This window comes from Streptomyces pilosus (genome assembly GCF_014649835.1).
In the GTDB taxonomy this organism is placed as follows: Bacteria; Actinomycetota; Actinomycetes; order Streptomycetales; family Streptomycetaceae; genus Streptomyces; species Streptomyces pilosus.
On sequence record NZ_BMTU01000004.1, the window covers coordinates 1 to 57671 of the forward strand.

Annotated in this window: 53 protein-coding genes and 2 pseudogenes (1 of these 55 running past the window's edge); 29 read left to right on the plus strand and 26 right to left on the minus strand. The window is 70.4% G+C overall.

Annotated elements, in window-relative coordinates:
• On the minus strand, positions 1 to 259 hold a 259-nt coding region (locus IE118_RS11130; RefSeq protein ID WP_189557635.1), incomplete at its 3' end, for an NAD(P)-binding domain-containing protein.
• A gap of 170 nt (positions 260 to 429) precedes the next feature.
• On the minus strand, positions 430 to 1050 hold the full coding sequence (locus tag IE118_RS11135; RefSeq protein WP_189557636.1) for a TetR/AcrR family transcriptional regulator: 621 nt from the start codon (positions 1048 to 1050) through the stop codon (positions 430 to 432).
• 305 nt (positions 1051 to 1355) lie between these two features.
• Here IE118_RS11135 and IE118_RS11140 point away from each other — a divergent pair, with 305 nt between their 5' ends.
• Entirely contained in the window at positions 1356 to 2897 is a 1542-nt protein-coding gene (locus tag IE118_RS11140; protein ID WP_189557637.1) for a DHA2 family efflux MFS transporter permease subunit, read from the plus strand.
• Between the two features lie 299 nt (positions 2898 to 3196).
• Positions 3197 to 3895 (plus strand): nitroreductase, encoded by a 699-nt coding sequence (locus IE118_RS11145; protein ID WP_189557638.1) that lies wholly within the window; start codon positions 3197 to 3199, stop codon positions 3893 to 3895.
• 221 nt (positions 3896 to 4116) lie between these two features.
• Here IE118_RS11145 and IE118_RS11150 read toward each other — a convergent pair whose 3' ends face one another.
• Positions 4117 to 5085: a carbohydrate kinase family protein gene (locus tag IE118_RS11150; RefSeq protein WP_189557639.1), complete on the minus strand. Its 969-nt coding sequence runs from the start codon at positions 5083 to 5085 to the stop codon at positions 4117 to 4119.
• A gap of 5 nt (positions 5086 to 5090) precedes the next feature.
• Between IE118_RS11150 and IE118_RS11155 the strand changes: the two are divergent.
• Positions 5091 to 5285 (plus strand): annotated as a pseudogene (locus IE118_RS11155) (IS110 family transposase); the annotation flags it as partial.
• Between the two features lie 74 nt (positions 5286 to 5359).
• On the opposite strand, the gene IE118_RS11160 reads toward IE118_RS11155, so the two are convergent.
• The 5 genes from IE118_RS11160 to IE118_RS11180 form a co-directional block, all read right to left on the minus strand.
• Positions 5360 to 5905 (minus strand): hypothetical protein, encoded by a 546-nt coding sequence (locus IE118_RS11160; protein WP_189557640.1) that lies wholly within the window; start codon positions 5903 to 5905, stop codon positions 5360 to 5362.
• Positions 5902 to 6444: a DUF5994 family protein gene (locus IE118_RS11165; RefSeq protein ID WP_189557641.1), complete on the minus strand. Its 543-nt coding sequence runs from the start codon at positions 6442 to 6444 to the stop codon at positions 5902 to 5904. The genes IE118_RS11160 and IE118_RS11165 overlap by 4 nt, the downstream gene beginning before the upstream one ends.
• A 436-nt stretch (positions 6445 to 6880) precedes the next feature.
• Positions 6881 to 8146 (minus strand): PP2C family protein-serine/threonine phosphatase, encoded by a 1266-nt coding sequence (locus tag IE118_RS11170; RefSeq protein WP_189557642.1) that lies wholly within the window; start codon positions 8144 to 8146, stop codon positions 6881 to 6883.
• A 334-nt stretch (positions 8147 to 8480) separates the two neighbouring features.
• A complete protein-coding gene (locus tag IE118_RS11175) occupies positions 8481 to 8825 on the minus strand; it encodes an ANTAR domain-containing protein (RefSeq protein WP_189557643.1) in 345 nt (114 codons plus the stop codon).
• 211 nt (positions 8826 to 9036) lie between these two features.
• A complete protein-coding gene (locus IE118_RS11180; protein WP_189557644.1) occupies positions 9037 to 9321 on the minus strand; it encodes a hypothetical protein in 285 nt (94 codons plus the stop codon).
• A gap of 246 nt (positions 9322 to 9567) precedes the next feature.
• Here IE118_RS11180 and IE118_RS11185 point away from each other — a divergent pair, with 246 nt between their 5' ends.
• Entirely contained in the window at positions 9568 to 10050 is a 483-nt protein-coding gene (locus tag IE118_RS11185; RefSeq protein ID WP_189557645.1) for a DUF5994 family protein, read from the plus strand.
• 656 nt (positions 10051 to 10706) lie between these two features.
• Here the strand turns inward: IE118_RS11185 and IE118_RS11190 are convergent.
• The 6 genes from IE118_RS11190 to IE118_RS11215 form a co-directional block, all read right to left on the minus strand.
• Complete coding sequence (locus IE118_RS11190; RefSeq protein ID WP_189558137.1) at positions 10707 to 11813, minus strand: IS110 family RNA-guided transposase; 1107 nt, start codon at positions 11811 to 11813, stop codon at positions 10707 to 10709.
• A 327-nt stretch (positions 11814 to 12140) separates the two neighbouring features.
• Entirely contained in the window at positions 12141 to 14564 is a 2424-nt protein-coding gene (locus tag IE118_RS11195; protein WP_229846768.1) for a beta-glucosidase family protein, read from the minus strand.
• Between the two features lie 552 nt (positions 14565 to 15116).
• Complete coding sequence (locus IE118_RS11200) at positions 15117 to 17708, minus strand: family 78 glycoside hydrolase catalytic domain (protein ID WP_189557647.1); 2592 nt, start codon at positions 17706 to 17708, stop codon at positions 15117 to 15119.
• A 110-nt stretch (positions 17709 to 17818) separates the two neighbouring features.
• Entirely contained in the window at positions 17819 to 18727 is a 909-nt protein-coding gene (locus IE118_RS11205) for a carbohydrate ABC transporter permease (RefSeq protein WP_189557648.1), read from the minus strand.
• A 5-nt stretch (positions 18728 to 18732) separates the two neighbouring features.
• Positions 18733 to 19617, minus strand: coding sequence for a carbohydrate ABC transporter permease (locus IE118_RS11210; RefSeq protein ID WP_189557649.1), 885 nt, complete (start codon positions 19615 to 19617; stop codon positions 18733 to 18735).
• 85 nt (positions 19618 to 19702) lie between these two features.
• Positions 19703 to 21022: an ABC transporter substrate-binding protein gene (locus IE118_RS11215; protein WP_189557650.1), complete on the minus strand. Its 1320-nt coding sequence runs from the start codon at positions 21020 to 21022 to the stop codon at positions 19703 to 19705.
• Positions 21023 to 21291: 269 nt separating this feature from the next.
• On the opposite strand from IE118_RS11215, the gene IE118_RS11220 reads away from it, so the two are divergent.
• Positions 21292 to 22341 (plus strand): LacI family DNA-binding transcriptional regulator, encoded by a 1050-nt coding sequence (locus tag IE118_RS11220; RefSeq protein ID WP_189557651.1) that lies wholly within the window; start codon positions 21292 to 21294, stop codon positions 22339 to 22341.
• A gap of 69 nt (positions 22342 to 22410) precedes the next feature.
• Complete coding sequence (locus IE118_RS11225) at positions 22411 to 23454, plus strand: LacI family DNA-binding transcriptional regulator (RefSeq protein WP_229846769.1); 1044 nt, start codon at positions 22411 to 22413, stop codon at positions 23452 to 23454.
• 284 nt (positions 23455 to 23738) lie between these two features.
• Here IE118_RS11225 and IE118_RS11230 read toward each other — a convergent pair whose 3' ends face one another.
• Positions 23739 to 24656, minus strand: a complete 918-nt coding sequence (locus IE118_RS11230) for a LysR family transcriptional regulator (protein WP_189557653.1) — start codon at positions 24654 to 24656, stop codon at positions 23739 to 23741.
• 127 nt (positions 24657 to 24783) lie between these two features.
• On the opposite strand from IE118_RS11230, the gene IE118_RS11235 reads away from it, so the two are divergent.
• The 17 genes and pseudogenes from IE118_RS11235 to IE118_RS11315 all read left to right on the plus strand — a co-directional run.
• Positions 24784 to 25785: a fumarylacetoacetate hydrolase family protein gene (locus tag IE118_RS11235; protein WP_189557654.1), complete on the plus strand. Its 1002-nt coding sequence runs from the start codon at positions 24784 to 24786 to the stop codon at positions 25783 to 25785.
• Positions 25782 to 26744: a cyclase family protein gene (locus IE118_RS11240; protein WP_189557655.1), complete on the plus strand. Its 963-nt coding sequence runs from the start codon at positions 25782 to 25784 to the stop codon at positions 26742 to 26744. Before IE118_RS11235 ends, IE118_RS11240 begins: the two co-directional genes overlap by 4 nt.
• 23 nt (positions 26745 to 26767) lie before the next feature.
• On the plus strand, positions 26768 to 27898 hold the full coding sequence (locus tag IE118_RS11245) for an FAD-dependent oxidoreductase (RefSeq protein WP_189557656.1): 1131 nt from the start codon (positions 26768 to 26770) through the stop codon (positions 27896 to 27898).
• Between the two features lie 35 nt (positions 27899 to 27933).
• Complete coding sequence (locus IE118_RS11250) at positions 27934 to 28932, plus strand: amidohydrolase family protein (RefSeq protein ID WP_189558138.1); 999 nt, start codon at positions 27934 to 27936, stop codon at positions 28930 to 28932.
• Positions 28933 to 28936: 4 nt separating this feature from the next.
• Positions 28937 to 29875 (plus strand): VOC family protein, encoded by a 939-nt coding sequence (locus tag IE118_RS11255; RefSeq protein WP_189557657.1) that lies wholly within the window; start codon positions 28937 to 28939, stop codon positions 29873 to 29875.
• A gap of 264 nt (positions 29876 to 30139) precedes the next feature.
• Positions 30140 to 31111 carry a fumarylacetoacetate hydrolase family protein gene (locus IE118_RS11260; RefSeq protein WP_189557658.1) on the plus strand — a complete coding sequence of 324 codons (972 nt, stop codon included), beginning with the start codon at positions 30140 to 30142 and terminating at the stop codon, positions 31109 to 31111.
• Entirely contained in the window at positions 31108 to 31860 is a 753-nt protein-coding gene (locus tag IE118_RS11265) for an SDR family NAD(P)-dependent oxidoreductase (RefSeq protein ID WP_189557659.1), read from the plus strand. Before IE118_RS11260 ends, IE118_RS11265 begins: the two co-directional genes overlap by 4 nt.
• The gene (locus IE118_RS11270) at positions 31857 to 32654 is read left to right on the plus strand and encodes an SDR family NAD(P)-dependent oxidoreductase (protein WP_189557660.1); all 798 of its coding nucleotides are present in this window, start codon (positions 31857 to 31859) and stop codon (positions 32652 to 32654) included. The genes IE118_RS11265 and IE118_RS11270 overlap by 4 nt, the downstream gene beginning before the upstream one ends.
• Positions 32651 to 33406, plus strand: a complete 756-nt coding sequence (locus IE118_RS11275) for a CoA transferase subunit A (protein WP_189557661.1) — start codon at positions 32651 to 32653, stop codon at positions 33404 to 33406. The genes IE118_RS11270 and IE118_RS11275 overlap by 4 nt, the downstream gene beginning before the upstream one ends.
• Positions 33403 to 34053: a CoA transferase subunit B gene (locus IE118_RS11280; protein ID WP_189557662.1), complete on the plus strand. Its 651-nt coding sequence runs from the start codon at positions 33403 to 33405 to the stop codon at positions 34051 to 34053. The genes IE118_RS11275 and IE118_RS11280 overlap by 4 nt, the downstream gene beginning before the upstream one ends.
• Positions 34054 to 34208: 155 nt before the next feature.
• Complete coding sequence (locus tag IE118_RS11285) at positions 34209 to 35423, plus strand: FAD-dependent monooxygenase (RefSeq protein ID WP_189557663.1); 1215 nt, start codon at positions 34209 to 34211, stop codon at positions 35421 to 35423.
• Positions 35424 to 35446: 23 nt separating this feature from the next.
• Complete coding sequence (locus IE118_RS11290) at positions 35447 to 36487, plus strand: cupin domain-containing protein (RefSeq protein ID WP_189557664.1); 1041 nt, start codon at positions 35447 to 35449, stop codon at positions 36485 to 36487.
• Between the two features lie 32 nt (positions 36488 to 36519).
• Complete coding sequence (locus tag IE118_RS11295; RefSeq protein WP_189557665.1) at positions 36520 to 37386, plus strand: fumarylacetoacetate hydrolase family protein; 867 nt, start codon at positions 36520 to 36522, stop codon at positions 37384 to 37386.
• Positions 37387 to 37482: 96 nt separating this feature from the next.
• A complete protein-coding gene (locus IE118_RS11300) occupies positions 37483 to 37932 on the plus strand; it encodes a MarR family winged helix-turn-helix transcriptional regulator (protein ID WP_189557666.1) in 450 nt (149 codons plus the stop codon).
• 47 nt (positions 37933 to 37979) lie between these two features.
• Positions 37980 to 38795: an IclR family transcriptional regulator gene (locus tag IE118_RS11305; protein WP_229846770.1), complete on the plus strand. Its 816-nt coding sequence runs from the start codon at positions 37980 to 37982 to the stop codon at positions 38793 to 38795.
• Positions 38796 to 39044: 249 nt separating this feature from the next.
• Positions 39045 to 40355, plus strand: a complete 1311-nt coding sequence (locus tag IE118_RS11310) for an MFS transporter (RefSeq protein ID WP_229846771.1) — start codon at positions 39045 to 39047, stop codon at positions 40353 to 40355.
• 890 nt (positions 40356 to 41245) lie between these two features.
• Positions 41246 to 41511: pseudogene (locus IE118_RS11315) on the plus strand (TnsB C-terminal domain-containing protein); the annotation flags it as partial.
• Positions 41512 to 42040: 529 nt separating this feature from the next.
• Here IE118_RS11315 and IE118_RS11320 read toward each other — a convergent pair.
• The 11 genes from IE118_RS11320 to IE118_RS11365 form a co-directional block, all read right to left on the minus strand.
• Positions 42041 to 42244 carry a cold-shock protein gene (locus tag IE118_RS11320; RefSeq protein WP_030212004.1) on the minus strand — a complete coding sequence of 68 codons (204 nt, stop codon included), beginning with the start codon at positions 42242 to 42244 and terminating at the stop codon, positions 42041 to 42043.
• A 244-nt stretch (positions 42245 to 42488) separates the two neighbouring features.
• Positions 42489 to 42827 carry a MerR family transcriptional regulator gene (locus IE118_RS11325; protein WP_189557667.1) on the minus strand — a complete coding sequence of 113 codons (339 nt, stop codon included), beginning with the start codon at positions 42825 to 42827 and terminating at the stop codon, positions 42489 to 42491.
• A gap of 1517 nt (positions 42828 to 44344) precedes the next feature.
• The gene (locus IE118_RS11330) at positions 44345 to 44653 is read right to left on the minus strand and encodes an SCO5918 family protein (RefSeq protein WP_189557668.1); all 309 of its coding nucleotides are present in this window, start codon (positions 44651 to 44653) and stop codon (positions 44345 to 44347) included.
• Between the two features lie 29 nt (positions 44654 to 44682).
• On the minus strand, positions 44683 to 45087 hold the full coding sequence (locus tag IE118_RS11335) for a CBS domain-containing protein (RefSeq protein ID WP_189557669.1): 405 nt from the start codon (positions 45085 to 45087) through the stop codon (positions 44683 to 44685).
• A 46-nt stretch (positions 45088 to 45133) separates the two neighbouring features.
• Entirely contained in the window at positions 45134 to 46627 is a 1494-nt protein-coding gene (locus IE118_RS11340) for a DEAD/DEAH box helicase (RefSeq protein ID WP_189557670.1), read from the minus strand.
• A 345-nt stretch (positions 46628 to 46972) separates the two neighbouring features.
• Positions 46973 to 47176, minus strand: a complete 204-nt coding sequence (locus IE118_RS11345; RefSeq protein ID WP_037626374.1) for a cold-shock protein — start codon at positions 47174 to 47176, stop codon at positions 46973 to 46975.
• A gap of 303 nt (positions 47177 to 47479) precedes the next feature.
• The gene (locus IE118_RS34720) at positions 47480 to 47713 is read right to left on the minus strand and encodes a hypothetical protein (RefSeq protein ID WP_373298306.1); all 234 of its coding nucleotides are present in this window, start codon (positions 47711 to 47713) and stop codon (positions 47480 to 47482) included.
• Positions 47714 to 47849: 136 nt separating this feature from the next.
• Positions 47850 to 47978, minus strand: coding sequence for a hypothetical protein (locus IE118_RS34450; protein ID WP_268248933.1), 129 nt, complete (start codon positions 47976 to 47978; stop codon positions 47850 to 47852).
• 461 nt (positions 47979 to 48439) lie between these two features.
• Positions 48440 to 48661 (minus strand): hypothetical protein, encoded by a 222-nt coding sequence (locus IE118_RS11355; protein ID WP_189557671.1) that lies wholly within the window; start codon positions 48659 to 48661, stop codon positions 48440 to 48442.
• A 536-nt stretch (positions 48662 to 49197) separates the two neighbouring features.
• Positions 49198 to 49353, minus strand: a complete 156-nt coding sequence (locus tag IE118_RS11360; protein WP_093436216.1) for a hypothetical protein — start codon at positions 49351 to 49353, stop codon at positions 49198 to 49200.
• Positions 49354 to 50157: 804 nt separating this feature from the next.
• On the minus strand, positions 50158 to 51132 hold the full coding sequence (locus IE118_RS11365; protein ID WP_189557672.1) for a helix-turn-helix transcriptional regulator: 975 nt from the start codon (positions 51130 to 51132) through the stop codon (positions 50158 to 50160).
• A 135-nt stretch (positions 51133 to 51267) separates the two neighbouring features.
• Here IE118_RS11365 and IE118_RS11370 point away from each other — a divergent pair, with 135 nt between their 5' ends.
• The 6 genes from IE118_RS11370 to IE118_RS11395 form a co-directional block, all read left to right on the plus strand.
• Positions 51268 to 51663, plus strand: coding sequence for a RidA family protein (locus IE118_RS11370; RefSeq protein WP_189557673.1), 396 nt, complete (start codon positions 51268 to 51270; stop codon positions 51661 to 51663).
• Positions 51664 to 51909: 246 nt separating this feature from the next.
• Positions 51910 to 53646 carry a VanW family protein gene (locus IE118_RS11375; RefSeq protein WP_189557674.1) on the plus strand — a complete coding sequence of 579 codons (1737 nt, stop codon included), beginning with the start codon at positions 51910 to 51912 and terminating at the stop codon, positions 53644 to 53646.
• A 115-nt stretch (positions 53647 to 53761) separates the two neighbouring features.
• A complete protein-coding gene (locus IE118_RS11380) occupies positions 53762 to 54574 on the plus strand; it encodes a DeoR/GlpR family DNA-binding transcription regulator (protein ID WP_189557675.1) in 813 nt (270 codons plus the stop codon).
• 263 nt (positions 54575 to 54837) lie between these two features.
• Complete coding sequence (locus IE118_RS11385) at positions 54838 to 55734, plus strand: SDR family oxidoreductase (protein ID WP_189557676.1); 897 nt, start codon at positions 54838 to 54840, stop codon at positions 55732 to 55734.
• A 189-nt stretch (positions 55735 to 55923) separates the two neighbouring features.
• Positions 55924 to 57537, plus strand: coding sequence for an SDR family oxidoreductase (locus IE118_RS11390; protein ID WP_229846772.1), 1614 nt, complete (start codon positions 55924 to 55926; stop codon positions 57535 to 57537).
• Between the two features lie 4 nt (positions 57538 to 57541).
• On the plus strand, positions 57542 to 57671 hold the beginning of the coding sequence (locus IE118_RS11395) for a cryptochrome/photolyase family protein (protein ID WP_189557677.1). Its footprint extends 1244 nt past the window's final position; the window shows 130 of its 1374 coding nt (coding positions 1–130); it begins with the start codon at positions 57542 to 57544; its stop codon lies beyond the right edge, outside the window.

The window sequence follows — 57671 nt, forward strand, 5'->3', positions numbered from 1 at the left end:
TGACGACCGTGTCAGCCGGCACGTCGGCGATCAGCGGCACGACCTGCGGAAGACGGTTCAAGGGAATCGAGAGGACCACGACGTCGACGTCCTCGACGGCTTCCGCCGCCGTCACCGCGCGCCCGCCCGTGGAGAGGACGTCAGCCTCGATCGTGTGCGGGCCGCGCGAGTTGGCCACCTTCACCTGATGCCCTGCCGCGGCCAGCCGCTGGGTCAGGGTCTTCCCGATGTGCCCTACGCCCAGAATGCCGATCTTCACGATGTTTCTCCTTGCCTCGAGTTCGGTCACGAGAGGCCGCCGACGCTGCGTCCACGGTGCCCCAGTGGCAGCCCAGCCCGCAGGCCGCACGCCCGACGGGCGGGGCGCCCAGGGGTGAGTTCTCGGGAGAGCGAGCGCCCCGCGTCAGGGCGCCACGCTTCTGCCTGCGGTTACGCGGGGTCTTCGCCGCTCCCGGGAGCTGTTCCCGTCGCGGGCGTCTCCCACCCGGTGCGTATGAGGGAAACGAGCGCGTCGGGGGAAGATTCGTCGGCCATGGCGGCGCCACGGGCCCAGGCGGTGGCCAGCGTGCTGAGAAACAGGTCGCGTCCCCGCACCCAGGGCTTGGCACCGCCGTCGCGCTGTGCCGCGCGGAGGAAGTCCTCGGTGGTCGTGACGAAGCCCTGGCAGGTGATCGCCAGCGGGGACGTGTCCTCGGTCAGTGCGGCCCGCAGAGGCTCGGGCAGGCCGTCGAAGGCGGTCACCCATTCGCCCAGTGCCTGAAGCCACTGGGCGAGCGCGGCGCGGGAGTCGGCCACCTCGCGCCGGATGGCGTCCCGTCGGGCCTCCAGTTCTTCGTCGCGGGCCTGCAGCAGGGCAGCCAGCAGTGCCTCCCGGTTGGGGAAGTGCCGGTAGAGGGTGCCCGGACCGACACCGGCCCGCTTGGCGATGGCGTCCATGGAGCCGGTGATGCCCTGCTCGGCGAAGAACTCTTCAGCGACCTCGAGGATGTGCGTGCGGTTGCGCTGCTTGTCCGTCCGCTGCCGACGCTCGCCGGTGGCTGCCTCACCCATGTCGTTGCACCTCCCGTTGACAATGCGGAGACCATCTCCGTATCGTCTTCCGTGAAACGGAGACTATCTCCTTATCGGTTCCGATGCTACCGCCGGCCTCGGCAGGCATCCGCTGCTCCCAGGGCAGCCCGGCGCGGCACACAGGCGTTCCGTGCCGATGGCCACCGGGGCGGCACACCCCACGCGACAGCTCCCCGGCCGAGGCCCCACCGGGTTGGGCTTGTGCAGCCGGACCCCACCGGCGCGCACCAACGGCATGGAACGCGTACGGCCCTTCGCACACCCAGCAACACGGAAGAGATCACATGTCCCCCGACAAGACTCCGGCGCCGGCCGCCGCAGACGCACCGCCACAGACCCGCAATGACGACAGACTGGCCTCCCAAGACGTCCTCGTCATCGGGATTCTGATGGTCTCCGCGTTCACCGTCCTGCTGAACGAGATGCTGCTGGGAGTCGCACTCCCCACCTTGATCACCGATCTCGACATCACTCCCACCACGGGACAGTGGCTCACGACGGGTTATCTGCTGACCCTGGCGATCCTCATCCCGGCCACCGGCTTCCTCCTGCGGAGGTTCACCCTCCGTACGATCTTCCTCGGCTCGCTGTCCCTGTTCACCCTGGGCACGGCGCTCGCCGCCGCAGCCCCTGGGTTCGGCGTGCTGTTCACCGGACGCATCATCCAGGCAGCGGGCACTGCCGCCCTGATGCCCCTGCTGATGGCCACGACGATGCGCCTGGTTCCCCCGCACCGGCGAGGCCGGACGATGGCGCTGGTCACCGGTCTGACCGCGGTGGCGCCCGCAGTCGGCCCGGCGGTGTCCGGCCTGGTGATCTCCCAGCTCAGCTGGCGATGGCTGTTCATCCTGGTCCTGCCCGTCGTCCTGGCCGGGCTGGCCCTGGGCGCCGCCAAGCTGCGCAACATCACCACTCCGGAACCGGTCAGGCTGGACGTGCTGTCCCTCGTCCTGTCCGCCATCGGGTTCGGCGCCCTCGTCTACGGCCTGTCCACGATCGGCGAGTCGGCCTCCGGCCACGCACCGGTCGCCCCCTGGATCCCGATCGTCATCGGGCTTCTCGCCCTGGCGGTCTTCGTCCGCCGCCAGACCGTGCTGCAGCGCAGCGACAACGCCTTCCTCGACATGAGGATCTTCCGCACCCGGTCGTTCACCGTGCCGCTGCTGGTCATGCTAGTCGTCGCGCTGGTCGGGTTCGGCACCACGATGGTCCTGCCGCTGGTCCTCACCAACGTCGTTGGCCTGACGACGCTCCAGATCGGCCTCTTCCTAGTCCCCGGCGGGGCCCTGATCGCTCTCGTCTCGGCCCTCGGCGGACGTGTCTACGACCGCTACGGACCGCGCCCCCTGGCTATCCCCGGATCGATCATCTGGACGGGCTCCTTGTGGTTCCTGAGCCGAGCCGACGAGAACACCGGAGTCACAGCGCTCCTGGCCGCCTACCTCGTCCTGTCGGCCTCGCAGGCCCTCATGTGGGCACCGATGACGACGGCCGCGCTGTCCTCCCTGCGCGCCGAGCTCTACCCGCACGGCACCGCGGCGTTCAACACCGCCCAGCAGCTGGCCGGCGGCGCAGGCGGCGCCGTCCTGATCTCGGCCTACACCATCGGCTCCCACGCCAAGGACGCGGGAGCACTGAACCTGGCCCAGTCCGTCTCGGCGGCACAAGCCGCCTTCACGACGGCGGCGGTCATCGGCTGCCTCGCGATCATCGGCACCCTCGGGGTCCGCAGAACCGCAGCCACCCCCCAGCCGCCGGCGTCTCCACCGAGCAACGCTCCCGTCAACGCCACCGCAGTGTCGACAGTGTCGTCGGCAACGGACTGACAACCCCGGCGCAGACGCCGACACACCGGCGAGGAGCCGCCACTTGAAGCGGGTGGCTCCTGGCGCCGGCAGCCAACGAACCCCGCGTACTGCACCGAGCCGGCCCTCGATGACCTGGGAGCCGCTTGTGCCGCGGCCGACCACAACGAGACCCGGAGCAAGCGGAACCGCCAGACGCCACGCTTCGCCGCTCTCACCTCCACGCCCACGCTCGAGGAGACCGTGGAACCAACCACTCCCCTCGCCACTGACACGCCCGCCCTCCGGCCACCCCGAGCCGCCCTCTGGAAAGGAACCTCTTGTCCACCACCGCCTCCCTGTTCACCGAACTCGTACGCGTCAGACACTCCCCGCGGCAGTTCCGGCCGACGCCGCTGTCCCCTGCGGACATCCGCGGCGTCCTGGAGGATGCGCAGACCGCCCCCTCGAACAGCAACACCCAGCCCTGGACGGTGCACGTAGTCTCGGGTGCCGCCCGGGACGCCTTGAGCAAGGAACTGCTCAAGGCGTACGAGGACGGCCGGGACTCGGCGGACTTCACCGGCGACTACGGCGACGGCGTCTACCTCGAGCGGTCCTATCAGCACGGCGCCCGTGTCTACGGGGCGCGGGGCATAGCGCACTCCGACATGGAGGGCAGGCACGAAGTGATCCGCGAGAACCTGCGTTTCTACGATGCGCCCCACGTCGCCCTGCTCTTCATGCCACAACTCGGCGACGGGGTCCGGACGGCCGGTGACATCGGCATGTACGCCCAGAACTTCCTGCTCTCGCTGACCGCGCGGGGCTTCCACGGCATCCCGCAGGCCGTCCTCGGCGTGTACGCCGACACAGTCCGGGCGTCGCTGGGCGTCCGAGACGACCTCAAGCTGCTCTTCGGCATCTCCTTCGGCATCGGCGACAAGACGTCACCGATGTACGACATCGGCATGGGACGCATCCCGCTGCAACAGAGTGTGGTCCTGCACGACACCCCCGGAGTCCTCGACGAGCAATAGCTGTTTCCCTCACGAGGCGGGCCCGGGGCGGGAAAGTAGTTGGTGTCTGCTGGGGCGTAGGCCGCTGCGACGGGGGTGGACGGCAGGCAGCCCTTCCCGGAGTCACAGTGCTGGCGCCCTACCGGGTGGGCCGCACCATCGCCCCCGGTGAGCGGAAACATCTCGAACCGGGGCCGGGTCACGGTCAGCTGCGTTGCCGGCGAACGGCGCCAACGTTGCGGTCAGCGTCGAACCGCAGTGGCGAGATCGTCCGCCCAGGGTGGATTCGCACCGGGGACCGAAACCGTCAGGGCGGCGACTTGGGCGGCGAACGAGCAGGCATCAGCGACGTCTTCGAGGGTCAGTTCGTCGAGGCGGCCACCCAGGTGTCCGGCACCGGCAAGGCGGTGCAGCAGGCCCGCGGTGAAGGAGTCGCCGGCACCGACGGTGTCGATGACCACCGCAGGAGGGGCTGGGACGGTGACGCGCGCACCGTCGAGGGACGCGAGGGCGCCGCGTCCGCCAAGGGTGATGACGACGAGGCGGGCGCCTGCGGTGTGCCAGGTGTGGCAGGCTTCTTCGAGGCCGGCACCGGGCGCCAGGAAGGTGCAGTCGTCTTCGCTGAGGCGGAGGATGTCGGCGACGGCGCACCAGTGGTGCAGCCGTTCGCGGTAGGCGGAGGGCGGTACGAGCAGGGGGCGGACGTTGGGGTCGATGGATACGGTGGTGCGCTCGCGCACCTGAGCGAGGTGTTCCTCGATTCGGCTGCCGCCGGGCCGGCGGATCAGCGCGAGAGAACCGGTGTGCAGGCAGACCGCGTCGTCGTTCCGCGTCGCGGCGAGTTCGCTGTCGGTCCACTGCCAGTCGGCGGCGCCGTCGGCATAGAAGCCATAGGTGGCTTGGCCGGTCGCGTCGAGGTCGGCGACGGCGAGCGTGCTGGGCTCGGAGGTGGTCACGCTGCTGGTCAGGTTGACGCCGGAGGCGTTGAGGCGGGCGCGGAAGAGGGTGCCGAAGGCGTCGTTGGAGAAGCGTCCGAGGAAGCGGGTGGGGGTGCCGAGCCGGGCGAGGGCGACGGCGGTGTTGGCCGGGCCTCCACCGGCCAGCGCCCGTAGGGCCAGACCGTCGGGATCGGACCGGTCGCGGTCCTCGAAGATGTCGGCGACGCACTCGCCGAGGACGTCGACGCTGCCGGGGGACCCGGGTCGGGCCATGGTGACTGTCCGCCTTCGCCTGCATGAACGCCGCCCCCGCCTCCCGCACCTACTACGACCGCCAGCGAGCCCGCGGCAAGACCCACACCCAAGCCCTCCTCCGACTCGCCCGTCAACGCATCAGCGTCCTGTTCGCCATGCTCCGCGACGGCACCTTCTACGAACCCCGGACACCGAAAGACGTCGAGCTCACCGCATAACCTCAGCAACCCCGAACCACCCCAAACCCGACAGGGGTGCCTTGACGAAAGACATAGAGGCCCCCGCAGCCTGCTCACTCGGGGGCGTACTGCGGGGCGGCCGGCTCAGCCGCACGCTCCGTTCCCGCCCGCGGCCATCCGACTCCCCGAGGCGTCAGCCTGATCGTCGTGGGCCTGTCGCCGGGCCCTCGGTCCACGATGATCCAGCCCTCGTCCGCCAGATACGTACAGGCGACGAGGAAGTCCCGCTCGGGGATACCGAGGTCGTCCTGGAGCTCCGCTCCGTCGACACTGCCTTGGCCATCTCCTCCGGCAGTTCGGAGCAGAGCTCGCATGACCTTCTCACGGTATGCCTGCCGCTCGCGCAGTATCGCCATGACATGCCGTCGCCGGTCGTCCTCGCCCGCGCCGCGATCCCTGGTCTCCCTCGTGGGTGCCGCGATCACGTCCGCCTCCGACCGGCGACGCCGCCGGGCCCGGCGGCCTACCCCCGGCAGGGCGTCGCTGTAGGAGAAGGCCGCGATCCGCTCGCCGTGCTGAACGTTGAGCCGGTGGATCAGAACGCCTCCGACGGCGATCAGGAAGAGCAGCGCGACCACAGTGATGGCTGTAACCGTCATGACCGCTCACCTCCAGCGCCCGGAGGCCGTGCCGCGGCCAGTCCCTTGCGCCCGGGCCGGGATGACGCGCGGCCCGCCCCACCGTCGGTCTCCCACGCTTCCTCTCGGCTGCGGGCATCGGCCGCGTCCACTGCACGCTCCCGGTGCGGGACCACGGCGGCAGGGCCCATCAGCTGCGCTGCGGCAACCGCTCCGGTCTCCGGCGGGATCACCAGCATGTCCCTACGGCCACCGGAGGACACCAGGGTCAGCCTGTGCGAGTCCTGTCCTTCGGCCGACCAGTCCACCCGCACGGTGCGCCCGGCCAGGGACACCCAACGCGGGATGACGGGCCAGTGGGAGGGGCTCACCGTGATGCCGGTGATGCGGCCCCAGGCGCCGCCCACTGCGTCCGCCAAGGGCGGCAGCTCACGGGTGAGGGCACGGGAGCGCGGCCACCACACGCCGTCCAGGCTGCCCGGTGCGGCTGTCAGGGACACGCGGGCCCGCGGCGACGGGGCGCGCCCGGTGGATGCCGTGCGGTCGATGGTCACGGTCATGGCGCGGACCTGTCCCCGGGAACCGCCGTACGGACCCAGAGTTGTCGATCACCGGGAACGGCACCGGTACGGAGCCGGTGCGCGAAGAACCCCCGGTAACCCCACCGTACTCCCTCGAACAGCTCGAAAGCACCGGATGTCCGGGCGTTCGGGCCCGCCTCGCCATCGTGAGACCAGCCGTGATGCCGGTGGGCTGATCCGGTGCGGTCCGCCCGCTGCCCACCGGGGCGACCGACGACAGCGGGCGGACCGCACAGTGCGCCCGGGTGGAGTACACCGAGTGGGTTGAGCGTGCTATCTGTCCCGTACCTCGGTGTTGTGGCACACGTGGCAACTTGAGGTCCAGACGATGGTGGAAGCACAGACCGGGCGGGCCCCGCGTTCCGGTCCTGCGGCCGGGGTTTCGTTCTCGTGGTGCGGAGCTGTCCGGTACAAGTCACCCAGGCTGCTGCTTCGTACGCACGGCTGAGGCTTGCAGCGTATCCGCGCCGGAACTGACATGCCGCTGGGTCTCCTGGGGGCCGTGCCAGTCCAGGCACACGGCGGTGGCATCGTCCTCGAGCCGGCCGTCGGCGGCGTCGCGGATCGCGGACGTCATCGCCAGTGTGGTCTCCCGCGGGTGCAGGCCGCGGGTGCGCTCCAGCAGAGCGGGCAGGTCGACCTTCTCGCCATGGCGTTCGAGCATGCCGTCCGTGATCATGAGGAGACGGTCACCGGGCCGCAGGTCGAGGTCCTGCACACGGTACGGCCGGGGAGTCAGTTCGGACAGCCCGAAGGGATGGTCCACCTGGCAGGTGATCACCTCCACAGCGCCCCCACGCATGCGCAGTGGCCAGGGATGCCCCGCGTTGACGAGCCGGGCCCGCCCGGTCCGGAGATCGACCCGCAGAAGTTGTCCGGTGGCATGGCCCTGGCCGTGGTCGTTCAGTGCCTGGTCGGCACACAGGGCCTGCTCGGCCAGGCCGGCTCCCGCCCGGCGGGCGCCGCGCAGGGCACCCACCAGGACTGTGGCGGCCAGGGCAGCGTCGATGTCGTGGCCCATGGGATCGGTCACCGACACATGCAAGGTGTCACGGTCCAGTGAGTAGTCGAAGGAGTCCCCGCTGAGGTCCTCGGAGGGCTCAAGGTTCCCGCAGAGGGTGAACTGCGCAGCCTCGCACGACAGTGACGGAGGCAGTAGTTGGTACTGAATCTCGGCCGCCAGCGTGGGAGGCCTGGAGCGTTTCCCCCAGGTGTAGAGGTCGGTGAAGCGCCCATTGGCGATTACGACGTAAGCCAGGATGTGAGCGGCCTCCCCGACTTCTTCGAGGACGTCTTCGCCCGGGGCCGTCGGCAGGAGCAGTTCCAGCAGCCCGATCGCATCCCCCCGGTTGGTAACCGGCGAGATCACCCGCTGCCCCTGGCCGGTCGCCTCCTGATACAGCCGCTGGGTGCGGATGACCTTTTCGTAGACGCTGCCGAACAGGGGGATCCGCTCCGTCTCCCGCTCGCTCTCCGCGGCGGTGGTGGACAGCCGCGCCACCGCTCTTCCTGTCAGGTCCACAATGAGGAAGGAGACCCTCGTAGCGTCGAAACGCCGTCGCAGATCCTCCGCGATCACGTCGACGGCGTCCGCCGGCGCCGCCGTCTCCGCTGCCGTCAGCAATCGGGGAAGTCCACTCTGCTCACCACTCACGACCCGTGGTCCCTTCCACCAGCCCATCCCACCAGCTTGGGAACCGCCGCCGTCGGCGTCAATTCGTGAAGGGGCCACAGTCCGGCATCGCGGACGCGGTTGCCCTGCTCGGGCCCGAACCCGATGAGAAGTCGGGACGACAGCGCCTCCCCTTCAGGCAGCGAGAGCCGAAGCTCTCGACAGCCTGTCGTCTCGACGGGTGCCGTCCTCGTCGGGGCAGGGCAGGGACGTGACCGAAGAGCAGCCACTCGCCTGCGACGGCAGGCTCCTCGGGATCAGTCCTGGCCAAGGTGTGCGGTGGTTCCCGGCTCGTCTTCACCGTCCGGAACTCCAGACAGCGGGCGGCGGAACTGTGCCGTGGTCAGGTGGACCGCACGGTGGCCAGTGCCTTGTCCAGAGCAGCGCGGATCTCGTCGGACAACCGTTCGCTGTGGACCCAGTCCACTATCTGCTCGGAAACCTGCCGCAGCTTGACATTGGTGTGCTGTGAGACCTCTCGAAGCACTTGGAAGCCCTCGTCGGGGCGCAGGCCACCGAGGGTGACAACCACCCCGATCGCCTGGTCGACCACGGCGTGAGAGACGACGGCCTCCTGCAACTGACTGATTTCCGCCCGCAACTCACCGATCTCGTTCAGAAAACCTTCCCGCCCCGGGACCGTGTGCACTTCGGTCCGCACCGGAACGCCATTGCGAGGGCTGTCCATCGTGATCACATCCCAGGGAGCGGGTCTCCCGCCCCGGTCACCCGTACCGGAGCGGAACTGCGAGGACGACAGTTCGACTTTTACCCCAGGACCCTGCCTTTGTGCATCCTGTCCCGCGGCGTGCGTCTGCGCCCGTGAGCCGGCTCGGCCTGAGCGTCAGGGTGCAGGCCGCCGGTGAGGGAGCGCTCGCAGCGTGCCCGCGGTGTCGGGTTCACCCCTGCGGTCCGGCTTCGTCGGACTCTTCCTCTCCCTCCATGACCCGGATGCCCTCATGGGTCAGAGAGGCAGTGGCAGGAGTCCCGTGCGACGTCCAGTCGACCATGATCAGGCCCTCGTCGACCAGATAGGTACAGGCTGCGCCGAGGTCGTCGTCGGGCAGGCCGAGCTGCTCACGAAGTGCCGTCCCGCTGACCTCGGGACGGTTGCGCTCCATGGCGCCGTACAGGCACCGCAGGACTGCGTGGCGGTAGACCCTGCGATCGCGGAGTGTCGTCATGTCTGGCGCTCTCAAGGCTTGCGGCCGGCCCTGCGGACGCCGACAGGCAGCCGACCCTGCGGCCTCGCTCATGGCGCCCCGCGTTCGGGTGCCCCGCCCGACTGCGCGCATGCGGCCTTCCGCGGCGGAATGCCGGGTTGTCACCGCCGTTCCCGGCGACGCCGATGCTCGCCCCAGCGAGGAGTAGCGTGGTCAGGGGCGAGCGGAACAGAGCCTTCGTCCCAGACCCCTGAACGGTTGGTTCTCATGACCGACTCCGGCACCTCCTCCGGTTCCCGCCATCTGCCCGGTGGCGTCCATACGGCGATACGACCCGGATGCGCGCTGCTCCGGCTCGAGACGACGGCATCGCGAGAAGGCGTGCTGGACGGGGCGTGGTGGCCGAGGTCGCGCGACATCGGTGCGGAGTTGCCCGCGCTGCTCAGCGCCCTCACCGAACACCTCGGCCCGTTGACGCGCCTCGGGCTGGACGCCGCGGCCTGGGAGGGGCTGCCGACGCGAATCGTCGTCGCCGACCGGGTGGTGCACATCGACTCGTTCCCGGTGAGCGACGACACCGTCCTGATCACCCAGGGCGAGAACGACCTGTTCTCACTGCTGGTGGTCCCGCCTGATGCAACACCCGAGGCCGCCCGCGCGGCGATGGCCCAGGCCGTCGTGGCAGGCAATCCCAGTACGGCGGCGCAGATCCTCATCGATACGGGAGGCGGACAGGCACGGCAGCTCTGACGGGCCCCGTCGCCTCACGGCCGAAACCAACGGTGCGCTCAGCCGCACCCCGCCACGCTGTTCGTTCGCCGCGGCGGGTCCGGAAGAACAGATCGGCGCACGCGTGCTTGGTCACCAGCAGATCGGCACCAGCCCGGAGAGCCGACTCAGCGACCGGCGCCGCCAGATCACGCGCCCGGCATGCTCCCGGTGTCCCCCAGGGCCAGGAACCCGGTACGGCCGGTCAGGCGTTGGACGCTCTCATGCAACCCTCGCTCGCAGGGGGCCTCGGGACCTACCGGAAATCCGAGGACGCACCCCACCAGCAGGGTCGTCTCCGCGACCAGCAGCACGAAGCCCGGCCGTCGGCCGTCGGCAGCCGCCGAAAGAAGTCGGCCCATCCAGGTGCGCCGACGAGGGCCCGCTCTTCCCGGTGACGCCGGTGGATCTCCAGCCAGCCGCACAACCAGTTACGCCGCCCCTCGAAGGTGAGCACAACAACGATGTGGCGCGGGCAGCCGCGTTCCGGCCGGGCGCACCGCCTGCCGATGGTTCGTGACCACGGCAGACGGCTCACTCGTGGGGCACACTGCCGAACCCCATGACTCCTGGGTATCCCCCGGGTTCGAGCCCAACCACGTATCGGGAACGACGGAAACATCCGCTCCCGGACGCCCCTATAACGCGGGGGCGCGGGACACCGGTCTGACCAGGTTGAAGACCTCGCGGGCGGCGTATCGCTTGAGGCATCGGATGATCTCTCGTCGGGTCTTGCCCTCCTGAGTGCGGCGTTCGTAGTACTCCTGGGTGCGTGGGTCGTGACGCAGGCGGGTGAAGACAATGCGGTGCAGGGCGGCATTGGCCTGCCGGTCGCCGCCGTAGTTGAGCCGGCGCGTGCTCCGCCGGCCGGAGGAGTACTCGATGGGGCTGACTCCGCAAAGGGCAGCAAAGGATGCCTCGGTGTTGAGCCGTTCAGGGTTGTCTCCCATGGTGATCAGCAGGGTGACGGCGCTGTCCGGACCGATGCCCACCGGTACGAGCAGTTGCGGCGCGTGGCGTTCGACGAGCCGGGTCAGTTGCTGGTTCAGCTCATTGATCTGTCCGGTGAGCTGCTCGATGCGTTCGGCGAGCATGCGTAATGCCATGTGGGTGGCCTGGGCCACCGCGTCCTCGTCTCCCCCACCACCGTCGTGCGGGCCGAGGCGCGCACAGGTGCGGAACAGCTCGGCGTTTCCGAGGCTCGACATGCGTTCCCGCAGGGCGGGGTCGGCGATGACCAGGACGGCCTTGAGCTGGTTGATCGCCTGGGTGCGGGCCTTGACCGCGGAGTCCTTGGCGAGTTTGTAGATCCGGGCGCTGTGCACCGGACCGTCGCCGGATTTCGCCCGGGCTCGGGCGCGACCGCTGAGCACGGCTCGCGCTGCGGCCTGGGCATCGAGCGGGTCCGACTTGCCGAGCAGCCGGCGGGCCGAGCGGTCGGGCCGGTTCACTTCGAACACCTGAATCTGCTGAGCGAGCAGATAACGGGACAGGCCCGCGCCGAAGGTGCCCGTGCCCTCCACGCCGGCCCGGCGCACCGTCCCTCGCTTGCGGGCCCAGACAAGCAGTTGTCGGTAACCGGCCGCCGTCGCGGGAAAGGACTCGGTTCCCAGGACCTTCCCCAGCGGGGAGGTAACGGCGGCGACATGCATCTCGCCGTGCGTGTCCACGCCCAGTACGACCTCTCTCCGCACGGGCGGGTCCGTGTTCGAGGAAGTGCTGCGCTGTCTCGTCGTCCTGCTCATCATGGTGGTTCACCTTCCGCGTCGTGACGTGCTGAGTAGCTGACACTGGCCCGGGCGGTCTGAACTGTGATGGCGCCTGATCATCGGCAAAGCCCCTATGGGGACACGCCCTGTGGCTCGGTGACAGCAGGCACCATCCCGCAACGACAGTCGACAGGCCCGTGACTGGACACTGCGGTCAGACGTACTCCGGGCGGGAAGAAGGCGCGAGGATGGTCAGAGCGATATGGGGTGTTGGAGCGAGGTCGCCTGTCAGCGGCTCGTGTGACGTTCACTCGACCGTGAAGAGGTCGCACGAGCCACCGGCACCCCGGGGGCCGAGGGAGGTCAGCCGAGTGTGAGGGCACGCTGTGCGGTCACGACGCGGGACGAGCGCGCCGTCGCGAAGGTGTGGACACCTGGGGTGAGCGTCATCGCTCCCGACTTCCAGACGCTGAGGTCCTGGACCGGGATCGTCAGGCTGAGTCGTTTCGTGCCGGCCGCGGGGAGGGTGACTTTCTGGAAGGCGACCAGACGGCGCGGTTCCGCTGCCGCCGAGGCGGGGAGGGTGGCGTACACCTGGACGACCTCGGTGCCCTGACGACGTCCGGTGTTGGTCACAGTGACCTCGACGGTGACCTGCCTGGTGCCCGCGTTGTAGCTCGCTTCCAGGGAGCCGTGGGCGAACGTGCTGTAGGACAGGCCGTGGCCGAAGGGGAAACGGGGGTCCTGATTCCTGGCGTCATAAAAGCGGTAGCCAACGGCGATGTCCTCGTCGTAGGTCACGGTGCCGTTCGTGCCCGGGTAGGTGGCGGGGGTGGTGCCGGGCCCTTGGGTGGCGTCGGTGGGGAAGGTCACCGGGAGACGGCCGGCCGGGTCGCTGTCGCCGAAGAGGACGGCGGCGATGGCGGTGCCCGCACCGCGACCCCCATACCACGTCTGCACCACGGCCTCCACCTCGTCGAGCCATGGGGTGGCGACGGGGCCGTCGGTGTTGAGTACGACGATCGTGCGCGTGTTGGCGGCGGCCACGGCCCTGACGAGCTGGTCCTGGTCTCCGGGCAGCGCGTATCCCTCGTGGTCCATGCCTTCGCCGGCGACCCGGTTGACGAAGACGACGGCCGCGTCGGCCGCACGGGCCGCGCCCACGGCGGCGGGGATGAGGGACTCGGGCTGCCAGCCGAAGGTCAGGCCGCACGTTCCGGGCTCCGCGGTGGCGTTGTTGTAGGTGATCTCCACGGTGACGGCACGTCCGGCGGTCAGTTCGGCGGTGCCCTGGAGCGGGTAGTCGTAGGGGCCGAGGAAGAAGCGGGCCATCTGGCGGGTGCCGGAGACGACCGTCCTGCCGTCGATCTTCAGCGAGGTTGTCCCCGACGGCAGCAGGGAGAAGCGGTGGAGGCCGGTAGTGGTCGGGGTCAGTGTGCCGGTCCACTTGGCCGACCAGACCTGCGGCAGGCCCTCGACGGGTGCGGTGGTGAAGTCGACGGTGGTATCGGTGCGGGTCGTGACAGGTGTGCCGGTGCCGTCGGCACTGGTGTAGTAGTTCGCCGTCAGGCCGGCCGCCCCGGTGGGGGTGCGCAGGACGGTGGAGGGGACCGTGGTGAGGGGGAGGTCTCCCTTGGTTCCCTGGGCGTGCGTGACCTTGGTCGAGCTTCCGGCGCGGGCCCGGATCGCGTCGAGCGGGGTGGTCCACGTACCGGGATCGACGTAGGTGGAGCCGGACACGCCGGTGAAGGTGTCGGGCCCGGCCGGGCCGATGACGGCGAGCGACTTCACGGCGCCGGTGAGCGGCAGGGCTGCGGCGCGGTTGGCGAGGAGCACCGTGGAGGCGACGGCCGCCTCGTGCGCGAGGTCCTTGTGCGCCTGGGAGCTGACGTCGCCCGCAGGGGCGGGGACCGGGTGGTCGAAGAGGCCGTTCGCGAACATGGTGACGAGGATGCGACGAGCCGCGTCGTCGAGCCGAGCTGCCGGTATCGCCCCGCCGGTGAGGGAACCCGCGGGGATCTGGACGCCGCCGGGGCCGAGTCCGGCAAGGTCCATGCCGGCCCGGGCGGCGGCCACCTGGTCGTCCCCGGCCCAGAAGTCGGGCACGGTGTAGCCCTGGAGACCCATACCCTTCTTCAGATCGTCGAACAGGCCGGTGTGCCGTGTCGCGAACGTGCCGTTGATCTTCGGGTACGCCATCATCACCGAGGTGGCGGGGGCGGCGGCGATCACGCGGCGGAAGGGCGCCTGGTAGTACTCGTGGAGCGCGCGGTCGGACACCTTGGTGTCGATGAAGAAGCGGTTGACTTCCTGGGTGTAGGCGGCGAAGTGCTTGAGGGTGGCCGCCATGTACTGGGACTGGATGGCCACGGTGAGGGCGGCGCCCAGCCGTCCGGCGAGCACCGGGTCCTCGCCCATGGCTTCGGCCTGACGGCCGAAGTGCCAGGTGCGGGTCAGGTCGATGGTGGGGCCGAGGGCGTTGTTGTACCCCTTGGCCCGGCCCTCGATGCCGATGGCCTTCCCGATCCGGCCGGCGAGCGCCTCGTCGAAGGTGGCCGCCTGGGCCACGGGTACGGGGAAGGCGGTGACGCCCGTCTCGCCGCGCAGCCCTGCAGAGGCGTCGACCATGGTGAGGGCGGGGATGCCGAGGTGGGCCACGGCGGCGAAGTCGCAGCGTACGAGGGCCTCTTTCTCGCCGGCCGTCATACGGGCGAGCAGTTCGGCGGCCCGGTCCTGCGCCACGGTCCGTGGCGCGGCGACCGCTCGGTTGGTGACCGCGGGAGCCATGCTTGCGGCCAGGGCCGTGAAGGCTGCGGCAGAGAGGAACGTTCGTCGGTTCACAGCGGCTCTCCGGACTGAGATGGCGGCAGTACGACGCGCCGCCGCGGGTTGGGGGGAGGTGAGGCCGGCCGAGGGGTCAGGTCACGGCCGGCCCCGGCTCGATGGGGCTCTGGGAGCAGCCGCGTGGTCGCGGAGCCCCGAGGGATCGCATTTCCCTTTTTTCACTTCTCGGCGGCAGAGTACTCGCCGCGTCCCACGGTGAGCTCTCGGCGCCACGGCCGTATTCGGCCACGAAGTTCTTCCCGGCAGGCTGGAAACTATGGCCTCCTCCGAGGCAAGGTCAACCCTCCGGGACCTCCTCTTTAAAATAGACCCTGACCAGCAGGTTACCGCCTTGGAATTTTAATAGGGTCCTGAAATTTCAATTGAACGGACCGATGGAATTCTCTGCCATCGACGCCCTGGATGATCTGAATTCACAAGACAAATAGCAGACACATAGCAGCCCGACTCATCGCGTGATGCGTCGGGCTGTCCCTCTTCGCGTACGGGAGACGGTCAGGCCGCCGCTCCGAGTTCCGCGGTGTCCAGGGCATGGTCGCCCGGCCCGAGGGCGAGGGGTGCGCAGCCGGGGAGTTCCACTGTGGCCGTGCAGCCTTCCGGCACCGTGATGTCGGCCGTCATGCCGGTGGCGGTGAGCTCCCAGGACAGTGCGGCCGTCCCGTAGGGAGTGTCATGGCGTACACGGGCCCAGCTGATGCCGCCGCCCGGACGGGGGCGGAAGGAAAGCCGGCGGTGGCCCGGAGCGGTGGCGCTGATACCGCCGACCACCCGGTGCAGCCAGTCGGCAACGGCTCCGAGCGCGTAGTGGTTGAAGCTGGTCATGCCGCCCGGGTTGAGGGTGCCGTCGGGCCGCAGACTGTCCCAGCGCTCCCAGATCGTGGTGGCGCCCATGGTGACGGTGTAGAGCCAGGAGGGGCACTCGGTCTGCAGCAACAGGCGGTAGGCGACGTCGAGGTGACCGTTGTCGGTGAGGGCGTCGCAGATGAGCGGGGTGCCGACGAAGCCGGTGGAGATGCGCGCGCCGTCGGCGAGCACGATCTCGGCGAGGCGGTCGGCAGCCGGTCCGCGCTGTTCCGGCGTGAGCAAGTCGAAGGCCAGGGCGATCGCGTACGCGGTGGCGCTGTCGCTCGTGAGGCGGGCCGAGGGCAGGACGTACCGTCGCCGGAAGGCGTCGGCTACCTCGGCGGCGAGTGCCGCGTACCGTTCGCTGTCCGCGTCAAACCTCAACTCCGCTGCGGCCAGGGCGAGATGTCGCGCGGAGTGGGCGAAGTAGGCGGTGGCGACCAGGTAGCGGTCGGTACGGCCTGCGGCCGGGTCGTCCGGTGGGGCGGCCGGGTCGAGCCAGTCCCCCAGCTGGACGCCGGTGTCCCACAGGCGGGTGGGACCGGCGAGGCGTTCGACCAGCTCGACCCACGCTTTGGCCATGGGGTAGTGGCGGCGCAGGAGTTCCAGGTCGCCGTAGCGCTGGAAGAGCGTCCAGGGCGTGAGGGTGGCGACGTCTCCCCATGCGGCGCCGGGGTGGATCGGCGTCCACATCGGTTCGCCCGGGATGACGGGGACGTACCAGGGGATCGTGCCGTCCGGGAGCTGTTCGATGCCGACGTCGGTGAGCCAGGAGTCGAGCAGGCCGGCGCAGTCGTAGAGGAAACTCGCCGTCGGGGCGAAGACCTGAATGTCGCCCGTCCAGCCGAGGCGTTCGTCGCGCTGGGGGCAGTCGGTGGGCAGGTCGACGAAGTTGCCGCGCATGCTCCACACGACGTTCTCGTGCAGGCGGTTGACGAGCGGATCGCTGCACTCGAACCATCCGGTGCGGCGCATGTCGGTGTGGTACACGCGGGCGGTCACCTGGCCGGCCGTCAGCTCGGCGGGCCAGCCGCTGATCTCGGCGTAGCGGAAGCCGTGCAGGGTGAAGCGGGGTTCCCAGGTGAGAGGTCCGCCGCCGGAAAGGATGAGGGTGTCGACGGAGTACGCCTCGCGCAGCGGGCGCGTGGCCAGTTCGCCGTCCTCCAAGACCTCGGCGTGCCGCAGGGTGAGTGTGGTGCCGGCCGGTCCGTCGACGGTGACCCGGAGACGACCGACGAGGTTCTGCCCGAAGTCGAGCAGGTGACGCCCGTCGCCGGTGCGGGTGACGGTGACCGGGGTGACCTCCTCGGTGCAGCGCACGGGCGGTCCGAGAGGAGCGACGAGGGTGCCGGCATCTCGTGCGCCCGTGCGGACCGGCGTCCAGTCCCCCGTGCCGGCCGCGGGCGGTGTGGCCCACGTGGGATCGTGCAGGCGGGCGTCGAAGGTCTCCCCTTCGTACAGGCCACTGGTGAGGATCGGGCCGGGTGCCGCTTTCCAGGTTCGGTCGGTGGCGACGACATGGGTGGTGCCGTCGTCGTACTCCACCTCCAGTTGGGCGATGAGGGACTGGTCGGTGCCGTAGATGTTGCGGGTGCCGCCGTCGAAGCCGTACTTGCCGCGGTACCAGCCGTCGCCGAGCCAGGCACCGATGGTGTTGGCGCCCTCGGTGAGGTGAGCGGTGACGTCGTGGGTGCGGTACCGCAGCCGGTGCGGATAGACGGTCCAGCCCGGTGCGAGCGCCTCGTCGCCGACGCGGCGTCCGTTGATCTCCACCTCGTACAGGCCGTGAGCGGTGACATAGAGGCGTGCGCGGGCGACGGGCCGGTCGAGACGGAAGTCCTTGCGCACGCGGGCGGGGCGGCGCTCGCCCTCGGGGTCCTCGTCCCAGTCGGCGCCCACGGGTACGGCCTGCCAGTCGGCGGCGTCGAGGAGCCCCGCCTCGACGTCTCTCGGTGTGCTCCACTCCGAGGGGCCTGCGGCGTCGGAGGTCCAGACGCGGACGCGGACGGTGACGCGTTCCCGGGATGTCAGGGGGTCGCCGGGCCACGGCACGAGGACCTGCTCGGCGCTGTCGACGCGCCCGGTGCGGCGGATGCCGCCACGGCGTTCGAGTTCCAGCTCGTACGACACCTGGCGGCCGGTGCCTGCGGGCAAGGTCCAGGTCAACCGGGGGGAGGCGACTCCGATGCCGAGTCCGTCCGGCAGGTGTTCGAAGCTGACCGGGGAGGGCTGAGGGGGGAGCAAGGGGCGACCCTTCTTTCACGTGTGGTCACAGTCGGGAGCGTGACGGGTGGGCGCGGCGAACTCCCCGGAGCCGGGGGCCGGGGAGACGGCAGGCCGGGGCGAGGACCGGGTCAGCCCTTCAACGCTCCCGAGGTGAGGCCCTTCATGACCTTCTGATTGAGGAAGAGGTAGATCACGAGGGTGCCGAAGACGTTGATGCAGATGGCCGCGAAGAGGGGGCCGTACTGGGTGGCGCCGAAGTCGCCGGTGAAGTTGAGCAGGCCGACCTGGATGGTGCGCAGGTCCTGGTTGTTGGTGAAGGTCAGCGCGATGAGCAGGTCGTTCCAGATGAAGAAGAACTGCACCAGGCCGACGGTGAGCAGGGCGTTGCGCACCAGGGGGAGGCTGATGGTCCAGAAGGCCCGCAGGATGCCGGCGCCGTCGATCGTGGCGGCCTCGAACAGCTCGCGGGGCACGCTGCGGTAGTAGGTGGCCATCATGAAGACGGTCAGGGGCAGGCCCGTGCCGGTGTAGGTGAGGATCAGCGGCCACAGGGTGCCGGACAGGCCGGTCTGGAAGTACACCGTGAACAGGGGCAACAGGATCATCTGCGGCGGGACCATCATGCCCGCGAGGAAGACCAGCAGAGTGAGGCTGCGGCCCTTCCACACCATGACCTGCAGGGCGAAGCCGGCGGCGGTGCCCAGCAGCAGCATCAGCGCGAGCGCGGGGACGACGGCGAGCAGGCTGTTCTGTACGTAGAGGCCGATGTTGCCGGTCGTCCACGCCTCGGTGTAGTTGCCCCACTCCCAGGTGGTGGGCAGGCTCCAGGTGGAGTTGTTCAGGTAGTCGTCGTTGGACTTCAGGGAGGTGAGGAACATCCAGATCATCGGGTAGACCTCGACGACCAGCAGGAGAGCGACGACGACCTTGACCCAGAGGCGGCTTCCCGGACGGCCGCGCCGGGCCCGCGGGGCACGCACGGGCGCCTGCCCGGAGCCGCCTGCGGAGGTCTTCACGGGTGTGTCGATGGTGGCCATGTCTCTCAGCCCTCCGTGAGGTCGCGCCGCGAGACGCGGTAGACGACCAGGCTCACCAGCAAGCACACGACGGTCAGCAGCAGGGCGATCGTGCTGCCGTAGCCGTAGTCGCTGTAGGTGAACGACGTCTGGAACATGTACAGGGTCAACGGCGTCGTGCCCGTGCCGGGGCCGCCGTTGGTCAACGCGACGATCGAGTCGAAGACCTTCAGCGTGCCGTTGATGCTGAAGATCAGCGAGGACATCAGGACCGGCAGGGACAGCGGCAGCACGATGTGGCGGACCAGCCTGAGCCCCGTGGCTCCGTCGAGGCGGGCCGATTCCAGGACCTCGTCGGGGATGTCGACGAGGCCGGCGAAGAGGAGTACGGCGTAGAAGCCCATGGAGCGCCAGATGTCCATGGCGATCAGGACCCAGAAAGCGCTGCCGGCGCTGCCGAAGAAGTCGATCGAGTCGATGCCGACGGCGTTGAGAAGGGAGTTGACCGGGCCGGTCTGCGGGGCGACCTGGAAGAACTTCTGGAAGAGCAGGCCGACCGCGACGGTGGGCAGCACGACCGGGAAGAACACCAGGGTGCGGACGAGCGCCGAGGCGCGCTTGAGGAAGAAGACGTAGAGCAGCGCCAGGAGATACCCGGCGACCACCTGCCCGGCGGTGACGACGACGGCGTACTTCAGGGTGAACCACAGGGCGTCGTGGACGGCCGGGTCGTCCAGAAGGCGGGAGAAGTTGGCGACGCCGTTTCCGGTGAAGCCGTTGATCGTGTTGCCCTTGGTGAAGGAGTACCCGAGCGACCACACCATCGGGACCAGCATGATCAGGGAATAGACGAGGAGGGCGGGACCGAGCAGGAGCGCGATGGCCCTGCGGTCACCGAGTACGCGGTGCATGGGTGGGTGTCCACTTTCTTCGGAGGGACGGGGACGGCCCGCGCGCGGCGGGGCGGGCAGGAGCGAGCGGGCCGTCCCCGGCCGGTCACTGGGCGGCCAGCGCGTCCTGAACGGTCTGCATGAACTGCTCGGGGCTCGTGCTGCCGCTGACCAGACCTGCCGCGTTCTGCTGACTGACGGTGGTCGCCTTGGTGCTGAACAGGGCCTCGAACCACAGCACGTTCTGCTTCGAGGCGCTGATGGTGTCCCGCACCTGGGTGGTGACCTCGTTGGCGTCCTTGACCTCGGTGTTCACCTTGAAGCCGGAGATGGAGCCGTGGTCCTTCAGCGCGGTGGAGCCGTAGTTCTTCGCGATGCAGGACACCCAGGCGCCGGTCTTCTTGTCGAAGGACTTCGAGGCGAACGTGATGCCCAGGCCGACGTTGGACGGGTACTGGTCGACGGAGCCCTTGCCGCCGGTGACGGCCGGGAAGGGCATGAAGCCGGTGTCCTCCGCCCCGATCTTGTTCTGCTTGTCGTCGGAGATGTTCGCCAGTGCCCAGCTGCCCATGTAGAACATGGCGGCCTTGCCGGTGAGGAACTGGTTCATCGCCGTGTCGTAGTCGATGGAGCCGACACCCTTGCCGAAGTAGCCCTTCTTGCCGAGGGCCGCGACCTCCTCGGCGGCCTTCACGTACTCCGGGTCGGTCAGCTTCGCCTTGCCGTCCGCCACCTTCTGCAGGGCGTCGGGGCCGAGGCTGCGGTAGAGGTAGCCGCTGATGAGACGGGTGAGCGGCCAGCCCTGCTGACCGGATGCGGAGAACGGCTGGACGCCCTTCGCCTCCAGCTTCGCCGCGGCCGACACCAGCTCCTCCCAGGTGCCCGGCACCTTGATCCCGTTGTCCGCGAAGACCTTCTTGTTGTAGAAGATGCCCTCGATGTTGTACTCGTACGGCAGGACCTGGAGTTCCCCGCCGTACAGGGCCTTGATGGTGGAGACGGCGGCCGGCTCCAGCTGGTCGAGAACGCCCAGCTCCTTGAGCTTCGCCTCCAGGTCGGCGACCTTGCCGGACTTGACCAACTGCTGGGTGAGCGCCGGGGCGTTGCCCGCCGCGAACTGCACCGGCAGCGCGTCCTGGCCGGCCAGCAACTGGAGCTTCTGGTCCAGGCTCGCCTGCGGAACGGTCTCCACCTTCAGCGGCAGGGCGTCGTTCGCGGCCTTGCACTCGCCCTTGGACATGGCGGTCAGCGCCGTCTTCACGGTGGTGTTCTCGGTGACGCTCAGGTAGTCGAAGTTCTCGGGGGCGGAGGAGGAGCCGCCGGCCCCGCTGCCGCCGCACGCGGTGGCGAGCAGCGCGAGCGAGGCGGTGCCGGCGGTGAGCAGGCTCAGTCGCGCACGACGGGCGCGGGAGGTACGAAGGGGCACGGAGGACTCCCAAGGATCATGACGAGCGGGGTGAGTGCGGGAAACAGCGCCAGGGGCGAAGTACGAGGCCCGGCAGCACGCGGGCAGCAACCCGACAGAGACCGTGTAAAACGTTCTCCACAGCGAGTGGGCAACACCCTGCACCGCTCCTCCGCCACCGTCAAGACACAAGCAGGTAACACCGTGGTGATCAACGAAGGGCTTGACGGACAGCGGGGAGTAGCGTGTAGACCGTTACACCTACGACTACTCACTTCGGGACGTGGACCATGGACGGGGCTTCCGCAGCCAAGCCGAACAAGCGCGTGACCATCACCGATGTCGCCCGGCACGCCGGGGTGTCCACGGCCGCCGTCTCCAAGGTGATGCGCAATGCCTACGGCGTGAGCGAGGCGATGCGGGAGAAGGTCCAGGCGGCCATCGCCGACCTGGGCTACCGTCCGCACGCGGCGGCACGAGGGATGCGCGGCCGGACGTACACCATCGGTGTACTGCTGGACAACGTCCGCAACGCGTTCTTCGCCGACATCCTCGACGGCATCCGGGACGAACTCCGCCACACCGACTACACGGTGCTGATCGGCGCGGCCGGCTTCGACCCCGAGGAACAGGCCAGGACCATCCGTTCCCTGGTGGACCGGCAGATGGACGGACTGATCCTCATCGCCCCGGGGACACCGCGCGCGGAGGTGCTGGACACGGCCGTTTCGACGCCGACCGTGGTCATCGGGCACCACGACGCCTCCGACACCTACGACTCGGTCGTCGACGCCGACGACCTCGGCGCCGGTCTGGTGGTGGATCACCTGGTCTCGCTCGGCCACCGTGACATCGCCCTGGTCTCGGCCCCGGGCACCCGGGCCAACAAGTGGAAGCGCACTCCGGAGGCCGTGCTGAGCGAGGGCTATCTGCACGCGATGCAACGGCACGGACTCGACCGGTTCGCGCGGGTCCACCACACCGCCTATTCCGACGACGGCGGCTTCAAGGCGGGCATGACACTGCTGACGGCCGACCGTCCGCCGACCGCCGTGATGACCGGTGCGGACGTCGCCGCACTGGGCGTATACCGCGCGGCGCACGAACTCGGGCTGCGCATCCCCCGGGACCTGTCGCTCGTCGGCTACAACAACACCGCGCTCGCCGCCCTGGCCCCCGTGCAACTGACCAGCGTGGACCAGGCGGGGCACACCATGGGCTCCGCCGCCGCCCGGATGCTCGTCGAGCGCGTCGAAAACCGAAGGGACAGAGCCATGCAGACCACGATGACCCCCCGTCTGGTGGTGCGCTCCACCACCGGCGCTCCGCAGGGACGCTAGGCCGTGGACCGGCGACCGACCGCCGCTCCCCCAGCTCACCGCGAACGTGGCTCCGACGGAGCGACGGCGGTGGCCGAACCTGTCGGCCGCCCACGTCCCCGGGTCGGCATCAAGGACGTGGCGCGGGAGGCAGGCGTCTCGCTCGGTACGGTCTCCAACGTCCTCAACCGGCCCGAGATCGTGTCCGAGGGAACGCGCTCGCGCGTCCTGGAAGTGATCGACTCCCTCGGCTACGTCCGGGCCGAGGGCGCCCGGCAGTTGCGCGGCTGGGCCTCCCGGGTGATCGCCGTCATGGTGCTCGACATGGCGAACCCGTTCTTCACCGCGCTCGCCTCCGGCGTGGAACAGGCCGCCCGTGAGGCGGACCTCGGCGTCATGGTCTGCACGGGCGCCCACGATCCGGCAGAGGCGGCACGTCACCTGTCGCTGATCACTTCGCACCAGGTCCGCGGTGCCGTGCTGGCCTCCGGCGAAGGAGTCGGGCGCACCGTCGCGGCCTTCCGCCGCAACGCCGTGCCCTTCGTCGTGGCCGACCAGTACGCGCCCCAGCCCGCGGCATGCTCCGTCGGCATCGACGACGTGGCGGGCGGACGGGCCGCGGTACGGCACCTGCTCGAACGGGGCCACCGCTCCCTCGCCTACGTCAGCGGCCCCGACCGCCTCCAGCAGGTGAGGGACCGCCGCCGCGGCGCCCTCACCGCGATCAGCGAGTCCGGCCTGCCGTCCACCGCGCTGAGAGAACTGTCCTGCGACACCCTCACCGTGACGGCCGGCAAGGACGCCGGGCACCGCATCCTCGGCCTGCCCGAGCGACCCACCGCCGTCTTCTGCGCCAACGACCTGCTCGCCCTCGGTGTCCTGCAGGCCCTGTACGAGGCCGGCCTCAGGGTGCCGGACGACATCGCTGTGGTGGGATACGACGACATCGAATTCGCCGCGTCCGCCGTGGTACCGCTCACCTCGGTGCGACGACCGGCATCCGCTATGGGACGGCAGGCCGGCCGACTGCTCATCGAGGACACGGCCCACGGAGTCAGGCACACGCACCGCCACCTCGTGCTGCAACCGGAACTGGTCGTACGCCGGTCGACGCTGGCGGCTCCCGCGCGCTGACCAGGTCGACTCGGGACCGTGGGAAACGTGTACGGAACCGATCACGGGTACGGCATGGAAAACGAGCACGGCGAAACTCCGGCCGACGGTACGGGAGGGTCGACCGCCGAGACGATGATCATCTCCGGCTGTCGGAGAGAGACGTCGAGCGAGAGCGCACCGACAGGCCCCGTCCGAGCATGCGTCCTGCCGGGCGGCCCTGCCCACCCCCACCGTCATTCACGTTACGGATGGATTCCATCCGTGACGTGGATGAGGTCCTCCGTTCACGTGCGGGGCCTCGCTCACCCCCCGGGCTCGTCGGCCATCCGCCTGCCGACCCGGGCGGCGGTCTCCCGCAGCCAGATGTGGGCCGCGTCGTGGGTGTGCACGGGGTGCCACCACAACGCCTCCCGCAGCGGCACCGCCTCGTAGGGCGGCTCCACCACACGCACGGCGGCGAGCGGCGCGAGGAGCCGGGCGAGGCGGGCCTGGATCAGGGCGATACGCCGGGTTCCGCTGACCAGCAGCGGCATGATCTGGAAGCTGTCGACGGAGACCTCGACACGGGGCTCGATGCCCAGCATGCCGAGCTGTCGGACGGCCGGGGCGTCGTAGGTGCGCTGGTAGGTGACCCAGGGCAGCCGGGCCAGGTCTTCCCGGGTCAGCCGGTCGTCGACGCTCGGGTGATCCTCGGCGACGAGGAAGACCCAACGGTCCTGGTAGAGGTCGGTGGCGGGGAAGTCGCTGATGACGCCGTGCGGCATGAGCAGGCCGTCGGTGGTGCTCAGCAGGGTGTCCGTGGCGTCCACCACGGTGGTCGGCGTCTGGGCGAACCGCAGGCGGATGCCGGGGGCCTCCTGATGCACGACCCGGGCGAGTTCGGCGCCGAAGACGGCGACCGCGTAGTCGGACGCCACGAGCTTGAACTCACGGCTCTCCTTGGCCGGGTCGAAGTCCGCCTGGCTGGCGAAGAGCCGTTCCAGCAGGTCGTAGGCGGTGGACGCGCGGTCGAGGAGGACCTGCCCGAGGGCGGTGAGTTCGTAGTGGCCGCCGACCCGGGCCAGCAGGTCGTCGTCGAAGTGCCTGCGCAGGCGGGAGAGCGCCGCGCTCATCGCCGGCTGGCTGAGGCCGACGCGCTGTCCGGCGCGGGTGACGTTGCGCTCTTCGAGGAGAGCGCGCAGGGCGACGACGAGGTTGAGGTCCAGGCGACTGAGATTCACGGCGGCTTTTCTCGTTGTTCGGCGGTGACCTGCGGAAATTTGACTCATGGATGACTGTCATCCACGGAATCTATTTCCCTGATCGCGGGTGGCGAGTCCAGATTAGTGCCATCGCAATCAGGAGGACATGTCCGTGAAACCTGAAGCCGCGTCCGCCCTCTTCGCCGGACCCTTCGCCCTCGCCACCCTTTCGGCCCTCGACGGGGCCGCCTTCCCCGCTCTCGTCACCTTCGACGCCCAGGTGATCGACCTGCGGGACGCCCTGGACGACGCCGACCTGAGCGTGCGGGACCTCCTGGACGACTGGGAGGCGGTGCTGCCCCGGTTGACGGCCCTGGCTGGCGACAGCGCGCCACGACGCGCGCCCCTGGCGGACTTCCGGGTGCACGCACCGGTCGAGCCGCGCCAGGTGTTCCAGTCCGGCGCCAACTACCGGCAGCACGTCATCGACCTGCACGTCGCGCACCGCGCGCCCGGTGACGACCGGCCGGAGGCGGAGCGGCGCGCGGAGGCAGCCGAGATCATGGACCGGCGGGCCGCCGAGGATCTGCCGTACGTGTTCATCGGGCTGCCGAGCGCGATCACCGGTCCCTACGACGACGTCGTGCTGCCGTCCTGGGCGAAGAAGCCCGACTGGGAGCTGGAACTGGCCGCGGTGATCGGCCGCCCGGCCTACCAGGTGTCCGTCGAGGAGGCCCTGGGCCACGTCGCGGGCTACACGATCGCCAACGACCTGACCGACCGGGCCACCGTCTTCCGCCGGGACATGCCGCAGATCGGGACCGACTGGCTGCGCAGCAAGAACGCCCCCGGGTTCACCCCGCTGGGCCCCTGGATCGTGCCCACCGCGTCGATCGCGGACACGGGCGACCTGCGCCTCACCCTGAAGCTCAACGGCGAGACCATGCAGGACGAGTCGACCAAGGACATGATCTTCGACGTGGCGCGGATGGTCTCCTACGCCTCGCAGACCGCCCACCTCCTGCCCGGTGACCTGGTACTCACCGGCTCCCCGGCGGGCAACGGCATGCACTGGGGCCGGCTGCTGCGCGACGGTGACGTCATGGACGGTTCCATCACCGGGCTCGGTGCCCAGCGCACGCGATGCGTGGCGGAGGCGGCCCGATGACGCTGGACCGCACCGACCCCGAGGGCTCGATCGCCCGGACCGCGAAGGCGCGCTCCAACTGGAACCGCTGGGGCGAGGACGACGTGCTCGGCACGCTCAACTTCCTCGACGAGGCCAAGCGCCGCGAGGGCGCCGCCCTGATACGGCGGGGTACTAGTTTCTCCCTGTCCCAGCGCTTCGACATCGACGGCCCGCAGAAGGGCTGGCGCAAGCGCACCAATCCGGTGCACACCATGCTGGACACCGGCACGGACGCGGCCCTCGGCAACCAGGGCCTGCCGCACGGCATCGGCGGCGCCGACGACGTCATAGCGATGCCGCTGCAGTGCTCCACCCAGTGGGACGGGCTCGGCCACATCTTCGACCACGGCAAGGCGTGGAACGGGCGCCCGGCCGAGCAGGTCGTCACCTCCGACGGCGACCAGGTCACCGGCATCGAGCACATGGCCCCGCACGTCGCCGGACGCGGAGTGCTCCTGGACGTCGGCCGGGTCGTCGGTGAGGACGGTGAGCTGCCGGACGGCTTCGCGATCACCGAGGAGCACCTGGCCGCGACCGCCGAGGCGCACGGTGTGCGGGTGGGGCGCGGCGACATCGTCCTCGTCCGCACCGGCCAGCTCGCCCGGGTGCGCCGCGACGGATGGGGTGACTACGCCGGCGGGCCCGCGCCCGGGCTGTCGTTCACCACGGCGGGCTGGCTGCACGGCAGCGAGATCGCCGCGATCGCCACCGACACCTGGGGCTTCGAGGTCCGCCCGAATGAGTTCGAGCACGCCTTCCAGCCGCTGCACCAGGTCGCCATCCCCCACATCGGCCTGCTGATCGGCGAGATGTGGGACTTGGACGCCCTGGCCGAGGACTGCGCGACCGACGGGGAGTACGCCTTCTGGCTCACCGCCGCACCCCTGCCCATCACCGGGGCCGTCGGCTCACCCGTCAACCCGATCGCCGTCAAGTAACCAGCGGAACAAGGGAGTTCCCCATGAGCAAAGCCCGTAAAGTCCTGGTGATCGGCGGGGGCGCGGCCGGCAATGCCGTCACGATCCTGCTCCGCCGCGCCGGCATCACCGTGGACCTGGTCGAGGCCAAGGACGACTGGAACGCCACCGCCGGCTCCGGCATCACCCTCCAGGGCAACGCCCTGCGCGTCCTGCGTGAACTCGGCGTCTGGGAGCAGGTGGAGGCGTCCGGCTTCGGCTTCGGCTCCGTCGGCATCACCGCCCCCGACGGCACCGTCCTGCATGCCCACGACGACCTGCGCACCGGCGGCGACGACCTGCCCGCCACCGTCGGCATGCAGCGCCCCCGGCTCCAGCAGATCCTCATCGACGCCGTGCGCGCCGGCGGCGCCACCGTCCGCGTCGGCACCACCGCCGAGATCCTGGACCAGGACGCCGACGGCGTCTCCGTGCGCCTCTCCGACGGCACCGAGCACCGCTACGACCTCGTGGTCGCCGCCGACGGCCTCGGCTCCCGCACCCGCGCCGCGATCGGCATCACGGACAAGCCGGAACCGACCGGCATGGCCATCTGGCGCATCGCCGCCCCGCGCCCGGCCGGCGTCACCCGTACCGACCTCGCCTACGGCGGCCCGGCCTACATCGCCGGCTACTGCCCCACCAGCGAGACCACCCTGTACGCGTACGTCGTCGAGGCCAACCGTGACCGCGCGTCGATCCCGCCGGAGTCGTACGCCGACGAGATGCGGCGCCTGGCCTCCTCCTACGGCGGCCACTGGCCGGAGATCACCGAGCACATCACCGACCCGGCGAAGGTCAACTACACCTGGTTCGACCGGCTGTTGGTCGAGGGCTCCTGGCACCGCGGCCGGGTCGTCCTCGTCGGCGACGCCGCACACTGCTGCCCGCCCACCCTCGCCCAGGGCGCCGCACTGTCCCTGGAGGACGCCTGGGTGCTCGCGCAGATGCTGACCGGGACCGACGACTGGGACGACGCGCTGTTCCAGGCGTACTACGAGCGGCGGATCACCCGCGTCCGCCCGGTCGTGGAGGCGTCCGTACAGATCGGGCAGTGGCAGCTCGACGGGGTGCGCGACGCGGATGTGCCCGGCCTGATGGGCCGCACCATGACCATGCTCCGGGAGTTGCCGTGACCGCCGAGAACACGGCTCTCGTGAACGCCACCGCCGTGAACACGCCCACCGTGGACGTGCACGCCCACGTCCTGCTGCCCGAGGTCGAGGCGCTCGTCGCCGGCCTGCCCGGCCACGCCGAGGCCAAGGAACTGGACGCCCGGCGCAACGGCCCCGCCGCCCTCGCCGTCAGCGGCCCCATGGTGCGCGAGCGCATCCCCCGCCTGACCGACCCCGCCGTGCGCCTGGCCGCGATGGACGCCCAGGGCGTCGACGTCCAACTGGTCTGCCCCTCGCCCTCGCACTACCACTACTGGGCCGACAAGGACACCGCCGAGAAGCTGTACCGGCTCGCCAACGAGGCCACGGCCGCACACTGTGCAGCCGCCCCCGACCGACTGCGCGGACTCGGCCTGGCCCCGCTCCAGCACCCGGAGCAGGCGGTCCGGGCCCTGGACCACGCCCTGGAGCAGGGCCTGGCCGGGGTGGAGATCTCCAGCCACGCCCCAGGACGCGAGCTGTCCGACCCGGCCTACGAGCCCTTCTGGACCCGGGCCGAAGAGACCGGCGCGCTCGTCTTCCTGCACCCCTTCGGCTGCACTCTGGACGAGCGACTGGACCGGTGGTACCTGTCCAACACGGTCGGACAGCCCACCGAGAACGCCGTCGCGCTGTCCCACCTGATCTTCTCGGGAGTGCTCGACCGCCACCCGGAGCTGACGCTGATCGCGGCGCACGGCGGCGGCTACCTGCCCACCCACATCGGCCGCTCCGACCACGCCTGGTCGGCACGCTCCGACGCGGGCGCCGGCTGCGCGCAGCTGCCCAGCAGCTACCTGAAGCGGCTGTACTTCGACTCGCTGGTCCACGACCCGCACGTGCTGCGCGAGCTGATCCGGGTGGCCGGCGCCGACCGGGTGCTGCTCGGCTCCGACTTCCCCTTCGACATGGGCACCGAGGACCCGGTCGGCGCCCTGCGCGCCGCGCGCCTGTCCGACGCCGACTTCCGAGCCGTCCGGGGCGGCAACGCCGCCGCCCTCCTGAGGAAGGACTGACACCATGAGCCCACGCCTGCTCACTCACCTGCGGCACGTCGACCTCGCCGTGCCCGACTACGACAAGCAGCTCGACTTCTACGCCGGCGTCTGGGGCCTGACCAAGGTCGCCGAGGACTCCGGCATCTCCTTCCTGGCCGCCGAGGGCTCCCCGGAGCAGTACGTCGTGCGGCTGCGCCGGGCCGAGGAGAAGCGCCTCGACCTCGTCTCCTACGGCGCCGCGTCCCCCGCGGACGTCGACACCCTCGCCGAGCGACTGCTCGCGGGCGGCGTGCAGTTGATCTCCCGGCCGGGCAAGGTCGACACCCCCGGCGGCGGCTACGGCTTCCGCTTCTTCGACGTCGACGGCCGCACCATCGAGGTGTCCGCCGACGTCGAGGTCAGGCAGCACCGCAGGATCGAGGAGAAGGAGGCGATCCCGGTCAAGCTCTCCCACGTCGTCCTCAACTCCCCCGACCTGAACCGCACCCGCGAGTGGTACGAGCGCCACCTCGGCTTCGCCCTGTCGGACACGCTCAGCTCGCCGCACATGGGCGAGGTCATGCACTTCATGCGGATCAGCAGCCAGCACCACTCCATGGCCCTGGCGAAGGGCCCGCACACCGCCCTGCACCACATCTCCTTCGAGATGCGCGGCATCGACGAATACATGCGCGGCTCCGGCCGCGTCATCCGGGCCGGCTTCAAGAAGATCTGGGGGCCCGGCCGGCACATGGCGGGCGACAACACCTTCACGTACTTCCTCGACCCGCACGGCAACACCGTCGAGTACACCACCGAGTTGGAGAACCTGGACGAGGACACCTGGCACCCCCACGTCTACGACTTCTCCCAGCCCGAGGTCACCGACCAGTGGGGCACCGCCAACCCCATGAACGAACTCGTCGCCAAGGAATCGTTCAACGACCCCGACCGCGGCGTGTTCGTCGCCCCGCCGGTCTGATCCGCTCCCCGCGCACCGGGGACGCGGCGGCGGTGTCCACGCCCTGATTCCCGCCGCCACGTCCCCGGCCCCGCTGTCCCCCTTCCTCACCCCCCACGGCTCCCGCATCAACGACGATCGAAGGAACCGCCCCGATGGCCCCTCACTCGACCCCGCTGTCCCGTCGCGGGCCGGCGGCGCGGCCGACTACCGGGGCCGCCTCACCGTGGGCCACCACCTCATGCGCATCCCACTCTCCTGATCACACTCCGCTGGAGCCGCACCATGCGTTTCGCCGCATACGAACACCGACACCACCACCGGGTGGCCGTCGTGGAAGAGGACGGCACCCTCTTCCCCCTGCCGGGCGTCACCTCGCTCACCGCACTGATCCAGCGGACCGACGGGCTCCCCGGGTTGCTCGCCGCCGGCGCCGCGGCCCTGGACGTCCCCCCGGGCCCGCATGTCTCCCAGGTCCGGTTGCTGCCTCCGCTGCAGCCCGCGTCCGTACGGGACTTCGTGACCTTCGAGGAGCACGTGGAAGGGGTGCGCCGGTCCGTGGAGGGCACCGGCGGCGTCCCCGAGCAGTGGTACGCGGCCCCGACCTTCTACTTCACCAATCCGCACGCGATCTACGGCCCCGGGGACGGCATCCCCGTACCCCCCGGTTCGGCCGTGCTCGACTTCGAACTCGAAGTGGGCGCCGTGGTCGGTCGGGAGGGCCGCGACCTCACCGCCGAACAGGCCCGCGACCACATCGTCGGCTACACCGTCTTCAACGACTGGTCCGCGCGGGACCTCCAGGGCGCGGAGATGAGGGTGGGCCTCGGCCCGTGCAAGGGCAAGGACACCGCCACCACCCTCGGCCCGTACCTGGTCACCGCGGACGAGCTGGAGCCGTACCGGGACCGCGAAGGATTCCTGCGCCTGGCCCTGACCGCCGAGGTCAACGGCGAGAAGCTCGGCGAGGACCTGCTGTCCAACATGAGCTGGACGTTCGAGGAGATGACCGCCTACGCCTCCCGCGGCACCCGCGTCGTCCCCGGTGACGTCCTCGGCTCGGGCACCTGCGGCAACGGCGGCTGCCTCGCCGAACTCTGGGGCCTGCGCGGCGAGCAGACCCCACCCCCGCTGAAGCCCGGCGACACCGTCACCCTCACCGTCGAGGGCATCGGCACCCTCACCAACACCGTCGTCCCCGGCGTCGAGCCCGTCCCGCTGCCCGTCGGCCGGCGCCGCTCCCGGGAGCGGCCGTGAGCGACCTGCACCCCAAGAGGCTGCTCGGCAAGGTCGTCGTCGTCACCGGCGCCGCACGCGGACAGGGCGCCGCCGAGGCCGAGGCCCTCACCCGCGAGGGGGCCCGGGTCATCGCCACCGACGCCGTCGAAGCGCCGGGCTGCCGGCGCCTGGACGTCACCCGCGAGCAGGACTGGGCCGCACTCGCCGCCGAGCTGCGCGAGGCGTACGGGCAGGTGCACGGCCTCGTCAACAACGCCGGCATCACCTGGCGAGCCCGCGTCGGCGACGTACGCCCCGAGGACATGACCCGCGTCCACGCGGTCAACGTCACCGGCCCGCTGCTCGGCATCCAGCACCTTGCCCCGCTCATGCCGCCCGGTTCCTCGGTCGTCAACGTCGGCTCCTCGGCGGCCCTCACCGCGCACTACCCGGTCGCCTACACGACCAGCAAGTGGGCGCTGCGCGGCCTGTCGAAGACCGCCGCCCTGGAGCTGGGCCCGCGCGGCATCCGCGTCAACACGATCCACCCCGGCTACATCGAGACGGAGATGACCGCCTCCGCCGCGCCCGCCTTCCGCGAGGCCAACATCAAGGAGACTCCGCTGGGCCGCACCGGCTCCGTCGGCGAGGTGGCGCCGCTGGTCGTGTTCCTGCTGTCCGACGACGCGTCGTTCATCAGCGGCGCGGAGATCCCGGTGGACGGCGGCATGACCGCGCACGGCGGCGTCAAGTCCGTCTCCGACGCCCTGCGGGAGGGAGCGCGGTGAAGCGGCTGGAAGGCAAGGTGGCGCTGATCTCCGGGACCGCGCGCGGCCAGGGCCGGGCCGCCGCGCTGCGGTTCGCCGCCGAGGGCGCCCTCGTGGTCGGCAGTGACCTGCTGCACGAGGAAGCCGTCGAGACCCAGCGCCTCATCGCCCGCGAGGGCGGCACCGCCCTCACCCCCGGCCCGCTCGACGTCACCGACGAGCAGTCCGTCCGTGCCTGGGTGGACGAGGCGGTGGACGCGTTCGGCGGCGTCGACATCGTGTATGCCAACGCGGGCGCCGTGCGGTTCGGCCCGATCGACAGCCAGCCGTACAAGGACTTCGCGTTCACCATGCGGGCCGAGCTGGACTCGGTGTGGCTGACCGTGCGGGCGGCCTGGCCGCACCTGGTGCGCAGCCGCGGCTGCGTCCTGACCGTCGGCTCGACCGCGGGACTCACCGGTTCCCTCACCAACCACCGGACGGCCCATTCGGCGTCGAAGGGCGCCGTCATCGCGCTCACCCGCCAACTCGCCGCCGAGGGAGCACCGCACGGCGTCCGGGTGAACTGCGTGAGCCCCGGGATGATCGACACCGAGGGCTCGCGCGACAACCTGCTCGCCGACGACCACCCGATGAGCGACATCTCCGGCCACATCCCCCTCGGGCGGCTGGGCCACCCCGACGACGTCGTCAACGCGGCCGTCTTCCTGGCCTCCGACGAGGCCGCCTACATCACCGGCGCCAACCTGGTCGTGGACGGCGGCTGGTCCACCGTCCTGCCCGGCGCCCCGAACCGAAAGGCAGTCCGCACGTGAACAAGGTCCGCGCCGACGCCGCCGAAGCGGTCGCCGACATCCCCGACGGCGCTTCGCTCGCCGTCGGCGGCTTCGGCCTCAGCGGCGTCCCCGAAGTCCTGGTCCGCGCCCTGTACGAACGGGGCACGAACGGCCTGAAAGTCGTCTCGAACAACTGCGGCGTCGACGGCCGGGGACTCGGCATCCTGCTCTCCGCGGGCCGTATCGCCCGAGTGACCGGCTCCTACGTCGGTGAGAACAAGGAGTTCGCCCGCCAGTACCTCGGCGGCGAACTGGAAGTGGAACTGACCCCGCAGGGCACCCTCGCCGAGCGGCTGCGCGCCGGCGGCGCGGGCATCCCCGCCTTCTACACCCCGGCCGGCGTCGGCACCCAGGTCGCGAACGGCGGGCTGCCGTGGCGCTACGCGCCCGACGGCACCGTGGCCGTCGCCTCCCCGCCCAAGGAGACACGCGACTTCGCCGGCCGCCCGTACGTCCTGGAACACGGCATCACCACCGACTTCGCCCTCGTCCGGGCCTGGCGCGGCGACCACCACGGCAATCTCGTCTTCCGCCGGGCCGCCGCCAACTTCAACCCCCTCGCCGCCATGGCCGGCCGCGTCACCGTCGCCGAGGTCGAGGAACTCGTCGAACCGGGCGCGCTCCGACCCGATGAGGTCCACGTGCCCGGGATCTACGTTCAGCGGGTCGTGGCGCTCACCGCGGGCCAGGCCGCCGACAAGCCCATAGAGAAGAGGACCGTACGTCCATGAGCTGGACCCGCGAGCAGATGGCCGCCCGCGCCGCCGCCGAACTCACCGACGGCTCCTACGTCAACCTGGGCATCGGCCTGCCCACCCTGATCCCCGGACACCTCCCACGCGGCGTCCACGTCGTCCTGCACTCCGAGAACGGCATCCTCGGCACCGGCCCCTACCCCACCGAGGACGAAGTCGACCCCGACCTGATCAACGCCGGCAAGGAAACGGTCACCGTCCTGCCGGGCGCCTCCTTCTTCGACTCCGCGCTCTCCTTCGGCATGATCCGCGGCGGTCACATCGACACCGCCGTCCTCGGCGCCATGCAGGTCTCCGCCCGCGGCGACCTCGCCAACTGGATGATCCCCGGCAAGATGGTCAAGGGCATGGGCGGTGCCATGGACCTCGTCCACGGCGCACGCCGCGTCATCGTCCTCATGGAACACACCGCCAAGGACGGCACCCCCAAGATCGTCGACGAGTGCGCCCTCCCCCTCACCGGCGAGCAGTGCGTCCACCGGATCATCACCGACCTCGGCGTTCTCGATGTCACCCCCCAGGGCCTCGCCCTGGTCGAAACCGCACCCGGCGTCACCGTCGAGGACATCACCGCCCGCACCGGCACCGCCCTGAAGGTGGACAGTGTCTCCGCCGCGTGCTGACCGGCGGTCGGAAGAGTTTCTCCACGATCCATTGACACGGGGGAAACACTCTCGGAATATATTCCGTACACCAATGATTGGTGTACAGACCATCGGAGGCCGGGTCTGACCGCCTCCGCTCCCGATGTCCTCCCGAGCTGACTTTTGGAGGCCAGATGCCCGTCCTCACCTCTCCACTCCACATCGCCGTAGTCGGAGGCGGTATCGGCGGACTGGCCGCCGCGCTGGCGACTGCCCGCGCCGGCCATCGCGTGACGCTCGTGGAGCGGGCCGCCCGCTTCGGCGAGATCGGGGCCGGCCTGCAGCTCGCCCCGAACGCCTCCCTAGCCCTCGACGAACTCGGCGTACTGCCGGCCGTCCGGGCATCCGCGGTAGCCCCGCCCCGGCTGGTCATGATGGATGCCCTGACCGGTGACGAGGTCACCTCCCTCGATCTGCGCAGCTCGGCCTACACCGACCGTTTCGCGCACCCGTACCTGGTCACCCACCGCACCGACCTGCACGCCGCACTGCTGACCGCCTGTCAGGAGCACCCGGCCGTCACGCTGCGCACGGGACACACCGTCGCCGAGGCAGACCAGGACGGATCCGGGGTACACCTGCACTTCGCGGAGGGCCACGCCCCGCTGACGGCCGACGCGGTCGTCGCCGCGGACGGACTGCACTCCCGGCTGCGCCAGGTACTGGTCGGTGACGGGGAACCGGTCTGCTCGCGCTACGTCGCCTTCCGCGGCGCCCTGCCCACCGGGAAGATGACCGGCCGGATGTCCCAGCACGCCGCCTCGGAAGCGGTGATGGTGTGGGCCGGGCCGCGCATGCACCTGGTGCAGTACCCCGTACGTCGCGGCGAGCTGTACAACCAGGTCGCCGTGTTCGAGAGCGACCACTACACGCCGGATTCCGACGACTGGGGCACCGAGGCCGAGCTGGAGGAGCGCTTCGCCGGCGCCTGCCGGGCCGTGCGCGACGCGCTGCCGCTCGTCTCCCGCGACCGGCGCTGGCCGCTGTACGACCGTGCCCCGATCAGCACCTGGGTGCACGGGCGGATCGCGCTGCTCGGAGACGCCGCCCACCCCATGCTCCAGTACCTCGCGCAGGGCGCCTGCCAGGCACTGGAGGACGCCGTGGCGCTCGGCCAGGCTCTCGGCCGGAGCGCGGACCCCGCCGAAGCCTTCGCCGCATACGCGGACCGGCGTCGGGAACGGGCGACTCTCATCCAGATCAACGCCCGCCGCTTCGGCGAGATCTGCCACCTCGAAGGCATGGGAGCCACCCTGCGCAACATGCTCCTCTCGTCGCGCGGCCCCGAGGCGTTCGACGACATCTCCTGGGTGTGGACCCCCACCCCCGCACCTGCTCCCGCCCTGTGATCCGGCTCGCGTAGGAGGACACTATGACAACCGACGAACTCGCCTACAAGGCCCTGGAGGGCCTGGGAGCCGCCCCGCTGTGGCGCTTCTACGGCAACCTGTTCCCCGCCCAGCCCAAGAGCCGCGCCGTCCCCTACCGCTGGGACTGGCGTGAACTCCGCCCGCATCTGCTGCACTTCTCCAAGACTCTGTCTCTGGAGGAGGCCGAACGACGGGTCCTCATGCTCGTCAACCCCGGCCTGACCGACCCCCCGGCCACGGTCAACACCCTCTACGCGGGCCTCCAGATCATCCTGCCCGGCGAGACCGCACAGGCACACCGGCACACCTCCAATGCCTTCCGCTTCATCCTGGAAGGCGACGGTGCCTGGACCACCGTCAACGGCGAGCGGGTCTTCATGGCCCCCGGCGACCTCCTGCTCACTCCCGGCTGGCACTGGCACGACCACACCCACCGAGGTGACGCGCCGATGATCTGGCTCGACGCCCTCGACTACCCCCTGGTCAACGCCCTGGAAGCCGGCTTCTACGAGCAGTACCCGCAGCGGCTCCAGGCCGTGACCAAGCCCGACGACGCCGGCAGCCGCCAGTTCCTGCACGGCCGGCTCACGCCCGCCTGGCTCACCCAGGAGGGCCCCAACTCCCCCGTCACCCGGTACACCTGGCAGGAGACGGAGCGCGCTCTGGACGCCGTCGCCGACACGGCCGACGGCAGCGACGTCGACGGTGTCGTCCTGGAGTACACCAACCCCTGGACCGGGGGACCGGTCATGCCCACCATCGGCTGCCGCGTCCAGCGGCTGCGCCCCGGCTTCGAGGGAGCCGGCCGCCGCCACACGGCCTCGACCATCTTCAACGTCGTCCGCGGCGAGGGTGCCACGATCGTCGACGGCGAGCGGCTGGAGTGGTCCGAGCACGACACCTTCGCCGTCCCCGGCTGGGCCTCCTACCGGCACGTCAACACCTCGGCCTCCGCGGACGCCGTCCTCTTCTCCTACAGCGACGAGCCGGTCATGCGCTCCCTCGGCCTCTACCGCACCGAAGACGCCGACCCCGGCGCCTGACCCTCCCACCCGACACCCACAAGGAGGCCAGCATGCGTCTGGCACTGTTCAACAAGGGACGCCTCGGACTCGTCGTCGGTGACGACCTCGTCGACGTGACCGACCAGGTCGCCGGAGCCGACACCGCCGGCCCCGTCGGTGCGCTCCAGCGGTACGTCGAGGCGGTCGCCGACGGGGAGACGGCCCGTTTCGAAGCAGCCGGCCGGCCCCGCATCCCCCTGGCCGAAGCGGTCCTGGAGGCCCCGCTCCCCCGCCCCGGGAAGATCATCGGCGCGCCGGTCAACTACCTCGACCACAAGGCCGAGATGGAGTACACCACCTCGGTGGCCGACCTCGGTGTGTTCCTCAAGGCGAACTCCTCCGTCATCGGCCCGGGCCAGGACATCCTCCTCCCCTACTCCGACAAGCGCACCGACCAGGAAGGCGAACTGGGCGTCGTCATCGGCCGCACTGCCTCGCACGTGAGCACGGACGAAGCCCTGGACCACGTCTTCGGCTACACCTGCGTCCTGGACATCACCGTCCGCTCCGGCGAGGACCGCTCCACCCGCAAGTCTTTCGACACGTTCACCCCGCTCGGCCCCTGGATCGTGACCGCCGACGAGATCCCGGACCCGGACGCCCTCGACCTGCGCTGCGACGTCGGCGGCACCACCCGGCAGCGCACCAACACGACGGACCTCATCTTCGGCGTCCGCGAACTGATCGCCTACACCTCCTCCGTCATGACCCTGCACCCGGGCGACGTGATCGCGACCGGCACCCCGGCCGGAGTGGGACCGCTCAGCCACGGAGACCGCGTGGTCCTGGACATCGAGAAGGTCGGTCGCCTGGAGGTCGGTGTCGACGGCTCCCGTGCCACCCCCTACGACCAGCGCCCCGGCCACCGCGGCCGCTGACCGCCGCTCGCCGCCAGGTGGTGCCGGCACTCGTAGACTCCCCCCACCGGCCGGCACCCGGCCGGCACCACCCCGGCGACAGACGGACGGAAGACTGTGGCGCACGCACTGGAACTGCACAACTACGTCGGACACCTGATCCGACGCGCGGAACAGGTGCACACCGCCCTGTGGTACCGGCACGTGTCCAGGGAGATCACCTCCCAGCAGTTCGCCGTCCTCAACGCCCTCAGCCGTGACCCCGGCATCGACCAACGCACCCTGGCGCGCTTCACCTCACTGGACCGTTCGACGGTCAACCACATCGTCCGCCGGCTTACCGAGCAGCACTACGTCAGTCAGGTACGCGACGAGGAGGACCGTCGGCGGACCTTGCTGAGTCTCACCGATCAGGGAGCCGAACTGCTCGACTCCCTGATCGGTCCGGCCGAGGCCGTCAACGAGCAACTGCTCGAGGCGCTTCCCGGTGACGAACGCAAGCTGGCCGTCGACGTCCTTCGCAAGATCGCGTCGCTGGACGCCGAGGCACTCAGCGACGGCCAGTGAGCTCGGTGAAGCGCGGGACGTCCAGGTAGCGAGGAAGGACTCACGCCTTGACCCGTCACACCCTGCGCAGCGCGCCTTCCTCCCCTTCCCCGCAGGAATCCGGTTCCCCGCCCGCCACCGCAACAGGGCCCGTCATCGGCCGGGCTCTGCGCATCCTCGGTGCCTTCAGCGCACAACGTCCTCACCTGTCCCTGAGCGAGCTGGCCCGGCGATCAGGTCTGCCCGTGTCCACCGTGCACCGCATGCTGGGTGACCTGCTCGTGTGGGGCGCTCTGGAACGCGACGCGCAAGGCCGCTACCGCATCGGGCTGCGGCTGTGGGAGGTCGCATCCTTGGCTCCGCGCAGTCAAGGGCTGCGCGAGCGCGCACTGCCCTACCTGGAAGACCTCTCCTCCCTCGTCCGTGAGAACGTCCAGCTCGCCGTCCGTGACGCAAGCGAGGTGGTCTTCATCGAACGCATCGCGCCGAGCTGTGCCGTGCCCACGCTGACACGAGTGGGAGGACGGCTGGGCATCACCACGACAGCGGCTGGACTGGTGCTGCTCGCTCACGCACCGGCAGCCGTTCAGGAGGAAGCTCTCGCGCGGACGATACCCCGGCACACCCCGTTCACGCTCACCGACAGCGGCCGGCTCAGGGCGGTCCTCGCCCAGGCACGCACGTGCGGCTACGCGGTCAGCGACCGGCAACTGTCCACCGACACCCTCTCCGTCGCCGCGCCCGTCACCACCGACGACGGCGAGGTGACCGCAGCCGTCTCCGCGGTGGTCCGGCACGGGTCCACGTCCGTCGGAGCGCTCGCCGATCTGGTCCGCTCATGCGGCCGCGCCATTTCGCGAGCTCTTGACACACCCGACCTCTGAAGGACATCGGCCCGCCACACTTGTTTCCCGGCATCCGGGAAACCACCTGGCCGCGCGAGAGCGCCGCTCGCACCATGACTGCTCCCACTGCCGAACCCGAGGCTGCCGCCCACGGCGCGCCGACGAGCCGGTTCGGCCATCCCGCAGTCGACAACGGAGTGCTGCCATGGAGAAGTGCCCCCACCGCCCCACCGCCCCGCAGGCCGTCCGGTGACCGCCCGCCTCACGCAGGCCCTGGACGACGGGCCCATGAGCCGCTTCCAGTGGGGTGCGATCGCCATCTGCGTGCTGCTCAACACCCTTGACGGCTTCGACGTGCTGGTCATGTCCTTCACCGGGAAGACGATCTCCGGCGAGTGGCACCTCGATGCCGGTACCCTCGGGCTGCTGCTGAGCAGCGGGCTGGCGGGCATGGCGTTGGGCGCCCTGCTCATCGCTCCCCAGGCCGACCGGATCGGCCGGCGCCCCGTCATCCTGGCCGGCCTGGCCCTCGCAGCCGCGGGCATGCTGCTGTCCTCGGTCAGTCAGAATTGGCAGCAGTTGGGGGCGCTGCGCCTGCTCACAGGCGTCGGCATCGGCGCCGTTCTCGCCTGCAGCAACGTCATCGCCGGTGAGTTCGCCTCCCGCCGCTGGCGCGGTCTGGCCGTCAGCCTCAACTCCACCGGGTACGCCGTGGGAGCGACAATCGGCGGCGTCTCTTCGGTCGCCCTCATCGACCGCTACGGCTGGCGCTCGGTGTTCCTGGCCGGCGGACTCGCCACCCTGGCCGTCATTCCCCTTGCCTTCCGTCTCCTGCCGGAATCGCTCGACTTCCTCCTCAGCAGGAGACCCGCCAATGCCCTGAGCCGTGTCAACGAGCTGGCCCGCCGCATGGGGCAGCCACACCTGTCCACGCTCCCGGACAAGGAACCGACGACGCTCACCTCCGCAGGCGGGTTCCGCCGCCTTCTGGCGCCGGATCTCCGCCGCCCCACCCTGGTGCTGTGGGGTGCCTTCTTCCTCGTCATGGCCGCCTTCTACTTCGTCACAAGCTGGACGCCGACTCTCCTCGTGGAGGCCGGGATGTCCGCGACACAGAGCCTGACCGGCGGAACGCTGCTCAACCTGGGCGGTGTCTTCGGCACCGCACTCCTGGGCGCACTGGCCGCGCGGTACGCGCTCGGCAGCGTCCTGCGTACCTACCTCTTCGTGTCGGCAGCACTCGTCGTGGCCTTCGCGTCGTCCACCGACACACTCGTCCTGGCCTTCTGCATCGGCGCCGCCATCGGAGTCGCGGTCAACGGCTGCATCGCCGGCCTCTACGCCTTGACGCCGAGCGTCTACCCGGCACCGCTGCGGGCGACAGGTGTGGGAGCGGCGATCAGTGTCGGCCGCGTGGGTGCCATCATCGCACCCACCACGGCGGGCTGGCTGCTGGACGCGGGCTGGACACCGCTGGCCTTGTACGTCACGACGGGTGCGGTGTTCTGCGCGGCCGGCTTGCTCCTTCTGGCCACGCGAAGGAAACAGCCGACAGTGAAGGCGGCGCATGACACCAGGCCAACACCGTCGTCTGCTTAAGCTGCCCGACCGCCCGCCTCGCAACAAGACGGGCCCCAAGCAGCCGTGGCTTCGCCACGGGCCGGGATCGCCAGTTCAGCTGCCATGGCCAGCTAGTCGATCCTGTCTCCCGCACTCACGCAACCCGGTCGCACTCGGAGGGGCACGCACCCTCACACGGACGGACGAGCGCGTGCGATCGCAAATCAGGCACCCGGGAAAGTCACGTCCATACGGACTGCACGGGCCGCCGACCGCATCGTGTGCGCCAGCGCGTTCGATCTCACAGGGAAGCCGCACCGGAGTGCTCCGATGCGGCTTCGCCGTCTCACGATCCGCGCAGAGATCCCGTCAAGACGGACCTCGGTGGGGCCTCGCCGTATCACCCTCGTGTCACACCGCAATCACCAACTGGGCAGACCGTCTTGGACCAAGAGGCTCTGACCTGCAATTTCATGCCCGCAGTGGACTGCCGTAGACGCCCCTGGACGGTCTCTACAACCTGTGCCATGTGGTACCCAGTGAGGGACCCAGGATCAGAACCGGAGCGTCTTCTGGCCCGTCAAAGCGGTATTGCAGGGTGTTGGGTGGTGTCTCGCTCACGCCCCAGACCCTCTCACGTCTCACGAAATCTCACACAGCCCGGGGAAGCCGGCGGCCCGATGCACCCGAGGCTCGGCCCGTCGGGCACTGCCGACGGCCTCGTCGATCGAGTCTGAGCCTCTCAGCGTGTACGCGCGCCCCTGACGCAGCGTGGCCTGCTAGGTGTGCTGGGTGCTTGAACAGGTGAGGGCCTTCTGGGTTCGGTGTGGATTGCGACATCTACGCCCGACCGCCAGGAGGCCCTCGTGTCCCACCGTAATGCCCCGCTGACGCCGACCGGCAGGCCGCGTCTGGCCCGGTGTGTCGTGGCCGACACCTGCGCCGGCTTCCCGACCCGAGCCGTGGCCTGGTTCGCGCCCGCGGCATCACCGTCGAATGCGTGCTGACCGACAACGCCTGGGCCTACACCAAGAACACCTGGCGCCGGACCTGTCACGACCTGGACATCAGCCCCCGCTGGACACGGCCCTGGCGGCCGCAGACCAACGGCAGGGTCGAACGCTTCCACCGCACCCTGCTGGAAGAGTGGGCCTACGCCCGCCCCTACCACTCGGAGCAGGAACGACGCGACGCCTTCCCCTCCCCTGCGTGTCCGCCTTGCGATCCGTCGGTCAGCCCGCCTCCACGGCGCTCTCCACGCGCTGAGGCGGCGTGACCGTAATCGACTTCAGCGGCATCACGGGACACTGCTTCTCGTTCTCCCTCGGGCGACTGGGCGTCACTGGCAGCAATGCGGTAATGCGGTAATGCGGTAATGCAAAAAGACCTCACTCCGAAGGCATGCGTGGGAGGTCGGTCCAAAACCCCAGAGCCACGTCGCCGGCCCCGGCCGACTCTCCACCGCGCGAACTCCGGTCCCGTTGACCCCTCCCGCCGATCGGGCCTGCCGAAGCCGAGTGAAACGGCCGGCAACTGAGGTCAGGAAGTTCGGCCGAGGTCACACCCGTCTCAACAGATCAGGGGCCGCGCAGCGATGACTGCGCGGCCCCTGATCCTGTGCACGCCCCGCACGAGAGCAGGCGCTTCGCCCGGTGGGCGGCAAAGCCCACCGGGCGGCGCTCACCGGACGCAGTGTGCGTGATCCCTCGGGCGGGTCTGTGAGGTCAGGCCGGGGTGATGTTCTCGGCCTGCGGACCCTTCTGGCCCTGGGTGACGTCGAACGTCACGGCTTGGCCCTCCTGGAGCTCCCGGAAGCCGGTGGAGTTGATCGCGGAGTAGTGCGCGAAGACATCCGGACCGCCGCCGTCCTGGGCGATGAAGCCGAAGCCCTTCTCCGCGTTGAACCACTTCACAGTTCCCGTTGCCATGTCTGATGCCTTCCAGTCGATGAACGCCTACCACTCCGTGTGGCAGACGGAGGTGATCGCCCTGGCCCCTGCGGCACAGCACAGCAAAAACGCCCACACCGGAGGCGTGGACAAGGGGGAGTTCCGAACCACGACAGCTGACGCAGACGCTACACGCCTACACGCCGCGTCACCACAGGAAACGATCACACCGCACGGCAGACCATGCGTGCGGTCCCCTCCGACGCGGACGGGCACGCCTATCTCACGCTGCTGCGGTCGGGTCCGCCGATTCGGTGGCGCGGCGGTATTCGGCGTTGAGGCGCTGGGCTTCCTCCAGCTGGTCTTCGAGAATGATGATGCGGCAGGCGGCCTCGATGGGGGTGCCGTGGTCGACGAGTTCCCGGGCACGGGCGGCGATGCGCAGCTGGTAGCGGGAGTAGCGGCGGTGTCCGCCCGCGGAGCGCAGCGGGGTGATGAGGCGGGCTTCGCCGATGGCGCGCAGGAAGCCCTGTGTGGTGCCGAGCATCTCGGCGGCCCGGCCCATGGTGTAGGCGGGGTAGTCGTCGTCATCGAGACGGCCGAACGTGTCGTCTGCTGTCATTGCACCTCCCTCTGGGACACCTCGAGGGGCCCTGGCGCCGTACTGGCGCCAAGGCCCCGAAGGAATTCCTACACCATCTGCCGGCCCTGATACTGCACCGGCCCTGTGTTTCCGCAGACCCGACCGAGATGCTGTCGGGGGCGCGGGGATCGCGGTTGCTTGACCGGAGACCACCTCACTATCGATGTCCTTCGGTACCCGGGTCCAAGACTTCCGCCCGGGCGATCCTGATGGCGCTCGGCTCCTCCGTTCTTCCCTCTTGATCAACTACTCACTAATGGGAACTGCGTACTACTTGTACTGCGAACTGCTGGTGGCCTCGAACAGCGCCACTCTCCGGCAGCCAGTCCCGTCGCCCGTCCTGCGTCTGCTCTGGCTTAGAACCCCACTGCCGAACCTCCCGGTGCGCGCGCCCGCAGCCGGCGCCTTCACCGAGGTACTGCTCACTGACTTCGCTGCTGGGTACTGCGAACCTTCACTTACTGACACTGCGGTGCTGCTCGTGGCGGCCCCTGACCACTGCGGGCCACCCGGTCCGGTCGTCAGTCCCGTCGCCGTCCTCGACCACTCTGGCTTCGGAACTCCACCACCGCACCGTCACGCCAACTGCAACTGCGTACTACTGCCCGGCAGTTCATCTCTGCCGGGCCTCTCTTGATCTCGGCTACGACAGAAACCTTAACCACATCGCCGGCCAATGTCTACTCCAGCGAGTACAGATTTCCGCGCGCTGGAAGATGCGGTACTCCGCCTCGACCAGTCTGCCTCGACCGGTCCCCATGGATGGTTCAAGCAGCCGCGAGGCTCTGGCCGGCGCTCACAGTGACCCACCACCGCGTGGCATGTCGGGTTGGGCGTGACGTCGCCGCCTGCGCCGCGGCTGCCGCCGGCGGCACCGGCCGACACTGCGTCCAGTGAGGACACCACCGACCGGCCCGGACGTTTCCAGCCGTGACGCCAGCCGGCATCTGCCGCGCATGCGCACCCCTGACCTGAATGGCGGTACCGGGGCTTCGGCTGGCCCATGGTCACCGGCCTCGCCCACGCCACGGCGCCCACCCGCCGGGCCACCGGCAGCAACATCGTGAGCGTCTTCCTTGCTCGGTAGCGTCACCGCTCAAGCAGCCGGATGGCCGGCGGCTATGGTCCGCCTCATACCGCAGCCCGACGAGTTGCTGGGGACGTTCCGCCCTGGTGGAGTCCGGCCGGAGCCACCAGAAGTCCCTGGCCGCGGCCACCGGTGGCGCTGCCGTCACCGGTCGGCCGACTGCCGAAGCGCTGTGGAGGCAGAGGGTGTCGGCTGTGCTGGGGGATTGCGCTCACCTGGGCGAGTTCGCCCGCCGTCTTCGGCGCCCCCCGTGAAGGAGGACGGGCCGCCCACGCGTCTGCAGCTCTATGTCGCCCGGATCCTGCAGGGCAACGGTGACGGGAACCCGCCGCACGCGGTGTGGGCCCGACCGGCGCACCGGTCGGGCCCACACTGCAGATCAGGTGTCGGCTCGTGTCTGGTTACCGGGTCAGACCGCGAGAGGGGTGCCGAGCATCGCGGAGGCGTGCTGCATCGGGCTGAGAATGCCCAGGGGCGCCGCCTCGGGGACGGCGCGGCAGGTGAAGCCGAGCTGAGCCATGGCCCGCAGGACTTCCGCGACGCTGAAGTCACGGCGGTCCTGGCGGGTGATGACCTGGCCGACCTGCTTGACGGGGTAGCGGCGGCGGCCGATGATCACCGATTCGCCGGTGACCGGTTCGGGCTTGATGCCCTTCATCGATTCCAGCACGCCGCTCTTGGTGAGCTCGAAGGGGAAGCGGGCGATGACGCAGCGCATGTGGCCTCACAGGGAGAAGGAAAGAACGGTCAGCGGGAGAGGGCGAGGATGCCCAGGGCGCTGCCTTGCTCGTCGACCACCGGCAGGACACCGAGCCGACGGGTGCGCATCGCGTGCTCGGCTTCGGCCATCGTGGTCACGGGTGAGGCGAACGAGCCGTGGTCGCCGAGGATGTCGCGCAGGCGGACACGGTCCGTGTAGTCGGAGCTGTCTCGGACGGCGGCGAGTTCGGTCCGGGTGACCAGGCCGGTGCACTGGCCGTCCTGGTCACAGATGACGAGTCGGACCGTGCGGGCGGCGGCCATGACGGCCAGCGCCACCTCGACGCTCATGTCGTCACAGACCTGCGGTCCGGCCGCCTCCATGACCTCCACCGCCGGCCTGTGCACGGAGTCGGCGTCCGCCGGGCGGAGCTGTGTCTGAACCAGCGTCACAAGGTGCCTCCTGCAGAGATGGGTACGCTTCCTGATCACGAGAGTTCTAGGCCGCCGCGCCGAAGCCGGGCCGGCGTACGGGGGCGCGCCTCGTCGCCGAGGCGGGGCGGCGTCGGCCTCGGGAGGTGGCGCTGCGCTTGGGGCGTTCAACCACCGGTGCGGTGATGACGACCGGGATGCCGGACGGGGCCTGGGCGCCGGTGATCCGGCTCAGGGCCTCGTCGCCCGAGCGGATCTGGGTGGTCTGCGGCCGGATTCCGGCGTCCGACATCAGACGGACCATGCCTCGGCGCTGGTTCGGCGTGACCAGGGTGACGACGCTGCCGGACTCGCCGGCGCGGGCGGTACGGCCGCCGCGGTGGAGGTAGTCCTTGTGGTCGGTCGGCGGATCGACGTTGACGACCAGGTCGAGGTTGTCGACGTGGATGCCGCGCGCCGCGACATTGGTCGCCACCAGCACGGTGACGTGCCCCGTCTTGAACTGCCCCAGCGTGCGGGTGCGCTGCGGCTGCGACTTGCCACCGTGCAGCGCGGCGGCCCGTACCCCGCTGTTGAGCAGGTCCTGGGTCAGCCGGTCGACGGCGTGCTTGGTGTCCAGGAACATGATCACGCGGCCGTCGCGGGCGGCGATCTGGGTCGTGGCGGCGTGCTTGTCGGCGCCGTGGACGTGCAGGACGTGGTGCTCCATCGTCGTGACCGCACCGGCCGACGGGTCGACCGAATGCACGACGGGGTCGGTCAGATAGCGGCGCACCAACAGGTCGACGTTGCGGTCCAGGGTGGCGGAGAACAGCATCCGCTGCCCCTCCGGGCGCACCTGGTCGAGCAGCGCGGTGACCTGGGGCATGAAGCCCATGTCGGCCATCTGGTCGGCCTCGTCCAGCACCGTGATGCCCACGTGGTTCAGCCGACAGTCGCCGCGGTCGATCAGGTCCTTGAGCCGCCCCGGGGTCGCGACGACGACCTCGGCTCCGCCGCGCAGCGCGCCGGCCTGCCGGCCGATCGACATACCGCCCACCACGGTGGCCAGCCGCAGCCGCACGGAGCGGGCGTACGGGGTCAGCGCGTCGGTCACCTGCTGCGCCAGCTCACGCGTGGGTACGAGGATCAGCCCTAGGGGCTGACGGGGCTCGGCACGCTGTCCGGCGGTGCGGGCGAGCAGGGCGAGGCCGAAGGCCAGGGTCTTGCCGGAGCCGGTGCGGCCGCGGCCGAGCACGTCACGGCCCGCCAGGGAGTTCGGCAGCGTCGCGCCCTGGATCGGGAACGGCACGGTCACCCCCTGCCTGCCGAGTTCGGCCAGCAGCTGCTCGGGCATGTCGAGGTCGGCGAAGCCCTCGACGGCGGGCAGTGCGGGGGTGATCGTCCTGGGCAGCGCGAACTCGCCCTGCACGGCGGCGGGCCGGCGGCCGTAACCGCCGGAGCGGACGGGGGCGCCGGTACGCCGCGGTGCCTGCGAGCCGTAGCCGCTGGCGCCCCTTCCGGCGTCGGTACGGCCGTCACGGGTGCGGGCGGGGCGGTCGTTCGTGTACGTGCGGTTCATGCGGAACCTTCCTCGATGTGGCACATATCAAGGAATTCCCGCCGCGATGAACGGCATGGAGAATTACAAGTATGGACCGGTGGCAAAAGAATGCAGATCTGGCCGGCGAAAACGTCCGTGGGCACAGGTGCTGAAATGGGTGACGCGATGGGCACCTTGCGATCCGGGGGGCCGGCTGCGGTGCAGCGCTTCAGGATGCGCCTGCGTCCTGAGGGAGGAACCGCTTACGGTGGTACAGCGGATTCCTCCGGGTCGTCCCGCGGGTGAAACCGCTGCGGGATACGCGTGCAGCTGGGGCCCGCACCCCGAAGGATGCGGGCCCCAGCTGCAGTCTGTGCGTGAGCGTCAGGCCGGAACGATGTTCTCGGCCGTCGGGCCCTTCTGGCCCTGCGCGATGTCGAAGGTCACCTTCTGGCCCTCGAGCAGCTCACGGAAGCCCTGCGCGGCAATGTTCGAGTAGTGGGCGAACACGTCGGCGCCGCCACCCTCCTGCTCGATGAAGCCGAAGCCCTTTTCCGCGTTGAACCACTTCACGGTACCAGCAGCCATGTCATATCTCCTTTGGGGCAGTGCATCGGCATCCGCACCACGCGGACGCCGTGTCGCCGCGATGATTACCCCGCCCGGAAATGACCGGAAATACATAAGCGCTCCGACCGGCAGAAGCCTGGTGGGGGCACTTGAAGCTTTGGGAACCACAACTGCAACCGAGAACGACAGTAGCACGCCGGAACGACCCTTGTGCGTTGGATAATTCCACGCTGCTCCTCGCGGCAAAAAAATCCCGCCGCACGCCCCCCCCAAAATCTGATACCTCGGGAACAGATATTGATTCACCCGGAGTTCAACGTCTCAGGAAGAGTTGCCGACCGACACGCAGCGCGACGGCTGGGGAAAAGCCGCTGCCGCCCAGGAGACTGTGGGACGACCGTGCCGCAGCGGCTGCCGTTCCCAGTCCCGGATGAGCGAGCCCACCTCTTCAGTGCGGGTGAGGCGCCTGGTCATGAGGGTGATGGCCGCCCGGGTGATCAGGCTCTCGGAGTGCTTGATGAAGCGTTCGTACTCCCGCGTATGCCTACGGGACATCTTCGTCTACTACTCCGACCGAGTGGCCAGGCAGTCCGACGGTGCGACATGTGCTGGTGACCGTCGGCTGATGCGCCCGCACCACATGAGACAACCGGGCCGACAGGTCAGGGACCTTCTTCCAGCTCCCAGGAGGTCAGCCGGTCGGCGACTTGACGGCGCATCCCTGCGACGAGGCCGGGTCGGCGGCCAGCTCCCAGGTGTCAGTGGCATCTTCGGGAAGTCGGCGCACCCGGGTCACCAGAAGTGCCAGATCGTCGTCCAAGGGCTTCCGCAGACGCTTTGCCAGAATGCGGCCACCGGTTTTCGTGACGCCGGCGAGATGCCCCAAACGCGGAAGCCGGGTGGAAACGCGGTGGTCGGGAACGGCGCGGGTCAGGCGGGCAGGGCCTGTTCGACGGTGGGATGGCAGCCGATGACCTTGTCCAGGCCGACGATCTCAAGGAGCCGTAGCACCGATTCCTGGGCGCCGGCGATACTCAGCCATCCCGGTTCTCACGGGACAGGTGAGGCAGAGTGCCGGGTACGCGAAGGCCGTGTGCAGGCGGAACGAGGGTGGACCCGGCAGAACCAGTCCCCGAGGGTGAGCCACCCAGGAGCTGCACCACAACAACTACAACTGCGTAGCGAGCCAGGCGGTCGTCGTCAGCGCCGACTGGGCGCGGAAGGACCGCTTCCTCGCCACCTGCGAGTCGCGCCGGCCGACGCACCCACCCGCTCCCCGCACTACCCCGGCAGCGGAACGACCTGGGCGCCCACGCCCTCGACACGTACGGCGACGACGCCGAACGGCTCGGAGCAGGCCGCGTGCTGATCACAGGTCTCGCCCCGGCGGAACCCGGACCAGCTCTGACCACGGAGCACCTCGCCCCCCGTCCTCGCCGTGTTGAGACTCCCCCCGGTGACCCGCGCCAGTTCCTCGCCGAGGCGGTTCCGCTTCACGAACAAGGAGCCGAACTCCGCTACGGCACCATTGCGTTGAACGCCTGGACCGGCGTCGGCCATCTCACCGCAACCGCCTCCTGGGGTCTTTTCCGGGGGCACACCCCCGACGCGTGCAGAGCGGCACCGGCGTCGTACACAACACGCTCCTCCTGGACGAACCCGAGCGCACCATATCCGGAGCCCTTTCCACCCTGCGCCCCCGCACGGGGTTCAGCTTGACCGGCTGGGCCCTCTGGGCACCGATGCAGCACGCCCGTCGCTTCCTGTATCAAAGCGGCAGCATCCGCCTCACCCCGCAGCCAGGCTCTGCGCTCGACGACCGAGGACAGGGTCCGGCTCAGGGCAGACTCATCGCCAGTGAGGCAGGGCGCGATCGGCGCATGGCTCCGCCCACGGCGTTCCCAACTGTCTCTCTGGCCGGCCTCTCACCTCGTCCCGGCCTCGAGTGGTCCAGAAGCTCCTCACGGTGTGGACTTTCCGACGCTGAGGGAGTCATGGACACGTCGCTCGTCGCAGAGAGTTGGTGAGGCGCCCTGACTTCAGAAGAAGTGCTTGCGTCCACCGACCGCGCGACCGGTCGCACCCAGGATCCACAGGATGGCGCCAACCAGAATGAGGATGCCACCGATCGTCGTCAGCAGACCCATCCCGACAAGCATGCCGATGATCAGCAGAATAAGCCCAAGAATGATCATTTTGAACCCTATCGTCAATTCCGACTCAGGCGCGTGTGCGTATGAGCTTCACAAGGGCCTGAGTCGTCCCTCGGTGGGTAGATCCCGACCAGCTCCGAACGCCAGGACCTCGGTGCAATAGCCCTTGTGCCCGGCGACACGGTGTTCACGCCCTCCTGGGAAACTTCGTTCAGTACGCCATCTCAGCGACCGTCCTTTGCTCCGGAAGGTCATTCCACCCGGACGGTTGGACGTTGGTGACGGAGACACCAGGCAGCAGCGCCTACAGACAGGTCCTCAGCTCCAAGGGCTTCTTCACCCTCGCCAGCCGGCCCTGGGTGACGGGACTGTGGCCGCAGCCGGTTCGGTGGCTCGCTTCGAGTCTGCCTCTGCGAGTGACACCGCCAGCCCTTGTGCGCAGGAACTCGTCTTCATCGGCCCCAGGTGGACGCGGAGGCCCAGTCGGTGGTCGCAGCCACGGCGGAGCTTCAATGGTCCCTGACACGAAACTTTTCTGGCGCCAGCCCCGCCCTGCCTCCCGCGGGGTTCCGTCGTCCCCACAAGCAACGCAGGAACCTGACTGAGCGAGGAGCCGAACGTGTCTAGTGCGCCGGCGCGTTCGACCTCACGGCGAAGCCGCACCGGAGTGCTCCGGTGCGGCTTCGCCGTCTCACGGATCGCGCAGAGATCCCGCCCGGACGGACCTCGGTAGGGTCTCGCCGTATCACCCGCCTATCACACAGCCATCACCACCTGGTCAGACCCTCACTCGCGGGACCTCCATCGCGTGTCCACGCGTCGCCTCCCGGTGCGTGCGGGCTCCCGTCAGGCCGGTGCGCCGTAGCGGGCGGCGACCCGGGTCGCCCGCTCGTGCAGGGAGGCGCGCAGCCACTGCGGGGCCAGGACCTCCATGTGCGGGGCGTGTTCCCACAGGGCCCATTCGGCGTGCCGGGCGTCCTGGAACACGACGTGCATCCGCAGCCGGCCGTCCGCGTCGGTCTCCTCGGCGCGGACGGCCAGGGCGGTGGCGACCAGCGGCTCGCGGCGCCCGGGGTCCAGTCGCACCACCACGGTGGTGCCGTCGCCGCCGGTGCGGAACCGCGTGCCGCGGTCGCGCCAGGCCCGGTCCAGGTCGACCGTGTCCGGCCGCCGCGCGGGTTCGCCGGTCTCCTCGGCCGCCAGGATCCGGCTCAGCCGGTAGGTGCGGTCCTCGGTGCCCCGCTTGGCCAGCAGGTAGCCCTGGTCCCGGACGGTGACCAGGCCGATCGGGTCCACGGTGCGCCACGAGGGGGGCCGGTTCGCGGCCGCGTAGCGGATGCGCAGCCGGTGGCCGGCGAACACCGCGCGCCGGACCTCGGCGGCGAGGGAGTCGGGGACCTCCTCGGGGGCCACGCGGCGCGCGAGGAGATCGGTCTCCGGGTCGACGAGCAGGCGCTGGGCCGCGCCGGCGGCGGTGTCCCGCAGGCCCTCGGGCAGGGTGTCGACCACTTTCAGCACGGCCGAGGCGAGCGCCGACCCGAGTCCGAACAGCTGCGCGCCGCGCCGTGATCCGGCGACCAGCAGGGCGAGCGCCTCGTCGTGGTTCAGGCCGGTGAGGGTCGTCCGGAACTCCGGCAGCAGCGCGAACCCGCCGTGCCGGCCGCGCTCCGCGTAGACCGGGACGCCCGCCGCGGACAGTGCCTCCATGTCGCGCAGCACCGTCCGGGTGGACACCTCCAGCTCACGGGCGAGTGCCGGCGCGGTCATCCGGCCCCGCTGACGCAGCAGGAGGACCAGGGCAACCAGGCGGTCGGCACGCATGGGGAAACCCTAGCGACATACATGACGGGGGATGTCATGTTTCGCCGCCAGGCTCTCCCTCACGACGTCGGAGCGCGGCAGCCGCCGCGGCCGGCGTACGGAGATGTCCGCGTGGTGAAGGGAGCAGGTCCGGTGATGGAGCGCACAGCGGTCAACCCGGTGTCGTGGTCGGTGGAGATGGGGTTCAACCAGGGCGAGGTCGTCTCCGGCCACACCCGCACCCTGTACCTCTCGGGTCAGACGGCGATGAGCGAGGACGGCAGGCCCGAGCACGACGGCGACATGGCGGCGCAGCTGGCGCTGAGCGCCGACAACGTCGAGGCGGTGCTCGCCGGGGCGGGCATGTCGCTGGCGAACCTGGTCCGGCTGAACGTCTACACGACCGACGTCGACCTCCTCCTGCGGCACTACGGCGTGCTGGCGGGCCGTCTGGGCGCGGCCGGCGTCGCCCCGGCCACCACCATGCTCGGCGTGACGCGGCTGGCGGTCCCCGGCCAGATGGTCGAGCTGGAGGGCACCGCCGTCGGGTGAGGGGGGCACACCGCCGGGTGAGGAGGGAGCCGGCGTGCGGCGGAGGGCCGGTTCCGTGTCCGAACTCACTCCGGCGCGGGCCCGCGCCTCGTCAGGGCCCCCATGACGTGGGGGCCCTTGATCCATAAGGCCCGATGTGGCCGGGGATACGACCTTTGGCATGCGGTGGTGCATTAGCCTGGGCGACTGTTCCCGCACACCGTGTCGTGACCCGGGTGCCCGTCGCACGCATCGTTCAGGAGACCCATGCGCCCCCGGATACCCGCCGTCCCCCGCATCGCGTCCCTCCCGCCCGCCGCCCTGGCGGGCGGGGCACTGGCCGTCGGTGTCGGGGGGCTGTACCTCACCGGGCTGCTGCTCACCGGCGGTGAGATCGAGGCGGGGACCACGGTGCGGGGCGTGGACATCGGAGGGCTGAGCCGCGAGGAAGCCACCGCGAAGCTGGAGCGGCACCTGGCGGCGGCCGGCTCGCGGGACATGGCCGTGCGGGTCGGCGAGCGCCGGGGCACGGTCGATCCGCGGCAGGCGGGGTACGCCTTCGACATCCCGGAGACCGTGGACCGGGCGACGACCACCGGCGCCGATCCGGTCGGTGTGATCGGCGGGCTGTTCCGCTCGGGCGGTGACATCGAGCCGGTGGTGCGGGTCGACGAGGACAAGGCGCGCACCACCCTGCGGAAGCTGGCGGGGACGCTCGGCACCGAGGTCCGCGACGGTGCCGTCTCCTTCTCCGGCGGCCGCGTCGAACAGGTCGCCCCGCGCACCGGGTACGCGCTGGACGTGGACGCATCCGTCGACGCCCTGCGCGGCCCCTTCCTGCGCGGCGCGGCGGACTCGGTCACGGCGCTGCCCGCCCGCGAGAGGGCGCCGAAGGTCACGGCCGAGGAGGTGCGGCGTGCGGTGCGCGGGTTCGCGGACCCGGCGATGTCGGCACCGGTCACGCTCACCGCGGGCGGCAAGCGGTTCACGCTCTCCCCGGCCGTACTGGGCGAGTACCTGACCATGCGGCCCGACAAGGCCGGCAGGCTCGCTCCGGAACTCGACAGCAAGGGCCTGCGGGCCGCCCCCGCGGTGGCCGCCGCCCTGGACGGCCTGCCCTCCACGCCCCGCAACGCCGAGCTGACCGCCCGGGGCGACCGGGTCGTCGTGGCCGCCGACGCGCGGGCCGGGATGGAGGTCACCGACAAGGCGCTGGGCAAGGCCGTACTGCCCCTGCTCACCGAGTCGGGCACCGCCCGCACCGGGGAGATCGCCGTCCGGGAGACCCAGCCGGAGGTCACCCGCGAGAACGCGGCGCGTCTGGGACTGACCGAGAAGATGTCCTCGTTCACCGTCGCGTACGAACCGGCCGCCTACCGCACGACGAACGTCGGCCGGGCCGTGGACCTCATCGACGGCTCCGTCGTCATGCCCGGTGAGACCTGGAGCTTCAACGAGACCGTCGGCGAGCGCACGGAGGCCAACGGGTTCGTCGACGGCATCATGATCTACGACGACCAGTACAAGAAGGCCCCCGGCGGCGGTGTCTCCGCCGTGGCCACGACCGTCTTCAACGCGATGTTCTTCGCCGGGGTCAAGCCGGTCGAGTACGGCGCCCACTCCTTCTACATCGAGCGCTACCCGGAGGGCCGGGAGGCGACCGTCGCCTGGGGCAGCCTCGACCTGAGGTTCACCAACGATTCCGGCAAGGCCCTCTACATCGAGGCCGAGTCCACCGAGACCTCGGTGACCGTCACCTTCCTCGGCACGAAGAAGTACGACGAGGTCACCTCGGTCAAGGGGCCGCGCACCGAGGTGACCCAGCCGGCGCGGAAGGTGAGCAGCGCCGAGGAGTGCGTGCCGCAGACCCCGCTCGAGGGGTTCGACGTCACCGTGGAGCGGGTCTTCCGCGACGGCGGCCGGGAAGTGGGACGCGAGCCGTTCCGCACCCGCTACACCCCGCGTGACGAGGTCGTCTGCGAGGAACCGCCGGGCGCGAGCTGAGCCCGGGGCGCCGCCCCGCTCACCGGACCGCCGCCCCGCCGCCCCCGGCGGCGCGCGCCGTCACGTCCCTTACCGTGTCGGGAGCGCCGCGCCGAGGTCCGAGGGAGTCCGACACATGTCCAAGCACGAGCGGTGGAGCACCCTGCTGGAACTGCTGGCCGGCGCGGGCAGGATCGACGTCGACGACGCGGCCGCCGCCCTCGCGGTCTCCCCCGCGACGGTCCGCCGCGACCTCGACGAACTGGCCGGACAGCAGATGCTCGTCCGCACCCGGGGCGGAGCCGTCGCGCACGGCGTCTCCTACGAACTGCCCCTGCGCTACAAGTCCTCCCGCCACGCCTCGGAGAAGCAGCGCATCGCGACGGCCGTCGCCGGGATGCTCGCCGACGGCGACGTGGTGGGCCTCAACGGCGGAACGACGACGACCGAGGTGGCGCGGGCGCTGGCGCTGCGGGCGGGCGGCACCTGCGACGGACGGGGGCGGCGGGACGCGGCCGAGTCCTCGGCGCCCGTGTTCACGGTGGTCACCAACGCCCTCAACATCGCGAGTGAGCTGGCGGTGCGTCCGCGGGTGAAGCTCGTGGTCACCGGCGGGGTGGCCCGCCCCCAGACGTACGAACTGGTCGGCCCGCTCACCGCGGGCGTGCTCGACCAGGTCGTGCTCGACGTCGCCGTCCTCGGCGTCGACGGTGTCGATCCGCGGCTGGGGCTGATGACCCACCACGAGGACGAGGCCGGCGTCAGCAGGCTGCTCGCCGAGCGGGCACGCCGGGTCATCGTGGTCACCGACGCGTCGAAGATGGGGCGGCGCGCCTTCGCGCGGATCTGCGGGCTGGACCGCGTCGACGTCCTGGTGACCGACACCGGGCTGCCGTCCGCGACGACGGCGCGGCTCACCGAGGCGGGGATCGAGGTCCACACCGTCTGACGGGGCCCGCCGCCGTGACCGGGCGGCGGGGACCACCCGGCCGCCGGGCCCCGGCGTGCCTCCGGCCGGGTCACCCGGACGGCCCCGTGCTCCTCGCACCGCACGCCGTTCGCGGTGGTCCGCCCCCGCGCCGGGATGCCGGGCCGGCAGCGGTGCGACGGCCGCCGCCGGCGCCCGGGGGGGCGGGCAGCCGCTGACATGCCCCTGGGCCGGGCCGCGTCTAGCGTGGGCCGGGCAGGCGCCACCGCGGAAAGGAACCGCCCATGCCGGTCGCCCGTAGTCCCTTGCACGGCCGCGTCGCCGTGGTGACCGGAGCCGCACGCGGCCTCGGCGCGGCCATGGCCCGCGTCCTGGTCGAACGGGGCGCGCACGTGGCGCTGCTGGGCCGCGAGGAGCGGACCCTGGCGGCGGTCAGGGACTCGCTGCCGGCGGGACGCTCCGTGTGCTGGGAGGTCGACGTCACCGACGACCGGGGCATGAGCCGGGCCGCCTCCGGCATCCGCGAGCGGCTCGGACCGGCCTCGGTGGTGGTCGCCAACGCCGGACTGGCGGAGGGCGGCCCCTTCGCCGAGTCGGACCCCGCCGTCTGGCGGCGCGTGGTGGAGGTGAACCTCATCGGCAGCGCGGTCACCGCGCGGACGTTCCTGCCCGGCCTGTTCGACACCCGGGGCTACTTCCTCCAGGTGGCGTCGCTGGCCTCGATCGGTGCGGCGCCGATGATGAGCGCCTACTGCGCGTCGAAGGCGGGGGTCGAGTCGTTCGCCCACGCGCTGCAGGCGGAGGTCGCCCACCGGCACGTGGGGGTGGGCATCGCCTACATCAACTGGACGGACACCGACATGGTGCGCGACGCCGACCGGCACCCCGTGCTGCGGGAACTGCGCGGGCACATGCCGCCGCCCGCGCGGAAGATGTACCCCGCCGCGTATGTGGCGGACCGGCTGGTCCACGCCGTCGAACGACGCCGTCCGGCCGTCTACGTGCCCGGGTGGCTGCGCGCCACCCAGTTCGTGCGGGGCGCGATGCCGGCGGTCGTCACGTCGCTGTCGCGGCGCGAGCTGCCGCGGCTCGCCGCCGAGGAGCCGTTCTCGGCGACCGGGCTGCTGGGCGCGGGCGGCCGGGCCGACCAGGAGGCCGGCACCGACGCGTCCCGCGGCTGAACGGCCGCCCGCGCGTGTCGTGCATCCGCCGCGGGCGCACGGCGGGAAGCAGGGACGACCCCGCCGTGCGGGCGCCCGCACGAAGCAGGGACGACCGCATCGGGCGGGTACCCGCGCCGGCGGGCCCCGCCGTCCGAGTGACCGTCGCGCCGCGGCCCGGGGCCGTGGAACGAGCCGGAGGGAAAGACCGTGGGAACGAGCGGAGAGCGGGACACGGAAGGGACGCTGTGTCTGGTGACCGGTGCGTCCGGGTACATCGGCGGGCGTCTGGTGCCGGAGCTGCTGGAGGCCGGTCACCGGGTGCGGTGTCTGGTCCGCTCCCCCGCCAAACTGCGCGACCAGCCCTGGGCGTCGCGGGCCGAGAGCGTACGGGGTGACGTGACCGACGCGGAGTCGGTCGCCGAGGCCATGCGCGGGGTCGACGTCGCCTACTACCTGGTCCACGCCCTGGGCAGCGGTACGGACTTCGAGGAGACCGATCGCCGTGCGGCACGGATCTTCGCCCGGCAGGCGCACGCGGCGGGCGTCCGCAGGATCGTCTACCTGGGCGGTCTCACCCCGCGGGACGTCCCCGAGAGCGCCCTCTCCCCCCACCTGCGCTCCCGCGCCGAGGTCGGCCGCGTCTTCCTGGAGTCCCCGGTGCCCGCGACCGTGCTGCGGGCCGCGGTCGTCATCGGCTCCGGCTCGGCCTCCTTCGAGATGCTGCGCTACCTGACCGAGCGGCTGCCGGTCATGGTGACACCCAGCTGGGTGCAGACGCGCACCCAGCCCATCGGGGTCCGCGACGTGCTGCGCTACCTGGTCGGCTCCGCCACCATGCCGGACGACGTCGACCGGGCCTTCGACATCGGCGGCCCCGACGTCCTCACCTACGAGGGCATGATGCGCCGCTACGCCGCCGTGGCCGGCCTGAAGCGGCGGGTCATCGTGCCGGTCCCGGTCCTCACGCCGCGGCTGTCCAGTCACTGGGTCGGCCTGGTGACCCCGGTACCGGCCTCCCTGGCCCGTCCGCTGACGGAGTCCCTGCGCCACGAGGTGGTCTGCCACGAGCACGACATCGCCCGGTACGTCCCCGACCCGCCGGGCCATCCCCTGCCGTTCGACGAGGCCCTGGCGCTGGCCCTGCGCAAGGTGCGGGAGGCGGAGGTCGCCACCCGCTGGTCCAACGCCTCCGTCCCCGGGGCTCCCAGCGACCCCCTGCCCACCGACCCCGACTGGGCCGGCGGCAGTCTCTACCAGGACGAGCGGGAACTCCCCGTCGACGCGTCCCCGCAGGCCCTGTGGAAGGTGATCGAGGGGATCGGCGGCGACAACGGCTGGTACTCCTTCCCGCTGGCCTGGGCGGTGCGCGGCTGGCTGGACCGCTTCGTCGGCGGCGTCGGCCTGCGCCGCGGACGGCGTGACGCGGAGCGTCTGCGCGTCGGCGACTCCCTGGACTTCTGGCGCGTCGAGGAGATCGAACCGGTCCGCCTGCTGCGGCTGCGGGCGGAGATGCGGCTGCCGGGACTGGCCTGGCTGGAGATGTACGTCGAGACGGACGACCGGGGCCGCACCCGCTACCGGCAGCGCGCCCTGTTCCACCCGCGCGGGCTGCTCGGCCACGCCTACTGGTGGTCCGTCTCCCCCTTCCACGCGGTCGTCTTCGGCGGGATGGCCCGCAACATCACCCAGGCCGCCGCGAAGGGACTGACCGCCCGTAAGGGTGAGCGGCCCGCCGGACGCATCCGCGGCGCCGCCGGCCGGCGAAGTACCTCCCGCCGGGCCCCCCGTTCCCGCGCCACCGCACCGCCGCACCAGGAGTGACGCCATGACCGTCGCGGTCGTCCTGTTCACCTCGGACCTGCGTCTGCACGACCACCCGCCGCTGCGTGCCGCGCTGCGGTCGGCGGACGCGGTGGTGCCGCTGTTCGTGCTGGACCCCGGGATCCGGGCGGCCG

Coding starts and splice junctions, on each gene's coding strand:
- IE118_RS11370 (WP_189557673.1), top strand. CDS start 51,268: ATGGAGCGCACAGCGGTCAACCCGGTGTCGTGGTCGGTGGAGATGGGG.
- IE118_RS11180 (WP_189557644.1), bottom strand. CDS start 9,321: ATGACGACACTCCGCGATCGCAGGGTCTACCGCCACGCAGTCCTGCGG.
- IE118_RS11245 (WP_189557656.1), top strand. CDS start 26,768: ATGAGCAAAGCCCGTAAAGTCCTGGTGATCGGCGGGGGCGCGGCCGGC.
- IE118_RS11140 (WP_189557637.1), top strand. CDS start 1,356: ATGTCCCCCGACAAGACTCCGGCGCCGGCCGCCGCAGACGCACCGCCA.
- IE118_RS11340 (WP_189557670.1), bottom strand. CDS start 46,627: ATGAACCGCACGTACACGAACGACCGCCCCGCCCGCACCCGTGACGGC.
- IE118_RS11385 (WP_189557676.1), top strand. CDS start 54,838: ATGCCGGTCGCCCGTAGTCCCTTGCACGGCCGCGTCGCCGTGGTGACC.
- IE118_RS11160 (WP_189557640.1), bottom strand. CDS start 5,905: ATGACGGTTACAGCCATCACTGTGGTCGCGCTGCTCTTCCTGATCGCC.
- IE118_RS11170 (WP_189557642.1), bottom strand. CDS start 8,146: ATGGGCTGGTGGAAGGGACCACGGGTCGTGAGTGGTGAGCAGAGTGGA.
- IE118_RS11320 (WP_030212004.1), bottom strand. CDS start 42,244: ATGGCAACGGGAACTGTGAAGTGGTTCAACGCGGAGAAGGGCTTCGGC.
- IE118_RS11240 (WP_189557655.1), top strand. CDS start 25,782: ATGACGCTGGACCGCACCGACCCCGAGGGCTCGATCGCCCGGACCGCG.
- IE118_RS11380 (WP_189557675.1), top strand. CDS start 53,762: ATGTCCAAGCACGAGCGGTGGAGCACCCTGCTGGAACTGCTGGCCGGC.
- IE118_RS11285 (WP_189557663.1), top strand. CDS start 34,209: ATGCCCGTCCTCACCTCTCCACTCCACATCGCCGTAGTCGGAGGCGGT.
- IE118_RS11185 (WP_189557645.1), top strand. CDS start 9,568: ATGACCGACTCCGGCACCTCCTCCGGTTCCCGCCATCTGCCCGGTGGC.
- IE118_RS11375 (WP_189557674.1), top strand. CDS start 51,910: ATGCGCCCCCGGATACCCGCCGTCCCCCGCATCGCGTCCCTCCCGCCC.
- IE118_RS11255 (WP_189557657.1), top strand. CDS start 28,937: ATGAGCCCACGCCTGCTCACTCACCTGCGGCACGTCGACCTCGCCGTG.
- IE118_RS11175 (WP_189557643.1), bottom strand. CDS start 8,825: ATGGACAGCCCTCGCAATGGCGTTCCGGTGCGGACCGAAGTGCACACG.
- IE118_RS11165 (WP_189557641.1), bottom strand. CDS start 6,444: ATGACCGTGACCATCGACCGCACGGCATCCACCGGGCGCGCCCCGTCG.
- IE118_RS11310 (WP_229846771.1), top strand. CDS start 39,045: ATGAGCCGCTTCCAGTGGGGTGCGATCGCCATCTGCGTGCTGCTCAAC.
- IE118_RS11150 (WP_189557639.1), bottom strand. CDS start 5,085: ATGGCCCGACCCGGGTCCCCCGGCAGCGTCGACGTCCTCGGCGAGTGC.
- IE118_RS11195 (WP_229846768.1), bottom strand. CDS start 14,564: ATGGCTCCCGCGGTCACCAACCGAGCGGTCGCCGCGCCACGGACCGTG.
- IE118_RS11135 (WP_189557636.1), bottom strand. CDS start 1,050: ATGGGTGAGGCAGCCACCGGCGAGCGTCGGCAGCGGACGGACAAGCAG.
- IE118_RS11365 (WP_189557672.1), bottom strand. CDS start 51,132: ATGCGTGCCGACCGCCTGGTTGCCCTGGTCCTCCTGCTGCGTCAGCGG.
- IE118_RS11280 (WP_189557662.1), top strand. CDS start 33,403: ATGAGCTGGACCCGCGAGCAGATGGCCGCCCGCGCCGCCGCCGAACTC.
- IE118_RS11345 (WP_037626374.1), bottom strand. CDS start 47,176: ATGGCTGCTGGTACCGTGAAGTGGTTCAACGCGGAAAAGGGCTTCGGC.
- IE118_RS11220 (WP_189557651.1), top strand. CDS start 21,292: ATGGACGGGGCTTCCGCAGCCAAGCCGAACAAGCGCGTGACCATCACC.
- IE118_RS11190 (WP_189558137.1), bottom strand. CDS start 11,813: ATGAGCAGGACGACGAGACAGCGCAGCACTTCCTCGAACACGGACCCG.
- IE118_RS11330 (WP_189557668.1), bottom strand. CDS start 44,653: ATGCGCTGCGTCATCGCCCGCTTCCCCTTCGAGCTCACCAAGAGCGGC.
- IE118_RS11210 (WP_189557649.1), bottom strand. CDS start 19,617: ATGCACCGCGTACTCGGTGACCGCAGGGCCATCGCGCTCCTGCTCGGT.
- IE118_RS11205 (WP_189557648.1), bottom strand. CDS start 18,727: ATGGCCACCATCGACACACCCGTGAAGACCTCCGCAGGCGGCTCCGGG.
- IE118_RS11295 (WP_189557665.1), top strand. CDS start 36,520: ATGCGTCTGGCACTGTTCAACAAGGGACGCCTCGGACTCGTCGTCGGT.
- IE118_RS11360 (WP_093436216.1), bottom strand. CDS start 49,353: ATGATCATTCTTGGGCTTATTCTGCTGATCATCGGCATGCTTGTCGGG.
- IE118_RS11290 (WP_189557664.1), top strand. CDS start 35,447: ATGACAACCGACGAACTCGCCTACAAGGCCCTGGAGGGCCTGGGAGCC.
- IE118_RS11235 (WP_189557654.1), top strand. CDS start 24,784: ATGTCCGTGAAACCTGAAGCCGCGTCCGCCCTCTTCGCCGGACCCTTC.
- IE118_RS11260 (WP_189557658.1), top strand. CDS start 30,140: ATGCGTTTCGCCGCATACGAACACCGACACCACCACCGGGTGGCCGTC.
- IE118_RS11325 (WP_189557667.1), bottom strand. CDS start 42,827: ATGACAGCAGACGACACGTTCGGCCGTCTCGATGACGACGACTACCCC.
- IE118_RS34720 (WP_373298306.1), bottom strand. CDS start 47,713: ATGTCCCGTAGGCATACGCGGGAGTACGAACGCTTCATCAAGCACTCC.